The 54,175-nt window shown below is 71.1% G+C and carries 54 protein-coding genes and 1 pseudogene (1 of these 55 cut by a window edge); 33 read left to right on the top strand and 22 right to left on the bottom strand.

Annotation, left to right across the window (positions count from 1 at the left end; genetic code table 11):
• Positions 1-561: the beginning of a glycosyltransferase family 2 protein gene (locus tag ASF53_RS14305; protein WP_056199436.1), read on the bottom strand. The gene continues 1,665 nt to the left of window position 1, outside the view; only the first 561 of its 2,226 coding nucleotides appear in the window; the start codon lies at positions 559-561; its stop codon lies beyond the left edge, outside the window.
• Between the two features lie 111 nt (positions 562-672).
• Positions 673-999 carry a cupin domain-containing protein gene (locus tag ASF53_RS14300; RefSeq protein WP_056199433.1) on the bottom strand — a complete coding sequence of 109 codons (327 nt, stop codon included), beginning with the start codon at positions 997-999 and terminating at the stop codon, positions 673-675.
• On the opposite strand from ASF53_RS14300, the gene ASF53_RS14295 reads away from it, so the two are divergent.
• The 4 genes from ASF53_RS14295 (at position 998) to ASF53_RS14280 (ending at position 3,228) form a co-directional block, all read left to right on the top strand.
• On the top strand, positions 998-1,276 hold the full coding sequence (locus ASF53_RS14295) for a hypothetical protein (RefSeq protein WP_056199429.1): 279 nt from the start codon (positions 998-1,000) through the stop codon (positions 1,274-1,276). The genes ASF53_RS14300 and ASF53_RS14295 overlap by 2 nt on opposite strands.
• Positions 1,245-1,925, top strand: coding sequence for a protein-L-isoaspartate(D-aspartate) O-methyltransferase (locus ASF53_RS14290; RefSeq protein ID WP_286134448.1), 681 nt, complete (start codon positions 1,245-1,247; stop codon positions 1,923-1,925). Before ASF53_RS14295 ends, ASF53_RS14290 begins: the two co-directional genes overlap by 32 nt.
• A gap of 211 nt (positions 1,926-2,136) precedes the next feature.
• Positions 2,137-2,625 carry an Hsp20 family protein gene (locus ASF53_RS14285; protein ID WP_056199426.1) on the top strand — a complete coding sequence of 163 codons (489 nt, stop codon included), beginning with the start codon at positions 2,137-2,139 and terminating at the stop codon, positions 2,623-2,625.
• Between the two features lie 105 nt (positions 2,626-2,730).
• Positions 2,731-3,228 (top strand): hypothetical protein, encoded by a 498-nt coding sequence (locus ASF53_RS14280; protein WP_056199423.1) that lies wholly within the window; start codon positions 2,731-2,733, stop codon positions 3,226-3,228.
• Between the two features lie 32 nt (positions 3,229-3,260).
• Here ASF53_RS14280 and mutL read toward each other — a convergent pair whose 3' ends face one another.
• Together mutL and ASF53_RS14270 are read right to left on the bottom strand one after the other, a co-directional pair.
• Positions 3,261-5,249, bottom strand: coding sequence for a DNA mismatch repair endonuclease MutL (gene mutL, locus ASF53_RS14275; RefSeq protein WP_056199420.1), 1,989 nt, complete (start codon positions 5,247-5,249; stop codon positions 3,261-3,263).
• Positions 5,250-5,469: 220 nt separating this feature from the next.
• Positions 5,470-6,696 (bottom strand): acyl-CoA dehydrogenase family protein, encoded by a 1,227-nt coding sequence (locus tag ASF53_RS14270; RefSeq protein WP_056199417.1) that lies wholly within the window; start codon positions 6,694-6,696, stop codon positions 5,470-5,472.
• Positions 6,697-6,852: 156 nt separating this feature from the next.
• On the opposite strand from ASF53_RS14270, the gene ASF53_RS14265 reads away from it, so the two are divergent.
• A complete protein-coding gene (locus ASF53_RS14265; protein WP_056199414.1) occupies positions 6,853-8,718 on the top strand; it encodes an ABC-F family ATP-binding cassette domain-containing protein in 1,866 nt (621 codons plus the stop codon).
• Between the two features lie 27 nt (positions 8,719-8,745).
• Here the strand turns inward: ASF53_RS14265 and ASF53_RS14260 are convergent, their stop codons facing one another.
• Positions 8,746-10,113 carry an MFS transporter gene (locus ASF53_RS14260; protein ID WP_056199411.1) on the bottom strand — a complete coding sequence of 456 codons (1,368 nt, stop codon included), beginning with the start codon at positions 10,111-10,113 and terminating at the stop codon, positions 8,746-8,748.
• Positions 10,114-10,246: 133 nt separating this feature from the next.
• On the opposite strand from ASF53_RS14260, the gene ASF53_RS14255 reads away from it, so the two are divergent.
• Positions 10,247-11,278: an alpha/beta fold hydrolase gene (locus ASF53_RS14255; protein WP_056199407.1), complete on the top strand. Its 1,032-nt coding sequence runs from the start codon at positions 10,247-10,249 to the stop codon at positions 11,276-11,278.
• Between the two features lie 87 nt (positions 11,279-11,365).
• On the opposite strand, the gene ASF53_RS14250 is transcribed toward ASF53_RS14255, so the two are convergent.
• Positions 11,366-12,082, bottom strand: a complete 717-nt coding sequence (locus ASF53_RS14250) for a dihydrofolate reductase family protein (RefSeq protein ID WP_056199404.1) — start codon at positions 12,080-12,082, stop codon at positions 11,366-11,368.
• 149 nt (positions 12,083-12,231) lie between these two features.
• Here ASF53_RS14250 and ASF53_RS14245 point away from each other — a divergent pair, with 149 nt between their 5' ends.
• The 5 genes from ASF53_RS14245 to ASF53_RS14225 all read left to right on the top strand — a co-directional run bounded on the left by ASF53_RS14245 (position 12,232) and on the right by ASF53_RS14225 (position 17,117).
• Positions 12,232-12,684 (top strand): OsmC family protein, encoded by a 453-nt coding sequence (locus ASF53_RS14245; protein WP_056199401.1) that lies wholly within the window; start codon positions 12,232-12,234, stop codon positions 12,682-12,684.
• A 71-nt stretch (positions 12,685-12,755) separates the two neighbouring features.
• Positions 12,756-13,193: a GlcG/HbpS family heme-binding protein gene (locus ASF53_RS14240; RefSeq protein ID WP_056200160.1), complete on the top strand. Its 438-nt coding sequence runs from the start codon at positions 12,756-12,758 to the stop codon at positions 13,191-13,193.
• A 303-nt stretch (positions 13,194-13,496) separates the two neighbouring features.
• Entirely contained in the window at positions 13,497-15,095 is a 1,599-nt protein-coding gene (locus ASF53_RS14235; RefSeq protein ID WP_056199398.1) for a peptide ABC transporter substrate-binding protein, read from the top strand.
• Positions 15,096-15,105: 10 nt separating this feature from the next.
• On the top strand, positions 15,106-16,029 hold the full coding sequence (locus tag ASF53_RS14230; RefSeq protein WP_056199394.1) for an ABC transporter permease: 924 nt from the start codon (positions 15,106-15,108) through the stop codon (positions 16,027-16,029).
• Entirely contained in the window at positions 16,026-17,117 is a 1,092-nt protein-coding gene (locus ASF53_RS14225) for an ABC transporter permease (protein WP_056199390.1), read from the top strand. Before ASF53_RS14230 ends, ASF53_RS14225 begins: the two co-directional genes overlap by 4 nt.
• A gap of 7 nt (positions 17,118-17,124) precedes the next feature.
• Here ASF53_RS14225 and ASF53_RS14220 read toward each other — a convergent pair whose 3' ends face one another.
• Positions 17,125-17,433 (bottom strand): hypothetical protein, encoded by a 309-nt coding sequence (locus tag ASF53_RS14220; RefSeq protein ID WP_286134445.1) that lies wholly within the window; start codon positions 17,431-17,433, stop codon positions 17,125-17,127.
• 131 nt (positions 17,434-17,564) lie between these two features.
• Between ASF53_RS14220 and ASF53_RS14215 the strand changes: the two genes are divergently transcribed.
• On the top strand, positions 17,565-19,043 hold the full coding sequence (locus ASF53_RS14215; RefSeq protein WP_056199383.1) for an MFS transporter: 1,479 nt from the start codon (positions 17,565-17,567) through the stop codon (positions 19,041-19,043).
• Positions 19,044-19,316: 273 nt separating this feature from the next.
• Here the strand turns inward: ASF53_RS14215 and ASF53_RS14210 are convergent, their stop codons facing one another.
• The 3 genes from ASF53_RS14210 to ASF53_RS14200 form a co-directional block, all read right to left on the bottom strand.
• Positions 19,317-19,889, bottom strand: coding sequence for a hypothetical protein (locus tag ASF53_RS14210; RefSeq protein WP_056199380.1), 573 nt, complete (start codon positions 19,887-19,889; stop codon positions 19,317-19,319).
• Between the two features lie 240 nt (positions 19,890-20,129).
• Positions 20,130-20,828, bottom strand: a complete 699-nt coding sequence (locus ASF53_RS14205) for a DUF1013 domain-containing protein (protein ID WP_012255389.1) — start codon at positions 20,826-20,828, stop codon at positions 20,130-20,132.
• Between the two features lie 231 nt (positions 20,829-21,059).
• Positions 21,060-22,004, bottom strand: coding sequence for a LysR family transcriptional regulator (locus ASF53_RS14200; RefSeq protein WP_200943241.1), 945 nt, complete (start codon positions 22,002-22,004; stop codon positions 21,060-21,062).
• 196 nt (positions 22,005-22,200) lie between these two features.
• On the opposite strand from ASF53_RS14200, the gene wrbA reads away from it, so the two are divergent.
• Complete coding sequence (wrbA, locus tag ASF53_RS14195) at positions 22,201-22,800, top strand: NAD(P)H:quinone oxidoreductase (protein WP_056199377.1); 600 nt, start codon at positions 22,201-22,203, stop codon at positions 22,798-22,800.
• Between the two features lie 229 nt (positions 22,801-23,029).
• Here the strand turns inward: wrbA and ASF53_RS14190 are convergent, their stop codons facing one another.
• From ASF53_RS14190 to ASF53_RS14180, 3 genes are all read right to left on the bottom strand, one after another.
• Entirely contained in the window at positions 23,030-25,150 is a 2,121-nt protein-coding gene (locus tag ASF53_RS14190; protein WP_056199373.1) for a protein-disulfide reductase DsbD family protein, read from the bottom strand.
• A gap of 161 nt (positions 25,151-25,311) precedes the next feature.
• Positions 25,312-28,062, bottom strand: a complete 2,751-nt coding sequence (mutS, locus tag ASF53_RS14185; protein ID WP_056199370.1) for a DNA mismatch repair protein MutS — start codon at positions 28,060-28,062, stop codon at positions 25,312-25,314.
• A gap of 325 nt (positions 28,063-28,387) precedes the next feature.
• Positions 28,388-28,711: a hypothetical protein gene (locus ASF53_RS14180; protein WP_056199367.1), complete on the bottom strand. Its 324-nt coding sequence runs from the start codon at positions 28,709-28,711 to the stop codon at positions 28,388-28,390.
• Between the two features lie 172 nt (positions 28,712-28,883).
• Here ASF53_RS14180 and hrpB point away from each other — a divergent pair, with 172 nt between their 5' ends.
• Positions 28,884-31,382, top strand: a complete 2,499-nt coding sequence (hrpB, locus tag ASF53_RS14175) for an ATP-dependent helicase HrpB (protein WP_056199364.1) — start codon at positions 28,884-28,886, stop codon at positions 31,380-31,382.
• On the opposite strand, the gene ASF53_RS14170 is transcribed toward hrpB, so the two are convergent.
• A complete protein-coding gene (locus ASF53_RS14170; RefSeq protein WP_056200151.1) occupies positions 31,339-32,052 on the bottom strand; it encodes a hypothetical protein in 714 nt (237 codons plus the stop codon). The two genes, hrpB and ASF53_RS14170, sit on opposite strands and share 44 nt — an antisense overlap.
• A 181-nt stretch (positions 32,053-32,233) precedes the next feature.
• On the opposite strand from ASF53_RS14170, the gene ASF53_RS14165 reads away from it, so the two are divergent.
• Positions 32,234-32,605, top strand: a complete 372-nt coding sequence (locus ASF53_RS14165; RefSeq protein WP_056200147.1) for a hypothetical protein — start codon at positions 32,234-32,236, stop codon at positions 32,603-32,605.
• Positions 32,606-32,617: 12 nt separating this feature from the next.
• Here the strand turns inward: ASF53_RS14165 and ASF53_RS14160 are convergent, their stop codons facing one another.
• Positions 32,618-33,013 carry a VOC family protein gene (locus ASF53_RS14160; RefSeq protein ID WP_056199360.1) on the bottom strand — a complete coding sequence of 132 codons (396 nt, stop codon included), beginning with the start codon at positions 33,011-33,013 and terminating at the stop codon, positions 32,618-32,620.
• A 122-nt stretch (positions 33,014-33,135) separates the two neighbouring features.
• Here ASF53_RS14160 and ASF53_RS14155 point away from each other — a divergent pair, with 122 nt between their 5' ends.
• Both ASF53_RS14155 and ASF53_RS26755 read left to right on the top strand, forming a co-directional pair.
• Positions 33,136-34,233 (top strand): tyrosine recombinase XerC, encoded by a 1,098-nt coding sequence (locus ASF53_RS14155; protein WP_056199356.1) that lies wholly within the window; start codon positions 33,136-33,138, stop codon positions 34,231-34,233.
• 99 nt (positions 34,234-34,332) lie between these two features.
• Positions 34,333-34,467 carry a hypothetical protein gene (locus ASF53_RS26755; RefSeq protein ID WP_003606816.1) on the top strand — a complete coding sequence of 45 codons (135 nt, stop codon included), beginning with the start codon at positions 34,333-34,335 and terminating at the stop codon, positions 34,465-34,467.
• An 87-nt stretch (positions 34,468-34,554) separates the two neighbouring features.
• On the opposite strand, the gene ASF53_RS14150 is transcribed toward ASF53_RS26755, so the two are convergent.
• The gene (locus ASF53_RS14150) at positions 34,555-35,151 is read right to left on the bottom strand and encodes a histidine phosphatase family protein (RefSeq protein WP_056199353.1); all 597 of its coding nucleotides are present in this window, start codon (positions 35,149-35,151) and stop codon (positions 34,555-34,557) included.
• A gap of 160 nt (positions 35,152-35,311) precedes the next feature.
• Here ASF53_RS14150 and ASF53_RS14145 point away from each other — a divergent pair, with 160 nt between their 5' ends.
• The 3 genes from ASF53_RS14145 to ASF53_RS14135 all read left to right on the top strand — a co-directional run bounded on the left by ASF53_RS14145 (position 35,312) and on the right by ASF53_RS14135 (position 38,261).
• Positions 35,312-36,337: a polyphosphate kinase 2 family protein gene (locus ASF53_RS14145; protein WP_056199351.1), complete on the top strand. Its 1,026-nt coding sequence runs from the start codon at positions 35,312-35,314 to the stop codon at positions 36,335-36,337.
• A gap of 87 nt (positions 36,338-36,424) precedes the next feature.
• Positions 36,425-37,570, top strand: coding sequence for an AAA family ATPase (locus tag ASF53_RS14140; RefSeq protein WP_056199348.1), 1,146 nt, complete (start codon positions 36,425-36,427; stop codon positions 37,568-37,570).
• Position 37,571: 1 nt separating this feature from the next.
• Positions 37,572-38,261: an MOSC domain-containing protein gene (locus ASF53_RS14135; protein ID WP_056199345.1), complete on the top strand. Its 690-nt coding sequence runs from the start codon at positions 37,572-37,574 to the stop codon at positions 38,259-38,261.
• Between the two features lie 3 nt (positions 38,262-38,264).
• On the opposite strand, the gene fabI is transcribed toward ASF53_RS14135, so the two are convergent.
• The 3 genes from fabI to ASF53_RS14120 all read right to left on the bottom strand — a co-directional run bounded on the left by fabI (position 38,265) and on the right by ASF53_RS14120 (position 40,957).
• Positions 38,265-39,092 (bottom strand): enoyl-ACP reductase FabI, encoded by an 828-nt coding sequence (gene fabI, locus ASF53_RS14130; RefSeq protein ID WP_056199342.1) that lies wholly within the window; start codon positions 39,090-39,092, stop codon positions 38,265-38,267.
• A gap of 226 nt (positions 39,093-39,318) precedes the next feature.
• Positions 39,319-40,263: a DnaJ C-terminal domain-containing protein gene (locus ASF53_RS14125; protein ID WP_056199339.1), complete on the bottom strand. Its 945-nt coding sequence runs from the start codon at positions 40,261-40,263 to the stop codon at positions 39,319-39,321.
• 151 nt (positions 40,264-40,414) lie between these two features.
• Positions 40,415-40,957, bottom strand: coding sequence for an RT0821/Lpp0805 family surface protein (locus tag ASF53_RS14120; protein ID WP_056199335.1), 543 nt, complete (start codon positions 40,955-40,957; stop codon positions 40,415-40,417).
• 89 nt (positions 40,958-41,046) lie between these two features.
• Between ASF53_RS14120 and pdxH the strand changes: the two genes are divergently transcribed.
• Positions 41,047-41,691: a pyridoxamine 5'-phosphate oxidase gene (gene pdxH / locus ASF53_RS14115; protein WP_056199332.1), complete on the top strand. Its 645-nt coding sequence runs from the start codon at positions 41,047-41,049 to the stop codon at positions 41,689-41,691.
• 33 nt (positions 41,692-41,724) lie between these two features.
• Here the strand turns inward: pdxH and ASF53_RS14110 are convergent, their stop codons facing one another.
• Entirely contained in the window at positions 41,725-42,108 is a 384-nt protein-coding gene (locus ASF53_RS14110; protein WP_056199329.1) for a response regulator, read from the bottom strand.
• Positions 42,109-42,430: 322 nt separating this feature from the next.
• Between ASF53_RS14110 and ASF53_RS14105 the strand changes: the two genes are divergently transcribed.
• From ASF53_RS14105 to ASF53_RS14085, 5 genes are all read left to right on the top strand, one after another.
• Entirely contained in the window at positions 42,431-43,183 is a 753-nt protein-coding gene (locus ASF53_RS14105; protein WP_200943247.1) for an SDR family oxidoreductase, read from the top strand.
• Positions 43,176-44,321 carry a hypothetical protein gene (locus tag ASF53_RS14100; protein WP_056199326.1) on the top strand — a complete coding sequence of 382 codons (1,146 nt, stop codon included), beginning with the start codon at positions 43,176-43,178 and terminating at the stop codon, positions 44,319-44,321. The genes ASF53_RS14105 and ASF53_RS14100 overlap by 8 nt, the downstream gene beginning before the upstream one ends.
• Positions 44,318-44,815: an NUDIX hydrolase gene (locus tag ASF53_RS14095; protein WP_056199322.1), complete on the top strand. Its 498-nt coding sequence runs from the start codon at positions 44,318-44,320 to the stop codon at positions 44,813-44,815. Before ASF53_RS14100 ends, ASF53_RS14095 begins: the two co-directional genes overlap by 4 nt.
• The gene (locus ASF53_RS14090; protein WP_056199319.1) at positions 44,812-45,267 is read left to right on the top strand and encodes a TIGR02301 family protein; all 456 of its coding nucleotides are present in this window, start codon (positions 44,812-44,814) and stop codon (positions 45,265-45,267) included. The genes ASF53_RS14095 and ASF53_RS14090 overlap by 4 nt, the downstream gene beginning before the upstream one ends.
• A gap of 333 nt (positions 45,268-45,600) precedes the next feature.
• Positions 45,601-45,855 carry a hypothetical protein gene (locus ASF53_RS14085; RefSeq protein WP_003604705.1) on the top strand — a complete coding sequence of 85 codons (255 nt, stop codon included), beginning with the start codon at positions 45,601-45,603 and terminating at the stop codon, positions 45,853-45,855.
• A gap of 193 nt (positions 45,856-46,048) precedes the next feature.
• On the opposite strand, the gene ASF53_RS14080 is transcribed toward ASF53_RS14085, so the two are convergent.
• Complete coding sequence (locus ASF53_RS14080) at positions 46,049-47,611, bottom strand: hypothetical protein (RefSeq protein WP_286134440.1); 1,563 nt, start codon at positions 47,609-47,611, stop codon at positions 46,049-46,051.
• 260 nt (positions 47,612-47,871) lie between these two features.
• On the bottom strand, positions 47,872-49,209 hold the full coding sequence (locus tag ASF53_RS14075) for a dihydroorotase (RefSeq protein ID WP_056200138.1): 1,338 nt from the start codon (positions 49,207-49,209) through the stop codon (positions 47,872-47,874).
• Between the two features lie 124 nt (positions 49,210-49,333).
• Between ASF53_RS14075 and ygfZ the strand changes: the two genes are divergently transcribed.
• The 7 genes and pseudogenes from ygfZ to ASF53_RS25040 all read left to right on the top strand — a co-directional run.
• Positions 49,334-50,188, top strand: coding sequence for a CAF17-like 4Fe-4S cluster assembly/insertion protein YgfZ (gene ygfZ / locus ASF53_RS14070; protein ID WP_056199316.1), 855 nt, complete (start codon positions 49,334-49,336; stop codon positions 50,186-50,188).
• Positions 50,185-50,814 (top strand): DNA-3-methyladenine glycosylase I, encoded by a 630-nt coding sequence (locus tag ASF53_RS14065; protein ID WP_056199314.1) that lies wholly within the window; start codon positions 50,185-50,187, stop codon positions 50,812-50,814. The genes ygfZ and ASF53_RS14065 overlap by 4 nt, the downstream gene beginning before the upstream one ends.
• A complete protein-coding gene (locus ASF53_RS14060; protein WP_056199311.1) occupies positions 50,811-51,437 on the top strand; it encodes an HD domain-containing protein in 627 nt (208 codons plus the stop codon). The genes ASF53_RS14065 and ASF53_RS14060 overlap by 4 nt, the downstream gene beginning before the upstream one ends.
• 12 nt (positions 51,438-51,449) lie before the next feature.
• Positions 51,450-51,962 (top strand): tyrosine phosphatase family protein, encoded by a 513-nt coding sequence (locus ASF53_RS14055; protein ID WP_056199308.1) that lies wholly within the window; start codon positions 51,450-51,452, stop codon positions 51,960-51,962.
• Positions 51,963-52,061: 99 nt separating this feature from the next.
• On the top strand, positions 52,062-52,328 hold the full coding sequence (locus ASF53_RS14050) for an exodeoxyribonuclease VII small subunit (RefSeq protein WP_003604717.1): 267 nt from the start codon (positions 52,062-52,064) through the stop codon (positions 52,326-52,328).
• Positions 52,329-52,417: 89 nt separating this feature from the next.
• Positions 52,418-53,869: pseudogene (locus ASF53_RS14045) on the top strand (1-deoxy-D-xylulose-5-phosphate synthase N-terminal domain-containing protein); the annotation flags it as partial.
• A 34-nt stretch (positions 53,870-53,903) separates the two neighbouring features.
• A partial coding sequence (locus ASF53_RS25040) for a 1-deoxy-D-xylulose-5-phosphate synthase N-terminal domain-containing protein (protein WP_353652180.1) occupies positions 53,904-54,175 on the top strand: 272 nt, incomplete at its 3' end.

The raw sequence follows: 54,175 nt of genomic DNA, 5'->3' as shown, positions 1-54,175 counted from the left end.
CCAGGCGGCGTAGGAAGCCGCCGCCGGGCGCGGCCGGGCGCTGTCCCAGAACGCCCGCCACAGGGCGGCGGGCGGGCGGCTCAGGGCGAGACGCGCGAGGCGCCCGAGCAGGGCCCCGCCCCGCTCTTCCTCCGGCAGCTGCGCCACCAGTCGGCGGGCGACGGCGAGTGCGGCGGCGGGGCCGCGCAGGGGTTCGAGGGTCGCCCGCGAGAGGCGGAACCGCCCGCTCGCGGCGAGCGGATCGAGCCGCAGGCCCCGCACCCGGCGCGGCAGGCGCACGAGGTCGTCGATGCCCCCGTCCTCCCGCACTTCGAGCCGGACCGCCTCGTCCTCGCGAAAGCCCGAACCGTCATCGACGTAAAGGAGCGGCACTGGCTTCGTGTGGCCCAGCCCTTCGAGGTCGGCACGGATGCGCACCCAGCCCCCCGCCAGCCGGAACGGAAACAGCCGTCCGCCGCGGGGATGGGTGAGGCGGAACTGCGGATCGGAGCCGGTGGAGCGCCAGACGCCCTCCCCCTCCGGCTCGATCTGTCCCTTCGGTTCGATGCGGCACGCGATCATGGTGCAACGCGTTAGAGCGCATTCCGATGAAGTGGCAACCGGTTCGCCGCAAGAATGCGCGTCGAAACAAAGATCTAGAGCCACCGGCCTGATGCGATCAGGTTGGCGGCTCTAGCGCGGCGCGCAGTGAATCGCGAGCCAGATCGTCGGATTCTGCGTGCGCTCGACGCGATGCCGGCGATGCGCCGGGATCAGCAGGTGATCGCCCGCCGAGAGCAGACGCGGTTCGGGCTCGTCGGCGAAGCGGAGTTCGGCGCTGCCCTGAAGCAAAGCGACCCACTCGTCCTCGTCCTGATCGTACCAGAAGCCCGGCGGGCTCGCTTGGCCCGTCGAGACGATGCGCTCGACCCGCAGGCCAGGGCGCGTGAGCAGGGTCTCGAAGAATTCTTCATCCGTGTGCGCCGTCAGGCCGGCGAACAGGTTGGGATAAGCGGTCATGTCTACGTCTCTCCCGGCCAAGGAGGGGCCGCCGGAGCCGGTCGGACACCGCGCGGCGCTCTGGCGCGTTGAGGCCAAGGAAGGCAGCGCGCCCCGCGCCGCCGCAGCTTGCGACGGATCGATGCCCGAGACCAAACCCGCCCCGCTCCCCCCGGCCACCGAGGATGCCGGCCTGCCGACGCCGCCGAGCCCCGGCCGCCTGCCGCCGCCGCACCTGCCGCCCTCCCCGGAGGACGGCGCGTCCGATGCCGAGACGGACGGCGCCGACACGGCGTGAGGCGATGCCGGCCTCCGCCCGCGCCCGGATGGTCGAGACGCAACTGGTCGCCCGCGGCATCCGGGACGCGGCCGTCCTCGATGCGATGCGGGCCGTGCCGCGGGAGGCCTTCGTGCCGGGCGCACTCGCGGTGGAGGCCTATTGTGACGGGCCGCTGCCGATCGGCGCGGGGCAGACGATCTCCCAGCCCACTATCGTCGCCCTGATGATCGAGGCGCTAGCCCTGCGGCCCGGCGACCGGGTGCTGGAGGTCGGCGCCGGCTGCGGCTACGCGGCGGCCGTGCTGGCGCGGATGGGGGCGCAGATCTTCGCCATCGAGCGCCACGCCGCTCTGAGCGAGGCCGCCGGCGCGCGTCTGGCCGCGCTCGGGCTCACGGTGCCTCTGCGCATCGGCGACGGCCATGCGGGCTGGCCGGAGGCCGCGCCCTTCGACGCGATCCTCGTCTCCGCAGCGGGCCCCACGATCCCGGAGGCGCTGAAGGCCCAGCTCAAGCCGGGCGGCCGCCTCGTCATTCCCGTCGGCCCACCCGGCGGGCAGAGGCTGCTGCGGCTGACCCGGCGCGGGCCGGACCGGTTCGAGAGCCGCGATTTCGGCCCGGTCTCCTTCGTGCCGCTGCTGCGGGGCGTGGAAACGGCGGACAACACGTGAAGCACAGCTCCTCCGCACCGCGCCGGGGCGAACGAGCTTGCTTTCGAGCCCAAGCCTCGCGGGCCGATCGAAAAATTTTAGAAAATACGGAACCCAGTTCCGCTCCCCGCGTTACGCGCGTGCGAGGCCCACATTCGGGCTCGCATTGGGGGCGCCGGATCCAGGTGTCCGGCGGCCCTCGTCATCACGTTGCTCCAAGGAGGATGTGGTCATGAGAACCTTCGACTTCGCTCCGCTCTACCGGTCCACCGTCGGCTTCGACCGGTTGTTCTCCCTACTCGACCAGGCTGAGACCTCGGCCGCGTGGCCGCCCTACGACATCGAGAAGGTGTCCGAGGATGCCTACCGCATCACCATGGCGGTCGCGGGCTTCGCGCAGGACGAGATCGAACTCACCCAGCAGGACACCACGCTCCTCGTCGCGGGCCAGAAGAAGGCCCAGGAGGGCGAGCGGCAATACCTGCACCGGGGCATTGCCGGCCGCACCTTCCGTCAGACCTTCAATCTGGCCCAGCATGTGAAGGTCACGGGCGCAAGCCTGGAGAACGGCCTGCTCACGGTGGAGCTGAAGCGTGAGGTGCCCGAGGCATTCAAGCCGCGCCGGATCGCCATCGGCGGCACACAGGCCGCCATCGGGCAGGACAACGCGTCGGACCAAAAGGCGCCGGCTCAGGTCGAGGACCTGTCCAAGGCCGCCTGACCCGAGGCGCATACCCAACACGAGCCGGCATCCCCGGAGGGCTGCGCGCCCTCCGGGGATCGCTTCCTTTTCGCACGAAACCCCGTGCTTTCAGGGAGATGACCCGTGACGACGATCGAAACGCATTCCGCCCATTCCGGCCCGATGAACCCGGCGGGCATGCCGGCCGCCTCGTTCGAGACATGGCAGGCGCTCGTCGCCCCCGGCGACGTGTTCCGCCATCCGCGCGAGGTGCTGGCCCACCCGCTTCTGTCGCGGGCGGACAAGCGCGCGATCCTGGCCTCCTGGCCGTCCGATGCCTGCGCCCTCGAGAACGCGCCTGCCCTGCGCTGCCTTCCCGGCTGCAAGGCCGAGCCGGTGCCGGTCGATATCGTCCTGGCCGCGCTCGGCACGCTCGACCGGGGGCCGCCCCCGGCGGGCACGCCAGCGTCCGGTTGTCCGGCCTTGCCCCGGCGCCCGCGGCGCCTGTTGAACCGGCACCGGTTCCCTCGCTTTGGCCGCCGGAACGATGACGACGATCCGCCGCCCTGCCCGGCGGCGGTGATGCCGCGCCCGCGGACACCCCCGAGCGCCGCAGCCCTGGCGGTCGCCATCCCGGCCTGATCGGGGGCGGCGTCGGCCTCAGGAGGGCGCCGTCACCGCCGCCCGAACAGCCGCTCGATATCGGCGAGGCCCAGGCTCACGAAGGTCGGGCGGCCGTGGTTGCACGAGCCGGACAGCGGGGTCGCCTCCATCTCGCGCAGCAGGGCGTTCATCTCCTCAGGCTTGAGGCGGCGGCCGGCGCGGATCGAGCCGTGGCAGCTCATCCGCGAGAGGATCGCGTCGAGGCGCTGGCTCACCGGGTCGGGGTCACCCGCGCCCGCCGGGCCGCCCTCCTCGACGCCGCTGGCTTCGAGCGCGTCGAGCACATCGAGCACGAGGCCCTTCACCGAGCCGCCCGCCAGCGCCGACGGCACGGAGCGCACCAGCACGGCGCCGGGGCCGAACGCCTCCAGGGTGAGGCCGAGCCGCTCCAGTTCGGGCGCGGCCTCGACGAGGCGGTCGGCCTCCTCGGGCGCCATCTCGACCACGTCGGGGATCAGGAGCCCCTGGGCGAGCACGCCGCCGCCGGCCCGCTCGCGCTTCAGCCGCTCGTAGACGAGGCGCTCATGGGCGGCGTGCTGATCGACCAGCACGATGCCGTCGCGGGTCTGGGCGACGATGTAGGTCTCGTGGATCTGGGCGCGGGCGGCGCCCAGCGGATGGGTCTCGGGATGGGCCTCGGCCTCCAAGAAACTCTCCGGTTCGGGCCGCAGGTCGGCGCCCGGCGGGGCGAGGTCGGCGGAGAACAAAGCCTGCGGCGTCTCGGCAAAGCCCGGATGGTCTTCGGTGTAGGCCGGGCGCGGCGCCGGGCGGTAGCCCGCGGGCGCGGCCACCGAGGGGCCGAAGAACAGGCGGCTCGCCGGCCGGGGGCTCAGGGCGCTGGCAGTGGAGACGCCCGAATGCACGGCGAACCGGCCCGCACCCGCCGCCATCGGCGGAGCCTCGCCTAAACTGCCGCCGGCCCGCAGCGCGTCGAGGGCGGCCTGAGTGCCCGTGCTGGACGACCGCGCCCCGGCCCGGCGCAACGCCTCGTGGATCGCGCTGACGATCAGCGCCCGCACAAGCCCCGGCTCGCGGAAGCGCAGCTCGGTCTTGGCCGGATGCACGTTCACATCGACGAGGGCGGGATCGCAGGTGAGATGGAGCGCGAGCACCGGGTGGCGGTCGGAACTCATGGTGTCGGCATAGGCCCCGCGCACGGCCCCGAGCAGGAGCCGGTCGCGCACCGGGCGCCCGTTGACGACGAAATGGATGTGGCTCGCCGCCCCGCGGTGGAAGGTCGGCAGGCCGACATGGCCGGCGAGCGCGAAGCCCTCGCGGGCCATGTCGACAGGCACGGCATTGCCGGGAAAGTCGGGGCCGAGCACGGCCCCGAGCCGGCGCAGCAGGGCCGCCGGGCCCGGCTCGCTCTCGGCGGGAAACACCGTCGGGCTGCCGCTCTCGGTGCGCAGGGTGAAGCGGATCTGCGGCTGCGCCACCGCGAGCCGGCGCAGGATCTCGGAGACGGCGGCCGTCTCGGCCCGGTCGGTCTTCAGGAATTTCAGCCGGGCCGGGGTCGCGGCGAAAAGCTCGGACACCTCGATGCGGGTGCCGCGCGAAGCAGGCGCCGGGCGCACCGGGCCCTTGGCGCCGGAATCGAGGGTGAGGCTCACCCCCTCGCCGTCGGCGGTGCGCGAGGTGATCGTCAGCCGCGAGACCGCGCCGATCGAGGGCAGCGCCTCGCCGCGAAAGCCGAGCGAGCCGATCCGGGTGAGGTCGCCGTCGGGCAGCTTCGAGGTGGCATGGCGCTCGACCGCGAGCGCGAGGTCGTCGGCCCCCATGCCGATGCCGTCATCGATGACGCGGATCAGGCGGCGCCCGCCGCCCTCGATCGCCACCTCGATGCTGCGCGCGCCGGCATCGATCGCGTTCTCGACCAGTTCCTTGACCGCCGAGGCCGGCCGCTCGACCACCTCGCCCGCGGCGATGCGATCGACCAGGATCGGGTCGAGACGGCGCACATGCGCGGGCGGCGGATCGCGGGGGTCGGGGGCGGCGGACATGACTTACGAAATATAGGAGGGTTCGAGGGGCCTCGATAGGCGACGGGTTGCGCTTGCGAACAGCCTTACCCGTCCGATCCCGGCCCTTCCCTCACCCTGAGGCGCCCGCGTCAGCGGGCCTCGAAGGGGGCTCCAGGGATCGCGGCGACCACGGGAGGACCCTTCGAGGCTTCGCTGCGCTCCGCACCTCAGGGTGAGGCGGTGGATGGGAAGTGGGAGTTTACCCCCGCGGCAGCATCCGGTCGCTGATGATGCGGCGCTGGATCTCGCTGGTGCCCTCAAAAATCGTGGTGAGGCGGGCATCGCGCCAGTAGCGCTCGATCCGTCGTTCGGTGGTGTAGCCGTTGCCGCCGTGGAGCTGCATCGCTTGGTTCGTCACCCGCACCGCCATCTCGGTGGCCAGCAGCTTCACCTGGGCCGATTCGCTCTCGGCGGGCAGGCCCTCGTCGAGGAGGTGGGCGACCTGTTGCCAGTAGGCGCGGGCTTGCGCCACTTCCGCCGCCATGTCGGCCAGCGCGAAGCGCAGGGCCTGGAACTGTCCGATCGGCTGGCCGAACTGCTCGCGCTCCTGAAGGTAGGCGGTGCAATCCTCCACCGCGGCACGGGCCACGCCGACCGCGCGGGCGGCGGTGTGGACGCGGGCGATGTTGAGGCCGCGCTGCACCGAGGCGAAGCCGCCGGAATCCGCATCCGCCCCCTCGTCGCCGTAGAGGCCGGTGAGCCGGTCGCGCTCGGGCACCCGCACCCCGTCGAGGGTGAGCTCGAAGGTGAGGAAGCCGTGATAGCCGATCTTGTCGATCACGGTGCCGGTCATGCCGTCGGGGAAGGTGCCGGGCTCCTTGACGACGAGGAAGGGCTCCAAGCCGGCCGAGCGCGGTTCACCGGGCTCGGGGTCGCGCACGCGGGCCAGAACCTCGATGAAGTCGGCGCCTTGCGCGAAGCCGGCCCAGCGCTTGGTGCCGGTGAGCACCCATTCGTCGCCCTCGCGCACGGCGCGGGTCTGCACCCCGGCGAGATCCGAACCGGCGGTGGGCTCGGAGAGCGCGATCGAGCCGATCCATTGCCCCTTGGCGGATTTGGCGAGCAGCGCCCGGCGGCTTTCGTCGTCGAGCGTCTGGGTGCCGAGACCCTGGCCGCGGGCCAGGATCGAGCCGGTGGAGAGCCACGCGCGGGCGAGTTCTTCCGAGATCAGGCAGTACTCGAACACGCCCAGCCCCATCCCGCCATACTCGGCGGGGATGGTGATGCCGAACCAGCCCTTCTGCGCCATCGCGTCGATGAGCGAGCGGGGCATCTCGCCCTTCTGCGGGTCGAGCTCGTCGGCCAGCGGCAGGATGACGTCGTGGGCGAAGGCGCGAGCCTCTTGTTGGAGCGCGGCGCGCCTGTCCGTGCGCCAGGGCGAGAGCAGCTCCGGCGGGCGCGGCGCCTTGAACTCTGGTTTGGCCATGGTTCCTCCGCGTCATTTTTTGCTGTTGTTCGTCCGAGCCGAACGCTCAAGCTGGCAAAACGTTCGCGCTGGCTCCGCTGACGGCGTGGGCGGGACCGCGGCTCTTGTGCCTCCCAACTCTTGCGCTTCCCGGCGCCCGCCCCCAGAACGCCGCTCATGCTGCGCGTCAACGATCTCACCTACCGCATCGGCGAGCGGGTCATCCTCGATTCGGCGACCTTCGCGATTCCCGACCGGGCGCGGGTCGGCCTCGTCGGCCGCAACGGGGCGGGCAAGACCACGCTGTTCCGGGCGATCCTCGGCGAATTGCCGACCGATGCCGGCGCGGTCTCGCTGCCCAAGGGCATGCGCATCGGCGCGGTGGCGCAGGAAGCGCCCGCCGGTCCCGAGACCCTGCATGAGGTCGTCCTCGCCGCCGACACCGAGCGCGCCCGGCTGATGCAGGAGGCGGAAGACGCCGACGGGTTGCGCCGGGCCGAGATCGAGACGCGGCTCGTCGATATCGGCGCGCACTCCGCCCCGGCCCGCGCCGCGGCGATCCTGCATGGTCTGGGCTTCGACGCGGCGGCGCAGGGCCGCCCCTGCGCGGACTTCTCCGGCGGCTGGCGGATGCGGGTGGCGCTCGCCGCCGTGCTGTTCTCCGAGCCCGACCTGCTGTTGCTCGACGAGCCGACCAACTACCTCGATATCGAGGGCACGCTCTGGCTCTACGATTACCTCGAAAAGTATCCGCGCACGGCCATCATCATCAGCCACGACCGGGAATTGCTCGACACGAGCGTCGATCACATCCTGCATCTCGATCGCGGCAAGCTCACGATCTACCGCGGCGGCTATACCAGCTTTGCCCGCCAGCTCTCCGAGAAGCGCGTTCTCCAAGCGAAGGCGAAGGCCAAGCAGGAGGTCGAGCGGGCGCATCTGCAAAGCTTCATCGACCGGTTCAAGGCCAAGGCGACCAAGGCGCGCCAAGCCCAGTCGCGGATGAAGCGGCTCGCCAAGATGGAGCCGATCGCCGCGCTCTTGGAAGACGAGGTGCCGGTGATCCACCTGCCGAGCCCGGAAAAGCCGCTCTCGCCGCCGATCGTGGCGATGGAGCGGGTGAATGCCGGTTACGGCGAGCGCGTCGTGCTCTCGGGCCTCAACCTCTCGCTCGCCCCTGACGACCGGGTGGCGCTGCTCGGCGCCAACGGCAACGGCAAATCGACCTTCTGCAAGCTGATCGGCGGGCGCCTGCCCCCGCTCGCGGGCGAGATGCGGCGCTCCTCGAAGATGGAGGTCGCCTATTTCGCCCAGCACCAGCTCGACGAGCTGCGCCCGGCCGAGAGCGCGGTGGCGCATGTGCGCGACCGGATGCCCGACGCGCCGGAGGCCAAGGTGCGCTCGGCCGCCGCTCGCCTCGGCTTCCCCGCCTCGAAGGCCGACACGCCGGTGGAGAAGCTCTCCGGCGGCGAGAAAGCGCGGCTGCTGATGGGGCTGGCCGCCTTCGACGGGCCGCACCTGCTGATCCTCGACGAGCCGACCAACCACCTCGACATCGAGAGCCGGCAGGCCCTGGTCGAGGCGATCAACGATTACGAGGGGGCGGTGATCCTCGTCAGCCACGACCGCTTCCTGATCGAGGCCTGCGCCGACCGGCTCTGGATCGTCGGCGACGGCTCGGTGAAGTCCTTCGACGGCGACATGGACGATTACCGCCGCCTCGTTCTCGCCGGCCCGGAGCGGGTCGACACGTCCAGCGAGGGCACCGGCGGGCAGAAGGCCGAGGCGCGCCGCTCGGCGGTGGAGCGCCGCGCGGCTCTGGCGCCCCTGCGCAAGCGCCTCGACGGCATCGAGGCGCGCATGGCCAAGCTCTCGGGCGCGATCGAGAAGATCGATGCGGCGCTCGCCGACGGCACCGCCTTCCTCAAAGACGCGGCCAAGGCCGGCGATATCGCCCGTATGCGCGCCGAGGCGGCCGAGGCCCTGGCCAAGGCCGAGGAGGAATGGCTGGAGGTCAGCGGCGAGATCGAGGCGGCGGCCTGAGGCCAAGGCGCGCCGGTCGCCGAAGGGTTAGGCCGGTTCCTGCGACAGGCGCGCGCCGGTCTCCGCCCCCGACCGGCTGAGGCAAGCCGCGACCAGCGCGGCCCCCGCCGCGAGCCCCAGCCAGAGCCCGGACGAGAGCGCGCTGCCCGGAAGGACCAGCGCCGGGAGCTGCATGAGAAAGAGCGGGCCGAGCAGCGTCCCGAGCCCGCCCGCTAGGACGAACAGCCCGGTCGCCGCGGCATTGCGCTCGGGCGGCGCAGCCCGCAGCAGCGCCAGGACATTGGCGACGGTGAACAGGCCGCGGCCGAGACCGAAGGCGAGAAGGCCGGCAGTCAGGAGCGGCCATGCATGCGCCGTCCCACCGTCCGACGCCGACACGGCGAGGGCGGCAAGGCCAGAAGCCGCGAGCCCCATCCCGATCCGGGCAAGACGCGGCGCGCCGGACCGGCCGGCGTAGAAGCCCGCCCCGGCGGTGAGGACGGCGAGCCCCAGGAACGCGGCGCCCATCCCGGACGGCGATAAGCCGTCGCGCGCGGTGAGATGGGAGAGCAGGGCCGTGTTCGCGGCGGTGAGGGCGATGGTGCCCGCAAACGCCGCCGCGAGCGGCCACGCGAGGGCCGGCCGCGCGAGAAGGTCGAGCGGCAGCAGCGGCGCCGGCCGCCGCCATTGCTGCCAGATCCAGAGCGCCGACAGAATCAGGCCGAGATTGAGCACGAGCAAGGCTGCCACCGGTCGGATCACCGCCAGCGGCACGGCGGTGAGGAGCAGCCCGAGGCAGAGCACCGAGAGGAGCGCGCCGAGCCCATCGAAGCGCAGCCCCGGCGCATCTTCCTTCGGCAGGGCGAGGAGCCCGAGGATCAGGCTCGGCCCCGCCAGGAGAAGGGTGGGGACGAGGATGCCGAGGCTTCCCAGGAGAGACAGCGCGAACCCGGCCGACATCTGAACCAGCAGCAGGGCCGGCAGGGCGGCGAGTTCCGCCACGCCGAGGCCGAGCCCGAGGCGCGCCTCGCCGAAGAGGCGGCGCAGCAGGCTCCAGCCTGCGCAGAGAAGCAGCGCGGAGGCGAACCCTTGCGCCAGACGTAGGCCGAGCAGCGGCACGAGATCGAGCGGCAGGGCGGCGGCGGGGACGAGCCCGGTAAGGGCGAGAACGGCGGCGAGGAAGCCGCGGCGCGGCCCGAGACGCGCGGCGAGCGCCGCCATCGGCAGCGCGCCCAGGATCAGGCCGTAGGTATGGGCCGCCTGAATCAGCGCGGCCGTGGTGACCGGGAACGCCCCCTGCTGCATCACCCACGGCATCAGGATCGACATCCCCGTGGTCGGCAGCGCCGACATCCCGAGACCCGTCAGCAGTGCGGCGACCGCGTGGACGCGGCTCTCGGGCTTGCGATCCGGCATCCGGTCCTTTTCCCCCTTCGCTCCCCGGCAGGCTTAACGGGAAGTCGGCAGGGCGTGAACCGTGGGTGGCAGGCGCTCGGCAACGCCGGCCCCCGCCCCGCGTTGTCTGGCGCGAGGCGGAAGCGGAGGAACCATGCGCGGCACGAGCCATCCCGGAACACGCAAGAGCGGCAAGGCCGGCGCCCTCGCGCTGCTGCCGCTCGCGGCGGCCGGCGCGTGGATCGCCTGGAGCCATCTCGGGCTGAACCGGGCCGGCCCCCTGCCCCCGGCCCTGCCGGGGCGGCGGGGCACCCTGCGCACGCGGGCCGGCCGGGTGAACCTCTACGTCTCGGATGCCCAGGGCGGGCGGCCGCTGCTCTTGATCCACTCGGTCAACGCGGCCGCCAACGCCTATGAGGTCAAGCCGCTCTACGAGCATTACCGGGGTCACCGCCCGGTCTACGCCCTGGAACTGCCGGGCTTCGGCCATTCCGAGCGGGCGGACCGGATCTACACGCCCCGGCTGATGACCGACGCGATCCTCGACGCCGCGTCCGAGATCGCCGGCCGCCACGGCGGTGGGGCGCTCGACGCGATGGCGCTCTCATTGCCTTGCGCCTATCTCGCCCGCGCCGCCTTGGAGCGGCCGGAGCTGTTTTCGACGCTCGGCCTCATCAGCCCGACCGGCTTCGACACCCGCCTCTCCGGGCGCGGGCCGGCGGACACCAACCGCGGCAAGCCGCTGGCGCGCGGGCTCGCCGCCTTCCCGCTCTGGGGCCGCCCGCTCTTCGACGCGCTGGTGAGCCGGCCGAGCATGCGCTTCTTCCTCGAAAAGACCTGGGGCAGCCGCGACATCGACGAGGGACTGCTCGCCTATGACCAGCTCTCGGCCCACCAGAAGGGGGCCGAGCACGCGCCGTTCTCGTTCCTTTCGGGCTACCTGTTCCCCGACGACACGACGCGGGTCTACGAGACGCTGACGCTCCCGATTTTCATGGTGCACGGGGCACGGGGCGACTTCGTCGATTACCGCTATGTCGGCGAGGTGGCGGGCCGCCCGAACTGGACGATCCTGCGGCTGCCGACCGGCGCCTTCCCGCATTTCGAGAACCGGCCGGCGGTGACGAACGCCTACGACGCCTTCCTCGCCGCCCACCCGCCGCGGGATCATACCAAATCCGGTTGATCCCTTCGGGATGGCGGATTCGGTCTCCGCTCAAGCGCCGCGCGGGCTGAGCGATACGGTCTCCGCTTTGACCAAACGGAAACCGTATCAGCCGGCCGCTTCGATTCGGTAGCGCAGCCAGACGGTGCCGTCGTCGAACGGCTCGCAGGCGGTGCGGGTGAGGCGGCGGCGCGAGCCCATGGAATCACCCTCCCCGCCCTCGAAATCGAACAGGGCCGGCGTGCCGAGCACGCCATCGACGGTGGGCGCGAGCAGCAGGCTGAGTTCGTCCACGAGCCCGGCCTTCAGCATCGAGCCGTTGATGCGCCCGCCGCCCTCGACCAGCAGCCGCTCGATGCCGAACAGGCGCTTGAGCTTGGCCAGCGCCAGGGCGAAATCGACCTCGCGTTCACCGGCCAGGATGTAGGACTGGCCGCCGGCCTTCAGGCGGCGCAGGCGGTCGTCCGAGGCTTGCCCCGTCGTCAGCACGATGACGTGATCGCCCTCGATGTCGTTGCGCGCCCCCCAATCCATCGCGCCGCGGGCATCGAGCGCTACCGCGTAGCCGGACGCATCGGTGCGAGCGACGTGATCCTCGCGGGAGACGGGCTCCTCGGGCGGAACGGAGGCGAGCGGCTTGGCGCTGTCGGCATAGCCCTGCATGGTGATGCGCCCGCACATCCAGGCGTCGCCCTGCAGCTGCTTGTGGACCTCCTCGTAGTGCGAATCCGCGTCGATCGTGGTCCAGCGCCGGACCTTGATGCGCCCATCGACCGAGGTGGTCATGTGGCACAGGACGTAGGGGCGCTCCGATGTGTCGGCCATGGCGTCAGGGTTCCTGCTCTCGATTGTGGAAGCGGATACTAGACCGGACGCCCAACCGGGCCAGGGTGCACAGCCGCGGCGACGCGCCGCCGGCTTGGCCGCGGGCGCCCGCGCCGGATAGGCTGGTGCCGACGGATCGGGAGGCGAGGATGGCGACCTACACCGCGGATGTCCGCTGGGCGCTGGCCGCGGGCGAGGACTTTTCCGCCGGGCGCTACAGCCGCGGCCACACCGTGCGCTTCGATGGCGGGGTGGAACTGGCGGGCTCGGCCTCGCCGCACATCGTCGGCAAATGGGCGGTGGAGGCGGCGGTCGATCCCGAGGAGATGCTGGTGGCGGCGCTCTCGACCTGCCACATGCTGAGCTTCCTCCACGTCGCCCGGCTCGCCGGCTTCGTCGCGCAGGCCTACCGCGACCAGGCAGAAGGCACGATGGCGGAGATCGCCCCCGGCCGGCAGGCGGTGACACGGGTGGTGCTGCACCCGCGGATCGAGTGGGCCGGTGCGGCGCCCGATGCGGAGCGGCTCGCCGCGCTCCACCATGAGGCACACGAGACCTGCTTCATCGCCAACTCCGTGCGGACCGAGGTGACGGTCGCCTGAAAGCGCGTGCTTGGCGAAACCGGCCCCGCCGGTGCATGTCCTTGGGGACGCGATCCTTCGAGGACAACCGGATGACCGACCTGACGCTCGCCGCCGCCCAGACCCTCGTGGCCACCGCCCTGAAGACCGCCCGCGAGCGGGGGCTGAAGCCGCTCGCGGTGGTGGTCTACGACGCCCGCGGCGCCCTCAAATGCCTGGCCGCCGAGGACGGCACCTCGCTGCGCCGGGCGGAAGTGGCCCGCGGCAAGGCCAACGGCGCGCTGGCGCTCGGCCTCGGCTCACGAGCCATCGCCAAGCGGGCCGAGGAGCAGCCGCATTTCGTGGCCGCGGTGAGCCACCTCGTCGGCCCCGACGCCCTGGTGCCGGTGCCCGGCGGCTTGCTGATCCGCGATGCCGACGGCCGCCTGCTCGGCGCGGTCGGCGTTTCGGGCGACACCTCCGACAATGACGAGATCTGCGCGCTCGCCGGCATCGAGGCGGCGGGGCTGAAGGGCGAGACGGGGGCCTGACGGCCTGACCACCGTGTTCGGAGGTACGCGCCGCGTGTCCCCTCTCCCCGCTGGGCGGGGAGAGGCCTGCGGGCACCTTGTCGTGCCTGCGGGAAGCGGAGGCGCAGCCGGAGCGAGGGTGAGGGGGTATCTCCGGATGAGAATCTTCCGGCACCGCCCCCTCACCTTCGGCTGCCGCCTCGCTTCGGCGACGACGGGGTCGCCGAAGCCCTCTCCCCGCGTGCGGGGCGAGGGGATGCGTCGGGCGCCGCCTGTCCATCAGCCGCTCGGCGCCGTGCCATTGCTGGAGGGTCAGGTGAGCCCATGAGCCTCCCCCGGCGCACTCTCCTTCGAAGCGGCGCGGCGCTTGCTGCCGGGCTCGCCCTCCCCGCTCCCGCGCGGGCGGCCTCCCCCGTCTATCGCCGCGGCAACGACGCCGACCCGGAAACACTCGACCCGCACAAGACTTCGACGGTGGCCGAAGCGCATATCCTGCGCGACTTGTTCGAGGGGCTGCTGACCTACGACAACCGCGGCACCATCATCCCCGGCATGGCCGAGCGTTGGACCGTCTCCGACGACCGCCTCACCTACCGCTTCACCCTGCGGCCCGACGGTCGCTGGTCGAACGGCGATGCGGTGACGGCGGAGGATTTCCTGTTCTCGCTGCGCCGTATCCTCGATCCGAAGACGGCGGCGAAATATGCCGAGGTGCTGTTCCCGATCCGGGGGGCGGCCGCCGTCAATGCGGGCGAGCAGCCGCCGGAGACGCTGGGGGTGACGGCCCCCGATCCCCGCACGCTGGAGATCGCGCTCGCCGAGCCGGTGCCCTACCTCCTCGAACTCCTGACGCACCAGACCTCGCTGCCGGTCCACCGCCCGTCGCTGGAGCGCTGGGGCGACGCCTTCGCGCGGCCCGGCAACCTCGTCTCGAACGGCCCCTATGCCCTGGTCGATTGGGTGCCGAACGACCGCATCACCCTGACCAAGAACCCGCACTACCCCGACGCCGCCGTGATCCCGATCGAGCGGGTGGACGTCATCCCAACTCCCGACCTCGCCGCGGCAGTGCGGCGCTATGCGGCCGGCGAGATCGATTCCCTCTCCGACCTGCCCGCCGACCAGATCGCCTCGCTCAAAAGCCGCTTCGGCGCGCAGGTGCAGCTCGGGCCGGGGCTCGGGCTGCTCGCCATCGCCTTCAACCTGCGAAAGAAGCCCTTCGACGATGCGCGGGTGCGCCGCGCCCTCTCGATTGCCATCGACCGGGAGTTTCTGGCCGAGATCGTGTGGGGGCAGACCATGGCCCCGGCCTATTCCTTCTGCCCGCCAGGCCTCGACCACGCCCTGCCGCCCCCGCTCCTGCCGGGGCGCGAGGACGGGCCGATCGACCGCGAGGAGGAGGCGTTGCGGCTGCTGGCGCAGGCCGGCTACGGGCCGGGCAACCCGCTGACGGTCGAGTACCGCTTCAACGTCACCGACAACAACCGCAACACGGCGATCGCGCTCGCCGATGCGTGGCGCGGCATCGGCGTCGTGACCCGCTTCGTCTCCACCGACGCCAAGACCCACTTCGCCTATCTGCGCGACGGCGGCCCCTTCGACCTCGCCCGGATGTCCTGGGTCGCCGACTATTCCGACCCGCAGAACTTCTTGTTTTTGCTCCGCACCGGCAATGACGGGTTCAATCCCGGGCGCTGGTCGAATGCAGCGTTCGACGATCTCCTGACGCGGGCGGCGCAGGAGCGCGACGTGCAGGCCCGCGCGCGGATGCTGTTCGACGCCGAAACCATCGTGCTCGACGAACTGCCCTGGGTGCCGCTGCTGCATTACCGCTCGAAGGCGCTCGTCTCGCCGCGGCTGCACGGGATGCACCCGAACATCCGCAACGTCGCCCCCACCCGCTATCTCCGGCTCGATCCATGATCTCGCTGATATGATCCCGCTGATCCTGCGCCGGATCGCCCAGAGTCTGCCGACCCTGTTCCTCGTGGTGGCGGGCAGCTTCTTCCTGATCCGGCTGGCGCCCGGCGGGCCGTTCGATCTGGAGCGGCCGCTGCCGCCGGCGGCGATGGAGAATCTGCGCCGGGTCTACGGCCTCGACCAGCCGCTGATCGTGCAGTTCGGGCGCTATCTCTTGAGCCTCCTGCGGGGCGATCTCGGCCCCTCCTTCACCTTCCGCGATCTCACCGTCACCGACCTGTTCGCGCGGGGGCTTCCGGTCTCGGTGACGCTCGGTGGCCTCGCCCTCGTCCTCGCGCTGGGCCTCGGCTTGGGGCTGGGCAGTGTCGCCGCGTTCGATCGCGGTGGGGCCGCGGATCGGCTGGTGGGGCTCGCCGCCTCGCTCGGGCTCGCGGTGCCGAACTTCGTCACCGCCCCCCTGCTCCAGATCGTGTTCGGCCTTGGGCTGGCTTGGCTCCCGGTCGGCGGCTGGGCGGACGGCGCGCCGCAAAACCTCGTCCTGCCGGTGCTCACCCTCGCTTTGCCCCACGCGGCCGGCATCGCCCGGCTCACCCGCGCTTCGCTCGGCGAGGTGCTGATCCAGCCGCATATCCGCACGCAGCGCGCCATGGGGTTGTCGCGCGCCCGCATCGCCCGGCACGCGTTGCGCGGGGCGCTGCTCCCCGTGGTCGCGACCCTCGGGCCGCTGGCGGCGGGGCTGATGACCGGCTCGGTGGTGGTCGAGACCATCTTCGGCCTGCCCGGCATCGGCCGCTACTTCGTCGAAGGGGCGCTCAACCGCGATTACACCCTGGTGATGGGCACGGTGATCCTGGTCGCGGTGATGGTGATCGTCTTCAACCTGATCGCCGACCTCATCGCCGCCACCCTCGACCCGCGCGTGAGGCTGTCGGCATGAGCCCGGCGCTCGTTCGCCGCCTCGTCCGCGACCGCCCCGCGCTTGCCGCCCTGGCGAGCCTCGTGCTGATCGCGCTGGCCTGCCTCGTCGGCCCCCAACTCACCGGGCACCCGCCCGAGCGGATCTATCCGGATTTCGTCCGGGTCGCCCCGAGCCTCGCCGCCCATCCGCGGCCCGACGCGGTGCGCCCCGCCCTCACGCGCCTCGCCTTCCGCATGCGGCTGACGCTGGAAGACGTGACGCAGGACGGCGACCGGGTGCGGATGACGCTGACGGCGCCCAAACCCATCGACGCGCGCTCCTTGCGCCTGCTGCCCCGCTCCGGCCTGTTCGGCGAGGCTCAGGTGCGGGAGCGGTCCGCGGATGGGCGCCGGCTCGTGGTCGAGGCGCCGATCCGAACGCTGCATTTCCTCCTCGGCACCGATGCGCTGGGGCGCGACCTCCTCACCCGCTGCCTCGCGGCGGGGCAGGTCTCCCTGCTGATCGGGCTCACCGCGGCGCTCGCCGCCCTGCTGATCGGCGTCGCCTACGGCGCGGTCTCCGGCATGGCCGGGGGCACGGTCGATGCGCTGATGATGCGCCTGCTCGACATCCTCTACGCCCTGCCCTTCGTGTTCTTCGTCATCATGCTGCTGGTGTTCTTCCGCGCCGGCCTGTGGCTGGTGCTGGTGGCGGTGGCCGCGGTCGAGTGGCTCGACATGGCCCGCATCGTCCGCACGCAGACGCTGAGCCTGAAGGACCGCGACTTCATCCGCGCGGCCTCGGCGCTCGGGGCGGGTACGGGTAGGATTCTCGTCCGCCACATCGTGCCGAATACGCTCGGATCGATCATCGCAGCGGCGACCCTGCTGGTGCCGCGGGTGATCCTACTGGAGAGCTTCCTGTCGTTCCTCGGCCTCGGCGTGCAGGAGCCCGACACCTCCTGGGGCGTGCTGATCGCGGAAGGCGCCCGCGCGCTGGAATCCGCGCCGTGGATGCTCGCGGCGCCGGCTTGCTTCCTCGTCGTCACCCTGGTCGCCCTGAACCGGCTCGGCGACGGCCTCGGCGAGGCGCTCGACCCGCGGCTGTCCGCCGCCGAGGCTCGCTGAACCCGCCTCAGCGAGCCTCGGCCGGCAGATAGCCCTGGTAGACGATGCGCACCGTGCGCCGCTCGCCGGGCATCTCCGAGACGGGAATGGCCTTGGAGCCGCGCAAGACGTTGGATCCGCGCAAGACGGGGGCGGGCTCGATCGGGCCGGGCTCCGACGCGACGGGAGCGGGCGGCACCTTGGGGCGCAGCGCCCAGCGCTCGGCCCCGCCGGCGCTCGCCAGCGTGGAGACCGCGAGCACGGCCCCCATGGAGGCCAGCCCGGCGGCGAGCGGCGGAAGCAGGGATCTGACGGAACGGTGCGAGAAAAAAGTCATGGCGGGTGGCCCGGCGAATGGGGACATTCCGCAACCTGAGGCGTTTCCGAACGCCAATATGCCCTGCCCTCGGTCCGCCGCCGGGTGGGACTTGCGAACAGATTTGCCGAGTCAGGGTAAACGGAGGGTCCATGACGAGCCGTGCGGAAGGTCAGGCCGGGGCCGCAGCCCCCGAGCGCGTCGCCACCGGCACTGTCGTCGACACCGACATCGCCGCCCGGCTCGACCGCCTGCCCTTCGGCCGCTTCCACACCCTCGTCATCGTCGCGCTCGGCATCACCTGGGTGCTCGACGGGCTCGAAGTGACCTTGGCCGGCGCCCTCGTCGGGGCCCTGCGCAAGGCGCCGATGTCCTTCACCGAGTTCGATGTCGGCTTGGCGGCGAGTTCCTACCTCGTCGGCGCGGTCGTCGGCGCCGTCGGCTTCGGCTGGCTCACCGACCGGATCGGGCGCAAGAAGCTGTTCTTCATCACCCTGGCCCTCTACCTCATGGCGACGGCGGCCACGGGCCTGTCGTGGAATATCTGGAGCTTCTGCCTGTTCCGCTTCCTCACGGGAGCCGGCATCGGCGGCGAGTACACCGCGATCAACTCGACCATCCAGGAGCTGATCCCGGCCCGCGTGCGCGGCTGGACCGACCTCGTCATCAACGGCTCGTTCTGGATCGGCGCCGCGCTCGGCTCGTTCCTGTCGATCGCGCTCCTGCGCCCCGAATGGATCGACCCGTCCTATGGCTGGCGCATCGCCTTCTTCGTCGGTGGTGGCATCGGCCTCGTCATCCTGCTCCTGCGCACCTGGATCCCCGAGAGCCCGCGCTGGCTCGTCACCCATGGCTATGCGGCGGAAGCCGACCGGGTGGTGACGGGGATCGAGAAGCGCTTCACCGATGACGGCATCACCCTGCCCCCGCCCGACCCGTCGCGCCGCCTCAAGCTCAAGGTCCGCAGCCACACCCCGCTCGCGGAGGTCGCCAACGCCCTGTTCGTCACGAACCGGCGCCAGACCATGGTCGGCCTCGCGCTGATGATCGCCCAGGCCTTCTTCTACAACGCGCTGTTCTTCACCTACGCGCTGGTGCTCGAGCGCTTCTACAACGTGCCCGGCGGCGATGTCGGCTGGTATCTCCTGCCCTTCGCGCTCGGCTCCTTCCTCGGTCCGCTGCTGCTCGGCCGGCTGTTCGACACGGTGGGCCGGCGCCCGATGATCGCGTTCACCTACGGCATCTCGGCGGTGCTGCTCGTCGTGGTCGGCCTTGTCTTCCGCGCCGACATGCTCGGCCCCTGGGGTCAGACGGCGGCCTGGATGGGCGTGTTCTTCTTCGCCTCCGCCGCGGCGAGCTCCGCCTACCTCACGGTGGCCGAGACCTTCCCGCTGGAGATCCGGGCACTGGCGATCGCCGCCTTCTACGCCATCGGCACCGGCATCGGCGGCGTCTCGGGGCCGCTCCTGTTCGGCGCCCTTGTGGAGACGGGTTCGCGCGACCTCGTGCTGGTCGGCTACTTCATCGGTGCGTTCCTGATGGCGGTGGCCGCCATCGTCGGCTGGATCTGGGGCACGGCGGCCGAGGGCAAGTCCCTAGAGGACGTGTCGAAGCCGCTGGCTTCGGCCTGAGGGGATAAAGGCGGTCGATCCCGCTTGCTGCGCATCCCCTCTCCCCGCACGCGGGGAGAGGGCTTCATGCCCCCTCGTTGGGGCATGAAGCGAGGCGGCAGCCGAAGGTGAGGGGGCTTGGCCGGAGAAGCCTCATCCTGAGCCGCCCCCCCGCTCCGGCTGCGCCTCCGCTTCCTGTCCGCACGACAAGGTGCCGACAGGCCTCTCCCCGCCTGTGGGGAGAGGGGGAGCGCGGCGGTTTATGAGCCGATCGACGTCAATCGCAAAAGAATCTCACGTCGGCCCGGAGCGCGACGTCGAACCTTTTGGCCGCAGCCAGATCGCCGAGGCCACCGCCAGCGCATCGAGCGGGAGGGTCACGGCGCCCTGGCGCTTGCCCCACAATTCCAGCCCGCCGAAGCCGACGCGGCGGATCTCCAGCCAGGCCCCGAACGGGAACACCGTCTGATTGCCCTCGCCGGGGCCGAAGCACTCCTCGAAGGCCAACGGATCGACCATGATCGCGTCGTACTTGGCGAGGTGGCTGGCGATCGCGACCTTCGAGCGGAACGGACCGCGGTCGCGGCGAAACGAGGCGAAGCAGGGTTCGAACTCGGTGAGCGTCACCCACAGCTTGCCGCCGATGCGCAGGTAGGGCGGGTTCGCCCCCTCGGCGCCGAAATTCTCCGGCCCCCAGCCCGCTTCGCTCATCAGGGATTCGGCGAGCGTCACCGGCTCGGCCGTTGGAGCCGCGGGCGGCCGCTCCTCCATGACCGAAGGGTCGGCGGTCACGCCGGCCTCGATCAAGCCGCCAGGGTTCGAGCCACTCGGGTGAGAGCCGCTCTCGGTCACGCCACCGTGGATCATGCCACGTCCTCGCGCCTGCCGCCGCTCCGTGGGAGCGACCGGCTGGCATTATTCCGCATCTGGCGCGAGCGGGCGAGAAGTTTCTTTCACGGATGGCCCTGCGCGCGTGACGCAGGCGCCTAGAGCAACGCCCTGGATACCTGATCCAGGACGGTGCTCTAGATTCTTGCTTTTGCATCGACTTTTCCGAAAGCCGGCAACCACCTTTCGGGACGATGCTCTAACCGTCGAGCGAAACGATTACGCCTCGTCGTCGTCCTCGTCGATGCGGCTCATGCCCTTGAGCTTGGCGAAGACCGCATCGGCGTTGAGATCCTCTTCCTCTTCCTCCCGCTCGGCGGCGGCCGGGGCGGTCGAAACCTCGGTCGGCAGCAGCTTAGCGCCGCCATCGGTCGGCAGCACGGCGGGGCGGTCCTTGGCGGCGCGCTGCACCTCGAAGTCGAGGTCGATCTGCGAGCACAGGCCGAGCGTCACCGGGTCCATCGGCTGGAGCGAGGCCGAGTTCCAGTGGGTCCGCTCGCGGATCTGCTGGATCGTCGCCTTGGTGGTGCCCACCAGCCGGATGACCTGCGCGTCCTTCAGCTCCGGGTGGTTACGGATCAGCCAGAGAATCGCGTTCGGCCGATCCTGGCGGCGCGACAGGGGCGTGTAGCGCGGGCCCTTGGTGGTGCGCTTGACCTCGGGCAGCTTCACCTTCGAGACCGCGACCTTGAGCCGGTAATGGGGCGCCTTCTGTGCCTTCTCGATCTCGTCGCGGGTGAGCTGGCCGGTGGTGATCGGGTCGAGGCCCTTGATGCCGGCGGCGACTTCACCGTCGGCGATGCCCTTCACCTCGAGCGGGTGCAGCTTGCAGAAATCGGCGATCTGCTCGAAGGCGAGCGAGGTGTTCTCGACGAGCCACACGGCGGTCGCCTTGGGCATCAGCGGACCTTGGGACATCGGACAAAGCTCCAGACGGTCAGAGTGCGCGGCAGGGAAACGGGCGGGATGCCGGAATGGCTTCCCCGCGGCCTCCGGCCTGGTCAGGCTCGAAGGATCCCATGTCGCGATGAATGAGGGGATCGCCTCTTATACAGGCGGGACCGGCCGTTGCGCAATTGCGTTGAGCGCCCTCGCGCGACACCGCGTCGGGGCTCCGCGACGCGACGGGCGCCGCGCGGAGCGGGCTTTTCAGGACTGCGTTCCTGGCACAGCTTCGCGCCGAGCGGACGCCCGGCTGCTTGGATCCTCCCCCTGGCGCCCTTCCAGGGCCGGGCGCAGCGGCCCGACCTCGCCGGCGACATGGTCCATGAAGGCCCGCACCCGCGCCGCGTGGCGCAGGTCCGGATGGGTCAGGAGCCAGAGCGAACCGGCCAGCTCCGGCTCCGGTCCGGAGAGACGGCGCAGGGCGGCGAGCCGGTCGCCTCGGTAGCAGGGCAGCGGCCCGATGCCGACGCCCTCGACGATCGCCTCGCACAGACCCTGTACCGTGTTGAGGCGTAGCGCGATCCGCTCCGGCCCGGCGCGGGCGGCGACGAAGCGCGCGAAGAGCCCGCCGGCCACTGCCTCGCTCGGGCTGACCCAATCGGCCTCGCCGCTATCCACGCCGCCGTCTCCCTCTTGGCGCGCCAGCCCGTAGATCGCCCAGGCAATGGTGGTGAGCCGGCGCCCGACGAGATTCGGCGGCGGGTCGTGGGTGGCGCGCAACGCCACGTCCGCATCGCGGCGGGACAAATTCAGCGCCTCCTCGGAGGTCACGAGTTCGATCTGGACCTTGGGATAGCGCGCCCGGAACCGGCCGAGCATCGGCATCAGGAGATCGGTGACCAGGGTCGCGGCGGCGGTGACGCGCAGGAGCCCCGAGGGCGTATGCGCCCGGTCGGCCACCTCCCGGTCGAAGCGGGCGACCTCCTCCTCCATCCGCGCGGCGGCGGCGGCCATCGCCTCGCCCGCCGGCGTCGCCACGTAGCCGGAGCGGTGGCGCTCGAACAGGCGCGCGCCGAGTTCCGCCTCGACCGCCGCGAGCCGGCGGAAGGCGGTGGAGGGGTTGATGCCGAGATGCGACGCGGCCGGGGCCAGCGCGCCGCGTTCGGCGATGGCCTGCACGAGGCGGAATTCGTCCCAGGCCACCGGCACCGCGCCCTCCCCTCATCCGTTGCTTGCAGTTCTGCAAGGATGGTCTTGCATATCAGGGCATTTCTGCAAACGGCGCGAACCTTCATAGGAGTGGCGCATTCGACGCTCGGGCCGATTCGAGCGCATCGCCTCCGCCCCAGGGCGGACGCCCCTTCCGGGGCGAGGCGCCGGGCCCGCGAACAGGAGATGGACGACGATGGCAAAGGTTCTGGTGCTCTACTACTCGTCGTGGGGCCATGTGGAGAAGATGGCCAAGGCGGTGGCCGAGGGCGCCCGCGAGGCCGGGGCCGAGGTCGCGCTCAAGCGCGTGCCGGAACTGGTGCCGGAAGAGGTGGCCAAGCAGTTCCACTACAAGCTCGATCAAGATGCGCCGATCGCCACCGTCGAGGAACTGGCCGATTACGACGCGATCATCTTCGGCACGCCGACCCGCTACGGCAACATGGCCTCGCAGATGAAGCAGTTCATCGACCAGACCGGCGGCCTGTGGGCCAAGGGCGCGCTGGTCGGCAAGGTCGGCTCGGCCTTCACCTCGACCGCCTCGCAGCACGGTGGCCAGGAGACCACGCTGACGAGCTTCCACACGGTGCTGTTCCACCACGGCATGGTGGTGGTGGGCCTGCCCTACAGCTTTCCCGGCCAGAACGGCGTCGAGCAGGTGAAGGGCAATTCCCCCTACGGCGCCACCACGATCGCCGACGGCGATGGCTCGCGCCAGCCCTCCGAGGTCGAACTCGACGGCGCCCGCTTCCAGGGCCGCCACGTGGCCGGCATTGCGGCCAAGCTCGCGGGCTGACGTGGGTTTTCTCCTCTCCCCGCGTGCGGGGAGAGGCTCGCAGGCACCCCGTCGTGCCTGCGGGAAGCGGAGGCGAAGCCGCAGCGAGGGTGAGGGGGTGGCACAGGATGAGGCTTCTCCGGCCAAGCCCCCTCACCCCCGGCTGCCGCCTTGTCGCGCCGACGGCAAGGTCGTCGCGACCCTCTCCCCGCGTGCAGGGAGAGGGAATGAACGGGACCGGTCGGGAGCCCTACTGAGCCGCCGCGACGTCCTTCTGCCCGATGGCCGCCAGCACGATCCCCTCGGTGAGGATCTGCGGCAGCACCTGCGCGGCGCCCTGGCCGTGATAGACGAGGTAGAGCGGCACGCCGCTGCGGCCGTGGCGCTCAAGCAGGCGGGTGATCTCCGGGTTCTGGTTGGTCCAATCGCCCTTCAGGTACACGACTTGGCCCGCCCGGAACGCCGCCTGCACGCCCTCGCGGGCCAGCACCGTGCGCTCGTTCACTTGGCAGGTGATGCACCACGCCGCCGTCATATCCACGAACACCGTGCGGCCCTCGCTCCTCAGCGCGTCGAGGCGGGCCTGCGTGAACGCCTCCTCGCCCTGCGCCAGGGCGGTGCGCGCCGTGGCGCGGTCGCCGTCGAGGATGGCGACGAGGCCGAAAGCCGCCGCGAGCGCCGCGAGCGCCGCCACCCGGCCGAAGCCGGTGCCGAGCCGGCCCGCCCCGCGCGCCCGCTCCCAGGCCCAGGCCGCGAGCGCCACGAGCACGAGACCGGTCAGCCCCGCGAGCAGCCCGTTGGGCCCGACCTGCTGCGCCAGCACCCAGACCAGCCACGCCACCGTGGCGTAGACGGGAAAGGCGAGCGCGCCCTTCAGCACGTCCATCCAGGCGCCCGGCCGCGGCAGCAGGCGCAGCGCCTGCGGAACCAGCGTCAGCCCGAGGAACGGCAGGGCGAGCCCGAGGCCGAGGCTCGCGAACACGGTGAGCGCGGCGAGCGGCGACTGCGTCAGCGCAAAGCCCACCGCCGCACCCATGAACGGCGCGGTGCAGGGTGTCGCGACGAGCGTCGCCAGCACGCCGGTGAAGAACGAGCCCTGGTAGCCCGCCCGCCGGGTCAGGCCGTCGCCGAGCCCGACGATGCCGCCGCCGAGATGCACCGCGCCCGACAGGCTCAGGCCCATGGCGAACAAGCCGTAGGCGAGAAGCGCCACCACCACCGGCGATTGGAGCTGGAAGCCCCAGCCGATCCCGGCGCCGCCGGCCTTCAGCGCGATCAGGAGCCCGGCGAGGCCGAGGAAGCTCGCGAGTACGCCCGCCGTGTAGGCGAGCCCGTGCAGCCGCACGCGGGTGGCGGATTCGCCCGCCTGCCGCACGAGGCTCAAGACCTTGATCGAGAGGACGGGGAAGACGCAGGGCATCAGGTTGAGCAGGAGCCCGCCGATGAGCGCCAGTCCGGCGGCGCTCCACAGCGTCAGGCTCTCCTCCTCCGGTGCGGGCGGCGCCTCGGGCGCGGCCGGAACGGCGGCCGCGGTCGTCGGTGCGGGGGTGGGTTCGGGCCCGAGCGCGTAGGCTCGGCGCGCGCCGTCCTCGGTGAGGGCGAGCACGCCGGCGAGTGCTTCGGGTGCCGCCTTCGCATCGCCCGGCGTCAGGGTGAGGCGCAGGCCGGTGGCATCGACGGCGAGATCCTGCGGCGCGGCGTTGTCGAGGGCGCCCTCGGCATAGGGGAAGAAGGCGGCACCGGTCACGCCCGCGAGGTCCGTTCGGTCGAGATGCAGCACCAGCCGATCCCCCTCGCGGCTGGTGCGGACGGGGCCGGGCGCGGCCTCGGGCAGGGCGGCGCGGGCACGGGCGAACAGAGCGGCCTGCCCCGAGGCCGGCTCCGCGGCGGCCGCCACCGGCAGGTCGAGGCTCAGCTCCGTCGAGCCCGGAATGCAGATTTCCTCGCAGACGAGGTAGGAGAGCGTGCCGGCGAGCGGCACCGTCTCGCCGGGTTTGGCGCTCTCGGGCACGGCGAGCGGCACCAGCAGAGTGACGGTGCCCTCGTAGCCGAAATTCATCAGGGTCTGGACCGGGATGCGCTCCGGCACCGGCCATTGCACCGGGCCGACCGTGAAGCCCTCGGGCAGGCGCCACGCTATCTCCGGCGGCAGGCCGGAATCGCCGGGATTGCGCCAGTAGACGTGCCAGCCCGGCTTCATCGCCATGTGCAGGCCGAGCGTCACCGTGCGGCCGGGCACCAGCGCCTCGCTCTCGGCGACGAGGCGCGCGCGCACGAGATCCTTGGCCTTCACCGCCGTCATCGCCCCCTGCGCGCCGGCAAGGCCGGGGGCGGCAAGCGTCAGGAGGAGGGCGAGGACAAGACGAAGCATCGATCTGTTTCCGAGCGGCCCGGTGCCCTCCGCAAGCTCGCGACTGCGAAGGGGAGATACCGGTTGAGCCGGAGCGGGCCGGCTGGCATCAGCGCGGCTTTATAGCAGATCGTCTCCGCCCCGTGAGCCGCACGGCTCCGCGGCCTCGGATCGCGGCACTTTTACCCGACCGCCCGCTCCTTCTTCAGCCGGTAGAGCGCGTCGAGGGCCTCGCGCGGGGTCAGCGCATCGGGGTCGAGGCTGTCGATCAATCGGCCGAGCCGGTCGTCCGGCTCAGATTTCACCGGTTCCGGCGGCGGAGGCGGCGCGGCAGCGAGGCTGGCAAAGAGCGGCAGGTCGTCGATCCGGCGGCGGGCGGGGCGCTCGCGCTCGGAAGTTTCGAGCCCTTTCAAGATCGCGCCGGCCCGCGCCACCACGCTCGGCGGCAGGCCGGCGAGGCGGGCGACCTGCAAGCCGTAGGAGCGCTCGGCCACCCCCGGCACCACCTCGTGCAGGAACACCACGTCGCCGCGATCCTCGGCCACCTTCAGGGTCGCGTTGTCGAGGCGCGGCAGGCGCTGGCTCAGCGCCGTCAGCTCGTGGAAGTGGGTCGCGAACAGCGCCCGGCAGCCGTTCTTCTCGTGCAGATGCTCCAGGCAGGCCCAGGCGATGGAGAGGCCGTCGAAGGTCGCGGTGCCCCGCCCGATCTCGTCGAGCACCACCAGGGAGCGGCGGGTCGCCTGATTCAGGATCGCGGCGGTCTCGACCATCTCGACCATGAAGGTCGAATGGCCGCGGGCGAGGTCGTCGGCCGCGCCGACGCGGGAGAACAGCCGGTCCACCACGCCGAGCCGGGCGGAGGCCGCCGGCACGAAGGCGCCCATCTGCGCCAGCACGGCGATCAGCGCGTTCTGGCGCAGGAAGGTCGATTTACCGCCCATATTCGGGCCGGTGACGAGGCGGATGCGCCCGGCCTCGTCGCCCGAGAGGTCGCATTGGTTGGCGATGAAGGCCTCGCCCGCCTTGGTCAGCGCCGCCTCCACGACGGGATGGCGCCCGCCCTCGATCGCGAAGGCGAGGCTGTCGTCGATGACCGGCCGGGTCCAGGCGAGTTCGACCGCGAGTTCGGCGTGGCTCGCCGCCACGTCGAGGCCGGAGAGCGCTTCGGCGATATCGGCGATCGCCTCCGCCCCTTCGCTCACCCGCGCGCTCAGGGCGTCGAACACCGCAGATTCGAGCGCCAGCACCCGGTCGGAGGCGCCTGCGATCTTCGATTCCAGCTCGCCGAGTTCGACGCTGGTGAAGCGCATCGCATCGACCATGGTCTGGCGATGCACGAAGTCCTGCATCAGGCCCTTGAGGCAGGCTTCGCCCACCGCCTGCGGCACCTCGATGTAATAGCCGAGCACGTTGTTGTGCTTGATCCGCAGCGTCCGGCAGCCGCTCGCCTCGGCGTAGCGCGCCTGGAGCGCGGCGATGACTTTTCGCGAATCCTGGCCGAGCAGCCGGGCCTCGTCGATCTCGGCGTGGTAGCCCGCGCGCACGAAATTGCCGTCGCGGCGGTTGAGCGGCAGGTCGTCGGCGAGCGCCTGGGCCAATTCCTCGGCCAGCGCCCGGTCGGCCTTGTCGAGGCGCCGGGCGAGGCGGACGAGCCCGTCCGGCAGATTTTCTTGCCCGCGCAGCTGCTCAGCGATCGTCGCGGCGGCGTTGAGCCCGTCGCGCAGGGCGGCGAGATCGCGCGGACCGGCTCGGTTCAGGCCGATGCGCGACAGCGCGCGGGCGATGTCGGGGGCGGCGTGCAGCGCGTCGCGCAGATGCGCCCGCAGCGCTCCGTCATCGGCCAGGAACGCGACGGCATCGTGCCGCCGGGCGATCTTGGTCAGGTCGGTGAGCGGGCCGGCGAGATGCTCGGCGAGCAGCCGGGCGCCGCCGGCCGAGACCGTGCGGTCGATGGCGTCGAGCAGGCTGCCCTTGCGCTCGCCCGAGAGGGTGCGGGTCAGTTCGAGGTTGGCGCGGGTGGCCGCGTCGATGGCGAGGGTCGCACCCGTCGCCTCGCGGCTCGGCGCGGAGAGCGGCACGCGGGTGCCGAGTTGGGTGCGCTCGAGATAGAGCAGAGCCGCCCCGGCCGCGGCGATCTCTGCCCGGCTGAAAGTCCCGAACCCGTCGAGGGTTTTGACGCCGAACTGCTCGCGGATGCGCCGCTCGGCCGAGGCCGGTTCCAGTTCGCCCTGGGCCAGCGGCACCACCGCCGCCTTGGCCTCGCGCCACAGCTTGGCGAGCGCCGGATCGGCGTGGATCACCTCCGAGAGCACGATTTCCCGCGGCTCGTGCCGGGCGATGGCGGCGGCGAGTTCCGAGCCCTCCACCTCGCTCAAGGCGAAGCGGCCGGTGGAGATGTCCAGCGCGGCGAGGCCGTAGGCCTCGCTCGTCTCGGAGACCTTGCGCCGGCCGATGGCGAGCAGCAGGTTGGCCCGTGTCGGATCGAGCAGGCGGTCCTCGGTCAGCGTGCCCGGCGTGACGAGGCGGATCACCTCGCGCCGCACCACCGATTTCGGACCCCGCTTCTTGGCTTCCGCCGCGTCCTCGGTCTGCTGGCAGACGGCGACGCGGTGGCCCAGCGCGATCAGCCGATGCAGGTAGTCATCGGCCCGTTCCAGGGGCACGCCGCACATCGGGATGTCGGCGCCGCCATGCTTGCCGCGCTTGGTCAGGACGATGCCGAGGGCGCGCGAGGCGATCTCCGCATCCTCGAAGAACAGCTCGTAGAAGTCGCCCATCCGGTAGAACAGCAGGCAGTCCGGATTGGCCGCCTTGATCTCGATGTACTGCGCCATCATCGGCGTGGCGCCGGGGATGTCGAGGGGCGAGGAAGTCACCGTATCCGCCGCCTGGGCACGCCGTTCGAGGGGTTGGGAACGCTGGGGTCTGGACATGGAGTGGAGGCTAGCAGCCCCGCTCCGGCCCGGCACCGCCGGGCAACCGTGAAGACCGTGGACAAGTGGGCGCTCTCCCCAGCCGTCGCAAGCGACGGTGGTGCCAAGTCCATCGCTTGAAGGCGATGACCCTGGTTTCTTGCTGGCCTCAATCGCCGGCGCCCGCCTCCGCGGGCTTATGCTTCCGCTTCGCTCGATGCGTTCCGGGGCTCACGCCCCCGAACGCCCGCTCCGCGCGGCGCTCTTCGCGCCGCGAAAACGGAAAAGGCCCGCCCGGCGTCATGCCGGACGGGCCCCATTCCATTCCGCGGTGAGGCCGAAGCGCTCAGTAGCGCGGGCCGCCGGTCGTGTTGCCGAGCTGCTGCTGGTAGCCGGGCCGCGACGGGTTGTGGGCGTTCGGGTTGCCGTGGTTGTGGGTGTTGATCCGGCGGTGATGGCGCTGGGCCTTGGTCGAGTGGTGATGGCCGAGGACGCTCCGGTGGGAGCGGTGCCAGTGGCGGTGGTGCCGGGAATGGTCGCGAACGGCCTCGACCGTCTGGCCGGCGATCAGGCCGGGGGGCGGCATGGCGGGCGCGGCGGAGGCCGACACCACTCCCAGACCGAGGCTGCCGAGCAGCGCGCCGGCTGCGAGTGTCAGGGCTATGCGCATCGTCGTCTCTCCGTCGCGTGCATGGACCGCACGCTGAGCGCACAAGTCGTAGTTCACGGGTCCGTTCCGGAAAAATCCCAGGATATGTTAACAAATTTTCGTGGGCGTCCCGGAAGGCACTGAGCGGCGCCGATGGTTGCGCCCCGGCCCGAACCGCGGCACCTCGCGGACCATGTCGTCCCCCGCGTCATCCGCTGCTCCCCCGCTCCCGATCGAGGCCGCCCTTCCCGGCCTGCGCGCGGCCCTGTCCGGGCGCGCATCCGCCGTGCTCGTGGCCCCGCCCGGCGCCGGCAAGACCACGCGGGTGCCGCTGGCGCTCCTCGACGAGCCCTGGCTCGGCACAAAGAAAATCATCCTGCTGGAGCCCCGGCGGCTCGCCGCGCGCGGCGCGGCCGAGCGCATGGCCGCCACCCTCGGCGAGCGGGTCGGCGACACGGTCGGCCTGCGGGTGCGGCTCGGCTCCAAGATCTCGGCCCGTACCCGGATCGAGGTCGTCACCGAGGGCGTGTTCACCCGGATGGTCCTCGACGATCCGGAACTGACCGGCATCGGCGCGGTGCTGTTCGACGAGTTCCACGAACGCTCCCTCGACGCCGATCTTGGGCTGGCCTTCGCCCTCGACGCGCAGGGGGCGCTGCGGGAGGATCTGCGCATCCTCGTGATGTCGGCCACTCTCGACGGCGCCCGCGTGGCGGGGCTTCTCGGCGAAGCGCCCGTGGTGGAATCGGAGGGCCGCGCCTACCCGGTCGAGACCCGCCATCTCGACCGCGACGCGAACCAGCGCATCGAGGACGCCATGGCCGCCGCGATCCTGCGGGCGCTGCGGGCCGATCCCGGCTCGGTGCTCGCCTTCCTGCCGGGGCAGGCGGAGATCCGCCGCACCGCCGAGCGGCTGGAGGGCCGCCTGCCCGACGACACCGATCTCGCGCCCCTCTACGGCGCCCTCACGCAGGGTGAGCAGGATCGGGCGGTGGCGCCCGCACCCTTAGGGCGGCGCAAGGTGGTGCTGGCGACCTCCATCGCCGAGACCTCGCTGACGATCCAGGGCGTGCGCATCGTCGTCGATTCGGGGCTGGCCCGCGTGCCGCTCTACGAGCCCGGCAACGGCATGACCCGGCTCGTCACCGCGCGGGCCTCGCGCGCTTCGGTCGATCAGCGCCGGGGCCGCGCCGGCCGAGCGGAGCCGGGTGTCTGCTGGCGGCTCTGGCCCGAGGCGGCGACCGCGGCGCTCGAACCCTTCGCCCGGCCCGAAATTCTTTCCGCCGACCTTGCTGGCCTCACCCTCGACTGCGCCGCCTGGGGCGTCACCGACCCCACCGCCCTGTCCTTCCTCGATCCGCCGCCGGCGCCGGCTTTGGCCGAGGCGCGGGCGATGCTGGCCGATCTCGGCGCGCTGGATCCCGATGGGCGGCTCACGCCCACCGGCCACACCCTGCGCAGCCTGCCGCTGCCGCCCCGGCTCGCCCGGATGGTCGCCCGCGCCGCCGAATCCGGTCAGGCCCGCATGGCGGCCGATCTCGCCGCCGTGCTGGTCGAACGCGGCCTCGGCGGCGACGCGGTGGATCTCGCCGAGCGCCTCGACCGCTTCCGCCGCGACCGCGGGGGCCGGGCCGCCGACATGCGCCGCCTCGCGGAAGGCTGGGCGCGGCAGGCGGCCAAGGCAGCCGATGCCGTCGAGCCCGATTCCCTGATGGCCGAGCCCGGCGCCCTGCTGGCGCTGGCCTATCCCGACCGGGTGGCGCGGGCGCGGGGCCGGGAGGGCGCGTTCCTGATGGCGAATGGCCGCGCCGGCCTCGTCGATCCGGTGAGCCCGCTCGCCCGCGAGACCTTCATCGTCGTCGCCGACCTCACGGGGGCGGCGGCCTCCGCGCGGATCCTGTCCGCCGTGGCCATCACGTCCGAAGCCATCGACGCCTTGTTCGCCGACCGCATCGGCAAGGTGCGCAGCGTCAGCTTCGATAAGGAGGCGCGGGCCCTGCGCGCCCGCGAGGGCCGCCGGCTCGGTGCCGTGACGCTCGACGAGCGCACTCTCCCCGTCCGCGCCGATGGGGAGGCGGCGCGGGTGCTGGCCCGCGGCATCGCCGGGCTCGGCCTCGACCGCCTGCCCTGGACGCCTGCCCTGGCGCAGTGGCGCACTCGTGTCCGTTTCCTCCACGGAGCCCAGGGAGGAGAGGGCGGAGAATGGCCCGACCTCTCCGACGAGGCCCTGGCGGCCAGCGTCGAGGAATGGCTCGCGCCGGCCGTCGTCGGGCGGACCTCGCTCGCCGCGATCACCGCCGACGACCTCGGTCAGGCCTTGCAGGGCCTGCTGCCCTGGACGTTGCGCGCCCGCCTGGAGACGGAGGCGCCGAGCCATGTCGAGGTGCCGACGGGCTCGCGCATTCCCGTCGATTACGAATCGGGGCCCGAACCGGTGCTGGCGGTGCGGGTGCAGGAGCTGTTCGGCCTCGACCGGCATCCCACCCTCGGCGGGGGGCGGGTGCCGCTGGTGCTCCACCTGCTCTCGCCGGCCCACCGCCCGATCCAGATCACCCGCGACCTGCCGGGTTTCTGGCGCGGCTCTTGGGGCGCGGTGCGCTCCGAGATGCGGGGCCGCTATCCCCGCCACCCCTGGCCGGAAGACCCGCTCAGCGAGGCCCCGACCCGGCGGGTGAAGCCAAGGGGGACATAACAGCGGACGTGACGGCGGACGTAGATGGCGCTCGGGGCATCAGCCAGATCAGGAGCCGGTGGGTCGGCCAAGCGATCGCGAACGGGATGGCGACGACGAGGCCCGCGAACCACGCCCAGGCCGGCAGGAAGGTCTGCGCGGCGGTGTCGCTCATGCCCCGGACATAGTTGATGTTGACCGGCGTCAGCCCCGGATCGGGCCGCGGCGGCGGCATCAGGAAGAAGCAGACGAACAGGAGGATGACGGCCAGCGCCGACCACGCGGCCCAGGCGCGCCGGTCGTAGCCGAGCCGCCAGACGAGGAACACGAGCAGGAACGGCAGCCAGCCGTGGAACAGCGACAGGCCCCGCAGGAAGAGCGAGGTGTCCGGGTTGAACATGTAGGCGGTCATGCCGGTGAGCGGCGTGCCCGCGGCCTGGGCCAGGAAATCGACGGCCCAGAGGAGTTGCGGCGCGAGGATGCCGACCGCGCAGATCGAGACGAGGAGCGCGCTCTCCGCCCAGATGCCGACGAGGGTCAGGATCAGGGCGATGTCGCAGAAGTACAGGAAGTTGGTCGGCCCGTAATTGGCGAGATAGACCGGGAGCAGCACCGCCATGAAGGCCGAATAGGCGAGCTTGAGGCTCAAGGGGATGCGCGCCGGGATCGGGCCGCGGCCTTGCCCGATCATGTTGGTGTCCGCCGCCGCTGCGCTGCCGGCCGGCCCTCCGGAAAGACCCATTGTCGCCCCCTGTCGTTTCAGGCTTGACCGTGGAGGAGATTCGCTCCCGAGAGCGTGAGGGAACGCACGCGATCGGTCGCTCGGCCGGGATGCAGTGCTGTTCCAAAGAGCCGTGGGGGAGAACGATTCGATGCGCTCAGTGGCCGGCTGCGTCCTCTTCCCCCTGTTCGGGCTCGTGCTCATGGCCGGCGCGGCTGGCGCGCAAACGCCGCCGGACCCAGGCGCTGACCGGCCGCTGGTGATCCCGCAGGTCGAGGGCGAGCGCCAGGGCAAGGTTCTGGGCCGGGCGCTCGCCTGCGGCGCGGAGCGTGAGCGGGTCGAACGGGTGCTGAGAACCGGCCGCGCGCGCATGATGGCGGCAGTCGGCCGGGCGCTCACGGAGGAGCGCTACGCCCTGGCGCTCGACGACGCGATGCGCCTGGAGACGAGCCTGCCGGCACCCTCCGCCAATGCGTGCGAGAAGGCGATGGCCGGGCTCGAACGCTTGGAGAAGGCGCCGTAGAGGCCCAAACGATCAGGCGAAGCGGCCGCCCTTCTGGATCACCTCGATCTTGTAGCCGTCCGGGTCGGTGGCGAAGAAGAAGGTCGCGAGCGCGGTCTCGCCGTGCTTGAGGGTTTTGACGGGGGTGGCCGGGAGCCCCTCGCGCTCGAAGCGGGCATGCTCGGCCTCGGCATCCTCCACCACGAAGGCGAGATGGCCGTAGCCGTCGCCGAGATTGTAGGGCTCGGCGCGGTCCTTGTTGATCGTCAGTTCGAGTTCGAACGGCGAGGACGGGTCGCGCAGGTAGAGCAGCGTGAAATCCGGAAAGTCGAACCGGTCGGCCGGCTCCAGGCCGAAGGCGCGCGCATAATAGTCGCGCGAGCGCGCCTCGTCGCGGACGCGGATCATGGTGTGGACGGGCTTGGCCATCGGCCCTCTCTCCCTGGTGCGGATGACGTGTGGATGAGCGCCCATCTGGCGCAGTCCGATCGGGCGGAAAGGGTTTTTGCCGTTTACCCTTCGTCAACCTTACCGGGTGCTTGCTGCCGGCAATGATGCGCACCGCGTCCCTCCCCGCCGTCGATCCCGAAGCCCTGCTGCCGCCGGGCGACGCCGCCCTGCGCGCGGCGATGCTGGGCTGGCGCGAGGCGCTGGCGCGGGAGCGGCGTATGGCCGCCAACACGGTCGAGGCCTATGAGCGCGACCTGCGCCAGTTCCTGATCCATCGGGCCGCCCGCTCCGGCACGCCCACCATTGCCGGGCTGATCGCCCTGAAACCCCGCGACCTGCGCGCCTTCATGGCGGCGCGCCGGGCCGAGGGGATCGGCGGGCGCTCCCTGATGCGGATGCTGGCCGGGCTGCGCTCCTTCGCCCGCTTCCTCGAACGGGAGGGGCACGGCAGCGTCGCGGCCCTCGGCGCCGTGCGCTCGCCCAAGGTCGAGCGGCGCCTGCCGCGCCCGCTTCCCATCTCCGCCGCCCTGGCGATGACCGCACCCGAGACCCGCCCCGACGACGATCGCGCCCCGTGGGTGCTCGCCCGCGACGCGGCGGTGATCGCCCTCCTCTATGGCTCGGGCCTGCGCATCTCGGAGGCGCTGGGGCTTGCCGCCCGCGACGCGCCGCTGCCGGGCACCGACGAGGTGCGGGTGACGGGCAAGGGCGGCAAGGTCCGCGCCGTGCCGGTTTTGCCGGCGGTGGCCGAGGCCGTGGCCGCCTACCTGTCTTCGTGCCCGCACGCCCTCGACCCGGAGGGACCGCTCTTCGTCGGCGTGAGGGGCGGGCCGCTCTCGCCGCGGGTGGTCCAATACGCGGTCTGCGCGCTGCGCGGGGCGCTCGGCCTGCCCGAGAGCGCGACCCCGCACGCCCTGCGACACTCCTTCGCAACGCATCTGCTCGCCCGCCGGGGCGAGTTGCGGGCGATCCAGGAATTGCTCGGCCACGCCTCGCTCTCGACCACGCAGATCTACACCAAGGTCGATGCCGCCCGCCTGATGAGCGCCTTCGAGGACGCCCATCCCCGCGCCCGGCGGCTGCCGCCCTCGGAACCGGCATCCGCGCGGTCCGAAACCGTTGATGCAGAGCAAAGCTCGAGCGTCCGATCGGGCTATGCTGTCCGGCAGGACAGGCCGGTGGAGCGCAGAAATGCGTGAGTTTGCTCCGTTCACCTTGGTCTTGCCGCGATTGAGTGGCGGATTGTCATCAACGAGGCGGTCGCAAGCCGCCCCATCAACAGCCCCAAGGAGTGTCCGATGCGCGTGAGCGGAATTTGTCTCGCGATCCTGCCGGTCCTCGCCGTCCTGGCCGTCACGGCCACGGTGAAGACGCTCCTCCTCCCCGTCACCGCCGTGCGCCTGCTCGCCCGCGGCCGTGCCGCGCGGGCCTGACCGGGCTCGGACGACCGCTTCAGGAGAAGCGCTCGACGAGCCCGCACGGCCGCTCGAGCGCTGTTTACAACCTCAAAGAGAATCCCGTCACGCCCAGCGCCAGCCGCCGGGTTCGATGACGAGGATGCTGCCCTGGCGGATGCCGAGCCGCGGGGCGGCGTAGATATCGAGATGCCCGGCGATGACCAGCAGCGCCCGGGCGACGCCGCCATGGGCGACCATCACGGTCGGGCGGCGTAGCTCCGCCACCACCTCCTCCACCCGCGCCTCGACCATGGCGTAGCTCTCCGCCCCCTCCCCGCGCGGCTGGTAGCCCCAGCGGTCGCGATCGCGCGCGGCGGCGCCTGCGGGATCGCGCCGCCGGATCTCGGCCCAGGTCCGGCCCTCCCAGGCGCCAAAGCCGATCTCCCGCAGCCGCAGATCGGCCCGGTAGCCGCCCGCGGGCAGGCCGATGCCGGCGCGCAGGATCTCCATCGTCCGGCGGGTGCGGGTGAGCGGGCTCGCGACATAATCGGCGGTGGGCAGCTCCGCTCCGGCGACCCGGCGCAGGCGCTTGGCCGCCTCCGCCGCGTGGGCGAGCCCGTTGGCGTTGAGATCGGTGTCGCGGTGGCCCTGCAGGCGCCCCTCCGCGTTCCAATCGGTCTGGCCGTGGCGCACGAACCAGATCGTCGGCAGCCCGCTCATGCGACGGCTCCGACGCGACCGGCGCATCCCCTGGAAGACCCCGACGCGCCGGATCGGGAACGGCGAAGGCGGCGCATCTGTTGGGGCTCCAAGCTTATCCCTTCCTTGCGGGTCCGCGACGGCGGCCTCGCAATCGGCTCGTGAGCAGGTAATCTTCGGCATGGCGCGCAAGAACGGCAAGGACGGCAAGAGCGCCGGGCGTGAAAAAAGCGTCGAGAGCGACCAAAACGCCGGGCTTGACAAGGCGGCGGAAACATCATCGCAGGCGGCATCATGGCCCGACCATCCGCCCTCCTTCGCCGGCTGGGCCCGTGCGGCGATCGCGGGCTCCGGCACCGCGCCGAGCCTGTCCCCCCATCTCCACCCGGTCCTGCCGCCGGCCGCGCCCGGCATCGTCACGGTCGAGCCCGGCCAGAGCGTCAACCTCGCCGCGATCGATCCCGACGCCACCGGCGGCCTCGACAAGGCGGAGGCCAAGGCCGAACTCGACGCGCAGCGCGTGCGCATCCGGACGCTGCAGGAGAAGCTCTACGCCGAGCACCGCCGCTCCCTGCTCGTGGTGTTCCAGGCGATCGACACCGGCGGCAAGGACGGCACCATCCGCAACGTGCTGGAGGGGGTGAACCCGCAGGGCTGCCGGGTCTGGTCGTTCAAGGTGCCGAGCGCGGAGGAACTCGATCAGGACTTTCTCTGGCGCTACCACCAGCGCACGCCCGGCCGCGGCCTGATCGGCGTGTTCAACCGCAGCCATTACGAGGACGTGCTCGTGGTGCGGGTGAAGGGCCTCGTGCCGGAGGAGACGTGGCGCGAGCGCTACGGGATCATCAACGATTTCGAGCGGCTGCTGACGCTCTCGGGCACGGTGATCCTCAAATTCTTCCTGCACATCTCCAAGGACGAGCAGAAGGAACGCCTGGAGGCCCGCCTCGCCGATCCGGAGAAGCACTGGAAGTTCGACCCGGCCGACCTCGTGGAGCGCAAGAGCTGGGACGCCTACCAGACCGCCTTCAACGACGCGCTCGCCCGCTGCTCGACGCCCTACGCCCCCTGGCACGTGGTGCCGGCCAACCGCAAATGGGCCCGCAACGTCATGGTCGCCCGCACCATCGCCGACACGCTGGAAGCGATGGACCCGCGCTTTCCCGAGCCGCGCAAGGGGTTGGAGGGCATCAAGGTGCCGGATTGAGCTTGTACAACCTCGGGAGGTAGGCTTCCCGAATCACTCTCGGAACGGTCTAGATCGGCGCCCTTCCAGACTCGCGGGAGGGCACCGATGCCGACGGTTCGCGAGATCGAGGCGGCCGGGTACCGGTCGCTGAAGAGCATCCGCTTCCCGGTCGGGCCGCTCTCGGTCTTCGTCGGCGGCAACGGCACCGGCAAGACCAATCTCTACCGCGCCCTCGGCCTGCTTCAGACCGCCGCTTCCGGCCGGCTGACGCGGGCGCTCGCCGCCGAGGGCGGGATGGAATCCGTGCTCTGGGCCGGCGTCCGCCGCAAGGGCGAGCCGGCGCGGGTGCGATTGGCGGCCGAACTGGCGGACGAGACCACCGGCCACGCCTACACCTATGCGGTCGAGGTCGGCCTCGTGCCGCAGGTGGGCGGCGCGGCCTTCGCCCTGGAGCCGCAGGTGAAGAGCGAGCGGCTCACCGTCCAGGCCGGCGCGCGGCCGGTCACGGTGCTCGACCGCGACGGGCGGGCGGGCTTCGTGCGCGACGAGGAGGGCCGCAAGCGCTCCTTCGGCACCGACCTGCTGCCGACCGAGACGGCGCTCGCCGCACTTCAGGATGCGGTGCGCTTTCCCGAATTGCAGATCGTCCGGCAGGCCATGGAAGCCTGGCGCTTCTACCACGACGTGCGCACCGATGCGGGCTCGCCCCTGCGCCGCCCCTGCCTCGCGGTCACGACGCCGACCTTGGCCTCCGACGGCGCCGACCTCGCCGCCGTCTTCGCGACGTTGGCCCATATCCGCGACGACACCGCCGACCTCGACGCAGCCTTCGCCGACGCCTTTCCCGGTGCCCGGCTCGTGGTGCCCCGACCGGATCGCGAGGCGCGATTCGGCGTGATCTTCGCCGATTACCCCAAACGGATCTTCGAACCGTCCGAACTCTCCGACGGGACGGTGCGCTACCTCGCGCTGGCGGGGGCGCTGCTCGCCTACCGGCTGCCGCCCTTCCTCGCCCTCAACGAGCCCGAGACCAGCCTGCATCCGGACCTGATGGAGCCGCTGGCGCGGATGATCGTGCAAGCCTCGAAGCGCACGCAGGTCTGGCTGGTGATGCATTCCGAGCGCCTCGCGGCGGCGGTCGCCGAGGCTGGCGGCGTGCGTCCGCGCCTCGTGCTCAAGCGTGAGGGAGCGACCTGGATCGACGGCTTGCGCTTGGCCGGCGACTTTTCACAGGACGACGAGGTGGATTGAGATGCGGGTCGCGCTTCAGGCCGTGCTGACCGGGCGCGTCGCGCCGCTGGGGGAGAAGGGCGCCGCGAGCGCCATCGCCAAGAGGCCCGTGGAGGGGCCGGTCGCCGTGGGGCCGCTCGGTCTTGCGGGTGACGAGCAGGCCGACCGGCGCGTCCATGGCGGCCCGGAAAAGGCCGTGCACCACTACGCCCTCGACCATGCCGCCGCATGGCGCAGCGAACTGCCCGGCCTGCCCGATCTGCTGGAGCGGCCCGGTGCCTTCGGCGAGAATGTCTCGACCCACGGCCTGACCGAGGCCGAGATCTGCGTCGGCGATCTGTGGCGGGTGGGGAGCGCCCTGCTTCAGGTCTCGCAGGCGCGCCAACCCTGCTTCAAGCTGAACCTGCGCTTTGGCGTCCCGGACATGGCCCGGCGGGTGCAGACGAGCGGGCGCACCGGCTGGTACTATCGGGTGATCGAGACCGGTGTCGTCGCGGCCGGCGATACGCTCGAACTCGTCGAGCGCCCGCATCCGGATTGGCCGCTGTCGCGGCTCTTGCACCACTTCTACGTGGACCGCCTCGACGCGGCGGCTTTGCAGGCGATCGCCGATCTCGCGCCCCTCACCGAATCCTGGCGGGCGCTCGCTGCCCGCCGACTCGCGAGCGGCGCCGTGGAGGATTGGCGCCGTCGGCTCGGGGAAGAGGGGTGACCCCTATTCCCGCTCGCGGGTGATGTCCGGTGCGTCCGGGTTCTTCATGCCGACGACGTGGTAGCCGGCATCGACGTGGAGGATCTCGCCGGTCATGCCGCGGGACATGTCGGAGAACAGGTAGGCCGCCGTCTCGCCGACCTCCTCGATGGTTACGGTCCGGCGCATCGGCGCGTTGTACTCGTTCCACTTGAGGATGTAGCGGAAGTCGCCGATGCCCGAGGCCGCCAGCGTCTTGATCGGCCCGGCGGAGATCGCGTTGACGCGGATCTGCTTCGGCCCGAGATCGGCGGCGAGGTAGCGCACGGAGGCTTCCAGCGCGGCCTTGGCGACGCCCATCACGTTGTAGTGGGGCATCCACTTTTCGGCGCCGTAATAGGTCAGGGTCAGCATCGACCCGCCGTTGCGCATGATCTTTTCCGCGCGCTGCGCCACCGCCGTGAACGAGTAGCACGAGATCAGCAGCGACTTGGTGAAGTTCGCCTCCGAGGTCTCGAGATAGCGCCCCGTCAGCTCGTCCTTGTCGGAGAAGGCGATGCAGTGGACGACGAAATCGATGCCCTCCGGGAACACCTCGGCGGTCGCCGCGAAGGCGGAATCGATCGAGGCCGGATCGGTGACGTCGCAATGGCCCACCACATGCGCGTTCAGCTCGCGCGCCAGCGGCTCGACGCGCTTCTTCAGCGCCTCGCCCTGGTAAGTGAAGGCCAATTCCGCCCCATGCGCGGCGGCGCTGCGGGCGATACCCCAGGCGATCGAGCGGTTGTTGGCTACGCCCAATACCAGCCCGCGCTTGCCCGCGAGCAGCCCGCCCGGCTTCTGTTCCGACATGCGTCACCTTCGCTTCGGCCGCGCGGGCGCCTCTTGAGGGGCGGCCCTGCGCCGGGGGCTTCCTTAGCCGAGGGTGGCCGGAGGGGGAAGCCTCAAGGAGACCGGGATTGCCTCAGGGCGATCCCGGTGACTTGGTTTGAGCCTCAAGCGCCGACAGCCGCCGCCGCGGATTGCGCGAATCCGCGGGCTTTCGCTGCGCTCGACGCCTCGTACGGCACGCCGTCCCTTACGCCGTCCCGGCCTTCGCCTCGCGGCGGCGGCGGGCATATTCGGTCAGGGCCGCGTCGTCGCTGGCCGGCAGGACGATGGCGGTGGTGGCGAACAGGTCGCCACGGGTGCCGTCCTTCTTCGGCAGGCCCTTTCCGCGCAGGCGGAAGGTGCGGCCGGAACTCGTCATCGCCGGCACCTTCATCTCCACCGCGCCGGTCAGGGTCGGCACGCGCAGGGCGCCGCCGAGCACCGCATCCTCCAGCGGTAGATCGACGGAGGCCCGCAGATCGGCGCCGTCCACCTTGAACACCGGATGGGGCTGGATGCGGATGGTCAGCAGCGCGTCGCCCGGCTCGCCGCGGGGGCCGCCCGCGCCGCCGAGGCCGCGCAGGCGGATGGTCTGGCCATCGATGACGCCCTTGGGGATCATCACGTCGACATCGCGCCCGCCGGGCAGGCCGATGCGCATTTTGTCCTCGCCGGCGACCTGTTCGAGCGTGACGCTGAGTTCGGCCGCGACATCTTCGCCGCGGATCGGGCCGCCACGCCCGCCCGGCCCGGCGCCGCCCGCGCGGAACGCCTCGCCGAAGATGTGGCTGATGAAATCTTCCCCGACGCCGCCCGGCCCGGCCGCGCCGGCCCCGCCGCGTCGCTGCGTGAAGCCTTCGAAGTCGAAGCCGCCTCCGCCGCCGCCCCGTCCGCCGCCGAACCCGGAGAAGCCCTCGAAGCCGGTCGCGCGCGGCTTGCCCTCGGCGTCGATCTCGCCGCGGTCGAACTGCGCGCGCTTCTCCTTGTCGCCGAGGATCTCGTAGGCGGTGTTCGCCTCCGAGAAGCGCTCCTTGGCCTTCGGATCCTTGTTGCTATCGGGGTGGTACGCCTTGGCGAGCTTGCGGAAGGCCTTCTTGATTTCGGCCTCGCTCGCGCCCTTGGGGACACCCAGAACGTCGTAGGGGTTTCGCATCGGCATTCTTTTGAGGGGGTCGCAACCGGATAGGGATACGGCCTCTGCCGCACGGCTTCAACGTGGGAAGGGCGTTGCCGCTCTGCAACAGCCTCCGAGGCCCCGTTCACCGATCCGCGATCACTTTATCGTCCGCCCACCCGCGAAAACCTCAGGAACGGGCCTGGGGGTTGGAGGCGCGCAGCCGTTTCAGCTCCCACTCGCCGCCGGACGGCTTGCAGCCGGTGCCGCGCACGAAGCGGTTGTTGGCGCCGCCCACCACGGTGGCGAGGAAGTCGCGGCAGATCTCGTCGCCGGCGACATAGGGCAGGCCGGTCGGGTTGATGGTGCCGCGCATGGCGGTCTCGGGGTTGTCCCACTTCACCGGGCGCCCGTTGCCCTGCGGATCGAGGGCGACGGAGAGCGCGGCGTGAGCGCGGCGCCAATCCTCGCCGTCGAGGTCGCGCCCGAAGCTCGCGGGCCGCTTCGGAATGCTGCCGGTGACGAGGGGCTCGGGCGCGGCCGGCGCCTCCTCCGCCTTGAAGGAGAGGATCGGCCCGCTGCACGCGCCGCAGGAAAGGGCGGTAAGGCCGAGGGTCAGCAGACCCGCGATCCGGGCTCTGCGGCCGCGTCGTGTCGCGTGCTCACGCGTCGAACCGGCCCTCCCTTTCGGGGAGAGCGCTCTGGCGAGGCCTTTACACGGACGCAGACGCATTACACCTGAACTCGAGACAGACGAGAGGTCCGACGGGGTGTGCTGCCCGACGTCGGTGCCCCCCCGACCCGGCTGCCACAGGGAAGAAAATGGCCATCGATCGGTTAAGAGAGGGTGATGCGAACGCACCTTCGGTCCATCCGGAGGACTTCACCTTGTCGTGCGACCCCTGGGCGCTGTTCGCCGCATGGATGGCCGAGGCGGAAGCCTCCGAGCCCGTCGATGCCAACGCGATGGCGCTCGCCACCGCCGACGCGGATGGCCTGCCCGACGTGCGGGTGGTGCTGCTGAAGGGCTTCGATCCGCGCGGGCTCGTCTTCTACACCAACGCCGAGTCGGCCAAGGGCGGGCAGCTTCACGCCAACCCGCAGGCGGCGACGGTGCTGTACTGGAAGTCCCTGGGCCGGCAGATCCGCAGCCGCGGCCCCGTCTCCCCCGTGACGCGCGAGGAGGCCGACGCCTATTTCGCGAGCCGCCACCGCGACAGCCGCATCGGCGCCATCGCCAGTCAGCAATCGCGCCCGCTCACCGACCGCCCGACCCTGATGGCCGAGGTCGCCGCCCTGTCGGAGAAATACGAGAACGTCCCGGTGCCGCGCCCCGAGCACTGGCTTGGCTTCCGCATCGCCCCGGTGCAGTTGGAGTTCTGGCAGAACGGCGCCTACCGCCTGCACGACCGGGTGCGTTTCACCCGCGACGGCGACGGCTGGGCCCGCGCACGGCTCTATCCCTGATGTTGATGTCCAGATCGCGGATGATCGGGGCGCTCAGGACATCACCGAGCGGATCGCCGCGACCAAGCTCTCTTCGGTGTAGGGCTTGCGGATGAACAGGCCGTCGCTCGGCACGTCGCCGGGCGAGGGCCGCACCTTGCCCGAGGTGATGACGATGCCGATGCGCGGCCAGCGCTGGTCGATGCAGGCGGCGAGCTTGATGCCGTCGATGCCGAACGGCATGTCGATATCGGTCACGACGACGCACACCGCCCCGCCCGCGTCCTGCTCTTCGTCGAGCATGCGGATCGCCTCGTTGCCGTTGGTGGCCTCGCGCACGGTGAAACCGGCTTCCCCGATCAGCTCGACCGCGGCGTGCCGGATCACGGCATCGTCCTCCACGACAAGAACGGTCGGCCTCGCGTCCGTCTCGCTCACGCCCGCTGCATCCCTCGTCCGATCCCGCGTCCGATCCTCCGGCACGATGCCTTGAATCCGCGACCCCTCCCCGGGGTTGCATGAAGGCCGGTGCAGAACAAGCGCGGAAGACGCGCGGGGCCGTATGGCGCCGCCCGTCCGGCGGCGCGGCTCGCCTTCCGCTTCGTGAAGCACCCCGCCGGGCCCCGAGGGGCTGCGTCTCCGGTGCCTTTCGCAATGCAGCGCGGCCCTGGATTTCCGGCGGAGCGCGGCTTATCCCTTGGCGAAGACCCAGCTCGGCCCGCTCACCGCGGTGCGCGGGGCGGGCAGCAAGGAACCGGCTTTGGCCTCATCCAACGATCGTCGACGGGTGCTGCTGCTCACCGGCGCCAGCCGGGGCATCGGGCACGCCACCGTCAAACGCTTCTCCGCCGCGGGCTGGCGGGTCATCACCTGTTCGCGCCACCCCTTCCCCGAGAACTGCCCCTGGGAGATGGGCCCGGAGGATCACCTTCAGGTCGATCTCGCCAACGCGGCGGATACGGTGCGCGGGGTGCGCGAGGTCGCCGAGCGGCTCGCCGCCGAGGGCGGCCTGCTGCACGCGCTCGTCAACAATGCCGGCATCTCGCCGAAGGGCCCGAAGGGCGAGCGGCTCGGCGCGCTCACCACGGAATACGAGGACTGGGCCCGCGTTTTCCAAGTGAACTTCTTCGCGCCGATCCTGCTGGCGCGCGGCCTGCGCGACGAGCTGACCCGTGCGCGCGGCTCGATCGTCAACGTCACCTCGATCGCCGGCTCGCGGGTCCACCCCTTCGCGGGCGCCGCCTACGGCACCTCGAAGGCGGCGCTCGCCGGCCTCACCCGCGAGATGGCCGCGGATTTCGGGCCGCTCGGGGTGCGCGTCAACGCGATCTCGCCGGGTGAGATCGACACCTCGATCCTCTCGCCCGGCACCGACAAGCTCGTCGAGCAGATCCCGCAGCGCCGGCTCGGCACTCCGGACGAGGTCGCCAAGGCGATCTACTTCCTCTGCATCGAGGCCTCCTCCTACGTGAACGGCGCCGAACTCCACATCAACGGCGGACAGCATGTCTGACCGCCGGGCGGTTCTCGCCGCCCTGCTGTCGCTGGCCGCCCTCCCCGCCCTCGCGGCGGAGGATGCGGGGTCGGTCGAGCCGGTCGCGCTGCCGTTTCCCATCAAGGCGATGCGCGGTCCCGGCAGCGATGTGGCTCTCTCGGTGGCGACCTCCGGATTGCTGCCGGTCGCCCGCGCGCCTGCGGGCGCCAGCGCCGATCCGAAAGCCACGGGCAACACCGCCCCGCCCTCCGTCGTGGTGGTCTGGGGCGAGGGCGGCGGTGCCGTTCTCAGCCTCGAAGGCGATCGCCTGCGCACCACGCTGATCGGCGCCGAGGCGATCGAAGGATTTGCCGCCGCCGAGACGCCGCGCGGGGCCGTGCCGGGTTCGCGCCGCGCCCTCGACGGGCCGCTCAGTGCCTATCTCACCGGCCCGACCCGCGCGCATGGCGGCGCGCGGGGCCAGGGGACCGTGCTGACCTTGCGCGAGCGCCAGCCGCTCGGCGTCACCGCCGAGCCGAAGGCCGTGCCGGTGACGACCCAGACCCTCGCACCGGGGGACGGCCGGGTCTTTGCCGGCCGCACGCCCCGGATCACCCGTCTCGACGGCCGCCCGGCGGTGGCCGCCGTGACCACGCATGGGCCGGCCGTCTCCGGTCTTGCCGTCGCGGCGAAGGGCACGGACGGCGTCTGGACGCTCCGGGCGCAGACACCGCCGCAGGCCGGCAAGGGGCCGGAGGGCGCGCCGCTGGCGCTCGCCGCCGTCAGTGACTTCTCCGGCACCGGCCAGCCGCAGATCGCGGCGATCCGCGCGCCCGACGGCGAGGGCGTACTCCAGCTCTGGCGCATCGCCGACGGGACCCTGAGCCTCACGGGCGAGGCGCCGGGTTATGCCGGCCCGGCGGCGGGCGAGGTGGCGGATCTCGCCGCCCCCGTTCCCCGCGGCGGTGGCGCTCCGCCCGACCTCGCCTTGCCGGTGGCGGGCCGCGGGGCCCTGGCGGTGGTGTCGTGGAAGGGCGGGGCTCCCGTCGAGCGGGTGCGCCTGCCCCTGCCCGCCCCGGCCGCCCACGGCGTCGCCGTGCTCGATGCGGGCGGAACCGCGAAAAAGATACTCGTCGGCCTCGCCGACGGGCGCCTCGTCGCGGTCGCCGCGCCGTGAGCGATCCGGGACAGGAAGACGGGCGGTTGTTTCCGGCCCGCCCGCTGATCGGCGTTTCGGTCGCGGTGATCCGGGACGGTCTCGTGCTGCTCGCCGCCCGCGCCAACGAGCCGATGCGCGGCGTCTGGACCCTGCCCGGCGGCCTCGTGGAGGCGGGCGAATCCCTCGCGGCGGGGGCTTTGCGCGAATTGCAGGAGGAGGTCGGGTCGCTCGCCGAGGTGGTCGGCCCGAGCCTCACGCCGACCGAGATCATCCTGCGGGACGAGACCGACCGTATCCGTCACCATTACGTGATCCATCCCCATGCCGCCCTCTGGCGCGGCGTCGAGCCGGCACCCGGACCGGAAGCGCTCGCCGTGCGCTGGGCCAGCCTCGACGAGGTCGCGGGTCTGGCCACCACGCCGGGGCTGATCGATACCCTGCGCGAGGCGTTCTCCCGTATCCGGGCGGCGACGGAAGGTTCGGCAGAAGGCTTGGCTGAAGGCTCAGTATGAGAACGGGACTGGCCCGCCTGATCCTCGCCGCCCTGCTCGCCGTGATTCCGGCGGCGGAGGCTTTCGCGCAGCAACGCTCCGGCACGGCCCGATCCGCGCCGAAGCCGCCGGAGAAGGAGAAGGAGCCGCCGCCCCCGGCCGAGCCGCCGCCCGCCCCTTATGACCGCGATCTGATGCGGCTTTCCGAGATCGTCGGGGCGCTCGCCTTCCTGCGCACTCTGTGCGCCGCGCCGGATGCCGCCGAATGGCCCGCCCGGATGAAGGCGATCCTCGACAGCGAGGGGATCACGCAGAGCCGCCGCGACCGCCTCGCCGGCGCCTACAATCGCGGTTTCCGCGGCTACAGTCTGACCTACCGGGTCTGCACCCCCGCCGCGAACGAGGCCGCTCGTCGCTACGTCGCCGAGGGCGAGCGGCTTTCGCATGCCATCGCCGGACGGTTCGGCGGCTAAAATTCATATCCGGTCCGATCGCATCGGGTCGGCGTCGCCAGAGCATCGCTGCGAAAGCCATCGGCCACCTTTCGCGACCAAGCTCTAGCCTTCTGTTCTGCAACGTATTTTTCTGACGGGCCGGTTTCCCCTCGTCGGAATCCGTTCCGGATTTGGCCGTTCGATCGGGCTTGTTGCGAGTGCGCCACACTCCGGAGACGTTGCGAAATTCCTTCGCAATTGCGCCTCCGCGTTAACCTCTTCGCAATTCCCTGCTTCCCGGCCCGTAAAGGCTGCCGTATCGTGACGATGTCTTGCCGGCACTGTTCCGGCCGAGAAGCGAAGCCGCCCGCCATGATCCACGATGCCGACACCGCAACCTTCGATGCCGACGCGGAGAGCAAGCGCCTCGCGCTCGGCCTCGTGACGGAAGCCTTCGCGGAGGGCTGTCTCGACGGGATCGACGGCGACTGCATGGCCCAGGCGGCCCTGTTCGCGGCGTTCCAGGAACTGGTCGCCACCTATGGCGAGGACGCGACCGCGCGTTACGCCGAGACCCTGCCCGAGCGCATCCGCGGCGGCGGGTTCACCACGACGCTGCAACACTGATCGCTAGCCTGAAGCGGAGGTGTGAGCCGGATCCTGTGAACCGCAACGGGCGCGGTGCCGCCTGAAGGCGCGATCTCTCAGGATCGTACGGGCGCTCCGGATCGCTTCGGCCCCGTCTCGTACCAGCGAAGTCCGTTATCCGTTCAAGCGTCCCGAAGGCCTGAAACCGGCCTCCGGGACGCTTTTTTATCGGCTACTTCAATTGATCCCGGCAGGGCTTGAGAGCCTCCAAGGCTTTGCCCGGAGCGGCGATGTCGAAATAGACGCTCTTTTCGCCTTCTCTCTCGAAGCCGAGCTTATCCCCTGACTTGACGATCTTCAAAATCTCCTCCGAATTTTTGGTTCTAATCATGGCGGAGGTGGGATCGACGGCGATCCAGTTCAGGTCGGAGTATTTATAGAACTCTCCTGTCCAGATATGGGCCTTGAACTCTTGGTTTCTGGTCCATTTCCAGTCGGAAGCGCTGAGTTCCAGGGCCGTGAATTTGATGTCGGTGTCGGGTGACGACACGAAGGCGATGGTCGTGGCAAGCGTCTTGCCGTCGGTCCGCGGCGCCTTGCTCACGTAGCGGATGGTGCAGTCCGAGCCGTTCTGCGGAGCGAGGGCGACCTCCCATCCATCGACGAGCTTGGTTTGTGCGGGAGCCGGGCTCGCGGCGGCCGGGCCTGCGCCCGCGGCCTTGTCGGTGGCGGCCGGGGCGATCGTGAATGGCTGCGGCACGTCGAGCGTCCGCCCGCTCAGCTTGTCGTGCAGGGTATAGACCAGCACGTAGTGGCCCGACGGAAAGCCGTTCAGATCGAGGCTGAGGTTGAGGAAGAAGTTCGGCTCGCCCTCCGTGCGTTTCACGGTCACGTCGCGATCGATCATGGTCTTCTGGGTCGCGAGGGCCTTGCCCTCCGGCGTGCGGACCTCGAAATCGACGATCACGCCGAAGCCGATCTGATCGCTTCCGATCGCCTGCGTGACCTCGCCCACCGGCTCGATATAGGTCAGGAGCGGCTCGCCGGGCTTGAAGACGTTCGAGGGCCGGGCCTCGACATCGCCGAAATCAGCCGCCTTGCGGGCGACGTACAGCGCCCGCCGGGTGGCGTAGGGCTTCGACGGCGCGGGCTGGACCGCCACCGCCGCGGGCGCCGGGGTGGGCTCGGCCTTCGTCTCGACTTTCGCTTCCGGCTTCGTCTCGGGTTTGGCGGCGATCTTGCCGCCCGACCAGAAGTTGCCGCTCCCGCCGGTCTCGGCCGGAACCCGGACGCTTTTCATGATAGCGTCCAGCGCCTCTTCGTTGGCCTGGCGCTGATCCTCGGAGCCCCAGATCGTCATGAGGAGCGCGCGGTCCCGGCTCGCGTCGAGGGTCACGAGATCGACGATCGTCTTTCCGTACTTGTCGGTGGTGCGGTAGCGCTGAACCCGGGCCGGCGTGCCGCCGAAATCCATCGCCTGCTCGACCGGCTTGATCGAGAGATTGACCTTCTGCTTGCGCAGGAAGCTCGTCTTGTCCTTGACGAGGCTTTCACGGTCCGCTCGCGTTTCGAAGCTCACCTCGAAGGAGACGTCGCCGTCGGGCGAGGTCGAGACGACGTCGGTGTCGCGCACCTCCGTCTTCCAGTCGTCCGGGATCGTCAGGGTCACGGCCGGATTCTTCTCCGGCAGGACGATCTCCTTGGCCCAGGCCGTCCCCGCGCCCGTCACGGCGAGCAGGCTCCCCAGCGCGACGCCCGGCATCGCCCAGGCCGCACGGCTGCGCCGTGACCGCATGGCAACGGCCGACACTTCACCTATTTCGGACATCCGTCCCCGCAACGCTTGAAAGAAATGCAAGGCATCTTCGCGGCAGCAAGTCACGGATGACTGAGAGGTGATCTTTGTCTGCTCTGCGCGCCTCTTTCACCTATGGCGCGGGCTCGCTCTCCGGCACAATGACTGAGCGTCCCAAACGCTGCCGGGCAACCCTCCGTAGTGAAGGGGTGCGGGCGGATGCTCGCGAAAAGCCTGCCGCCGGATGAGAGATGTCGGCACTACTCCGTGGGCAGCGCTTCCTCGAACACCACCGCCTCGCCCCGCGCGGGGTTGGCCAGTTCGCCCTGCCACATCACCGGCGTGCCCCGCACCACCGTGCCCACCGGCCAGCCGGTGACGGTCACGCCGTCGTAGGGCGTCCAGCCGCATTTCGAGGCGATCCACTCGTTGCGGATCGTCTCGCGGCGCTTGAGGTCCACCACGGTCACGTCGGCATCGTAGCCCACGGCGAGCCGCCCCTTGCGGGCGATGCCGAACAGGCGCTTCGGGCCGGCGCTGGTCAGATCGACGAAGCGGGCCAGCGAGAGCCGGCCGGCATTCACATGGTCGAGCATGATCGGCACCAGCGTTTGCACGCCGGTCATGCCGGAGGGCGAGTCCGGATAGGGCTTGGCCTTCTCCTCCAGGGTGTGCGGCGCGTGGTCGGAGCCGAGCACATCGACCACGCCCTGGCTCAAACCGCCCCAGATCCCGTCGCGGTGCCCGGCATCGCGCACGGGCGGGTTCATCTGCACCAGCGTCCCGAGCCGGGCGTAAGCTTCCGTCCCGTCGAGCGTGAGGTGATGCGGCGTCACCTCGACGCTGGCGACATCCTTGGCGGCGGCCAGAATCGGCATCTCGTCCGCGGTCGAGATGTGCAGGATGTGGATGCGGGCCCCCGTCTCCCGCGCGAGCGCGATCAGCCGCTGCGTGGCCTTCACCGCCACCTCCGGCGAGCGCCAGACCGGGTGCGAGGCGGGATCCCCCGGCACGCGGAGATCCTTGCGCGCGCGCAGCATCGGCTCGTCTTCCGAGTGGAAGGCGGCGCGGCGGCGGATGCGCTTCAGGATTTCGCGCACGCCGGCATCGTCCTCGACCAGCAGCGAGCCGGTGGAGGAGCCGATGAACACCTTGATCCCGGCCGCACCCGGCAGCCGCTCCAACGCGGCGACCTCGCCGGCATTCTCGTGGGTGCCGCCGACCCAGAAGGCGAAGTCGCAATGCATCCGGTGGTGGGCGCGGGCCACCTTGTCGGCGAGGGCGGCGGCGCTCGTGGTCTGCGGGTTGGTGTTGGGCATCTCGAACACAGCCGTGACGCCGCCCATCACCGCCGCGCGCGAGCCCGTTTCCAGGTCTTCCTTGTGGTCGAGGCCGGGCTCGCGGAAATGCACCTGGCTGTCGATCACGCCGGGCAGGAGGTGCAGGCCGCGGCAATCGCGCCGCTCGACCGCCGATGCGCCCGAAAGGTCGCCGATGGCCGCCACCCGTCCGCCGCGGATGCCGAGATCGGCACGATGCTCGCCATCCTGGTTCACCAGCGTGCCGCCGGACAGGATGAGGTCCAAGGAGGCTTCCATCGGCGCGTCCATCGGTGCTTCCATCGGGCTCTTCCGGTTCGTTCGTCGCGATTGAGACGCGGATAGCGGCGGCTTATGTCAGGCGTCCTACACGTGCAACGCCGCCGTCTTTCTAGGAGATGCCATGCCGATCGCCCTGCTGCCGGACCGTGCCGTCGTTGCCGTGTCCGGCCCGGACGCGCTCCCCTTCCTGCAAGGCATTCTCACCTGCAATGTCGAGACGCTGCCCGAGGGCGAGGCGCGGCTCGGCGCGCTGCTGACGCCCCAGGGCAAGATCCAGTTCGATTTTTTGGTGTCCCGCACCGGCGATGGCTTCCGTCTCGATGTTGCGGCCGAGCGCGTGGCCGACCTCGTCAAGCGGCTCGGGCTCTACCGCCTGCGCGCCAAGGTGACGGTTGCCGCCGACCCGACCCTCGGCGTGGCCGCGGCTTGGGACGGGGCGGAGACCGCGGCCGAGACGGTGCGGGTGCGTGACGGGCGCCTGCCCGCGCTGGGCGAGCGGCTGTATTTTTCGCAAGGCGCCTTCTCGGCGGATGCGACGGAAGACGCGTATCACGCCCACCGCATCGGCATCGGCGTGCCCGAGGGCGGGCGCGACTTCGCCTTCAGCGACGCCTTCCCGCACGAGGCGCTGATGGACCAGCTCGGCGGCGTGGACTTCAAGAAGGGCTGCTATGTCGGGCAGGAGGTGGTCTCGCGGATGCAGCACCGCGGCACCGCCCGCACCCGCATCCTGCCCATCGTCTACCGCGACGGCCCGGCGCCGGCGCCCGGCACGGAGGTCACGGCGGGCGCGCGCAGCCTCGGCGTCACCGGCAGTGCGGCCGGGGACCGGGGGCTCGCCACGATCCGCCTCGACCGCCTCGGCGACGCGCTCGCCATCGGTGAGCCGGTGCGGGTGGGCGGCACGATCGCGGCTCTGGCCAAGCCCGATTTCGCCCGCTTCGCCTTCCCCACCGACACGGCCGTGGCCGGATGAGCGCGGATTCCAGCGGGCTGATCACCACCCATCCCGACGGCTGTCCGCGCTGCTGGTGGCCGGGGACCGATCCGCTTTACGTCGCCTATCACGACACCGAGTGGGGCGTGCCGGAATACCAGTCCCGCGCGCTCTACGAAAAGCTGATCCTTGACGGGTTCCAGGCGGGCCTGTCGTGGATCACCATCCTGCGCCGCCGCGACGGCTTCCGCCGGGCTTTCGAGGGGTTCGAGCCAGAGCGGGTCGCCCGCTTCACGGAGGACGATGTCGAGCGGCTGATGGGCGACACCGGCATCATTCGCAACCGCGCCAAGATCCGCGGCGCGATCAGCGGCGCGCGGGCGTGGCTCGCCATCGAGGAGGCCGGGCCGGGCTTCTCACCCTTCCTCTGGGACTTTTGCGACGGCCGGCCGATCCAGACCAACGCGGCCAACCGCGCCGCGATCGCCACCGAAACCGAGGTGTCACGAAAGATGGGCAAGGCCCTGAAAGCAAAGGGCTTCACCTTCTGCGGCCCCACCATCGTCCACGCCTTCATGCAGGCGGTCGGCATGGTCAACGACCATCTCACCGGCTGCCATCGTCACGCGCCCTGCGCCGCCCTCGGCGAGGAACGCCGCCCGTGAGCGTGGCCGTGAGCAATCCCAAGAAACCGGTGCGGGCGTGGCAGCGGATGCTGTCGGGACGGCGGCTCGACCTGCTCGACCCCTCGCCGCTCGATGTCGAGATCACCGACATCGCCCACGGGCTCGCCCGCGTCGCCCGCTGGAACGGGCAAACGGCGGGGCCACATGTCTTCTCCGTGGCGCAGCACTCGCTGCTGGTGGAGGCGATCGGCGCCGCCCTCGATCCGCGGATCGGCGCACCGGAGCGGCTCGAATTGCTGCTCCATGATGCGCCGGAATACGTCATCGGCGACATCATCTCGCCGCTCAAGAACGCCATCGGCGACGCCTATCGCAGCGTCGAGCGGCGCCTGCTCGCGGCGATCCGCCAGCGCTTCGGGCTCACCGCGCCCTCCCCGGCGCTCTCGCGCTTGGTCAAGCGCGCCGACCGCATCGCCGCGGCGATCGAGGCGACGCGGCTCGCCGGTTTCTCCAACGCGGAGGCCGACGGGATCTTCGGGCGCCCCCCGGTTCTGCCCGAGCCCATCGACGCCGAAATCGAGCGGCTGGTCGCCGGATGGCCGACCGCAGAGGCGGAGGCGTGCTATCTCGCCCGCTTCGCGGCACTTCAGCGCGGGACGTGAGACCAAAAGAGAATGCCCGTCATCCACGTCTGCCCCCTCTCGCGCCTGCCGGAGATCGTCACGGCCAGCGGCGCGAGCCATCTCGTGACGCTGGCCACGCTCGGCAGCGCGGTGGAACGGCCCGCCGCGATCCGCCCGGAGCACCATCTGCGTGTGGGCTTCAGCGATATCGTGGCGCCGATGGAGGGGCACCTGCCGCCGGGTGAGGCGCATGTGCGTAGCGTCCTCGACTTCGTGGCCGCCTGGCCCCGCGAACAGCCGATGGTGATCCATTGCTATGCCGGGATCAGCCGCTCCACCGCGGCGGCCTACGCCGCGATCTGCGCCCTGCTTCCGGATCGGGACGAGGCCGCGCTTGCGCGAGAGTTGCGGCGGCTCGCGCCGAGCGCCACGCCGAACCGTCTGTTCGTCGAGATCGCCGACCGCCTGCTCGGACGCGAGGGGCGGATGAGCGCTGCCATCAGCGAAATCGGGCGCGGCGCTGAGGCGTTCGAGGGCACGCCGTTCCTCCTCACCGTGGCGTGACGGGTCCGCCGCGCGGGGCGGAGATCGGTCGCACGCAATCGACCTGGGCTTGTGCGACCGCACGTCGCCCGTCATAACCCGCCCCAAAGGGAATCCGGGATGAACGATCTTACACCCGACGCATCGGCCGCGGCGGCGCCGGACGATCTGCCGTTCGAGCGGGCGCTGGAGCAGCTCGAGGAGATCGTGCGCCGGCTGGAGCGCGGCGACGTGCCCCTCGACGAGTCGGTGGCCATCTACGAGCGCGGCGAGGCGCTCAAGCGTCACTGCGAGACCCTGCTGAAGCGGGCCGAGGCCCGCATCCAGAAGATCGCCATCGGACCGGACGGCCGGGCCGCCGGCACCGCGCCGCTCGACGTCGAGTAGGTGGCGCGGGTGCGGTTTCGATCACGACAAAACTCATCGCGCGCAACGGTTTGCGCGCCGTTTCTTACTTCGGGCATGAGGCTGGTCCGGTGGCACTAGCGGACACGACGATCCTTGAGGGTCTTGAGACGCCGGATCGTCTCCGGCTTCTGCCGGAGAGCGAGCTGCGGCGGGTCGCCGACGCCGTGCGCGCCGAGATGATCGACGCCGTGTCGATCACCGGTGGCCATCTCGGCTCCGGGCTGGGCGTGGTCGAGCTGACGGTGGCCCTCCACCACGTCTTCGACACCCCCGACGACCGCATCGTCTGGGACGTCGGACACCAGTGCTACCCGCACAAGATCCTCACCGGGCGCCGCGACCGCATCCGCACCCTGCGCCAGGGCGGGGGCCTCTCCGGCTTCACCAAGCGCAGCGAGAGCGAGTACGACCCCTTCGGCGCGGCCCACTCCTCCACCTCGATCTCCGCCGCGCTCGGCATGGCCGTGGCGCGCGACCTCGAAGAGGCGGAGGTGGCACTAGCGGACACGACGATCCTTGAGGGTCTTGAGACGCCGGATCGTCTCCGGCTTCTGCCGGAGAGCGAGCTGCGGCGGGTCGCCGACGCCGTGCGCGCCGAGATGATCGACGCCGTATCGATCACCGGCGGCCATCTCGGCTCCGGGCTGGGCGTGGTCGAGCTGACGGTGGCGCTCCACCACGTCTTCGACACCCCCGACGACCGCATCGTCTGGGACGTCGGACATCAGTGCTACCCGCACAAGATCCTCACCGGGCGCCGCGACCGCATCCGCACGCTCCGCCAGGGCGGGGGCCTCTCCGGCTTCACCAAGCGGAGCGAGAGCGAGTACGACCCCTTCGGCGCGGCCCACTCCTCCACCTCGATCTCCGCCGCGCTCGGCATGGCCGTGGCGCGCGACCTCGAAGAGGCGGAGGCCAAGGCCAAGGGCGGTCCGGCGCCGAAACGCCGCAACATGATCGCGGTGATCGGCGACGGCTCGATGTCGGCGGGCATGGCCTACGAGGCCATGAACAATGCCGGCGCGCTGCACTCGCGCCTSATCGTCATCCTCAACGACAACGACATGTCGATCGCGCCCCCCGTCGGCGCGATGTCGGCCTACCTYGCSCGSCTCGCCTCCGGCGGCACCTACCGYTCCCTGCGCGAGACCGCCAAGCAGCTCGGCAAGCTCCTGCCGAAGGCGCTCTACCAGCGCGCGGCGGCGGCCGAGGAATATGCCCGCTCGCTGATCGTCGGCGGCGGCACGATGTTCGAGGAGATGGGCTTCCACTATGTCGGCCCGGTCGATGGGCACAATCTCGACCACCTGCTCCCCGTTCTGAAGAACGTGCGCGATTCGGATCAGGGCCCGATCCTGCTCCATGTCGTCACGCAGAAGGGCAAGGGCTACGGGCCGGCCGAGGCCTCCGCTGACCGCTACCACGGCGTGGTCAAGTTCGACGTGATCTCGGGCGTGCAGGCCAAGGCCAAGGCCAACGCCCCGGCCTATACCCGCGTGTTCGGCGAGAGCCTGATCAAAATATGCCCGCTCGCTGATCGTCGGCGGCGGCACGATGTTCGAGGAGATGGGCTTCCACTATGTCGGCCCGGTCGATGGGCACAATCTCGACCACCTGCTGCCCGTTCTGAAGAACGTGCGCGATTCGGATCAGGGCCCGATCCTGCTCCACGTCGTCACGCAGAAGGGCAAGGGCTACGGGCCCGCGGAAGCCTCCGCCGACCGCTATCACGGCGTGGTCAAGTTCGACGTGATCTCGGGCGTGCAGGCCAAGGCCAAGGCCAACGCCCCGGCCTATACCCGCGTGTTCGGCGAGAGCCTGATCAA

Source organism: Methylobacterium sp. Leaf123, assembly GCF_001423405.1.
Classification (GTDB): Bacteria; Pseudomonadota; Alphaproteobacteria; order Rhizobiales; family Beijerinckiaceae; genus Methylobacterium.
Note: the sequence above shows the minus strand (reverse complement) of the source record. Positions and strands in the feature narration are given on the sequence as shown.

Bases quoted from the DNA above. Each gene is read 5' to 3' on its own strand.
- ASF53_RS14120 (WP_056199335.1), bottom strand. From the start codon at position 40,957: ATGCGTCTGCGTCCGTGTAAAGGCCTCGCCAGAGCGCTCTCCCCGAAA.
- ASF53_RS14225 (WP_056199390.1), top strand. From the start codon at position 16,026: ATGAGCCCGGCGCTCGTTCGCCGCCTCGTCCGCGACCGCCCCGCGCTT.
- ygfZ (WP_056199316.1), top strand. From the start codon at position 49,334: ATGCCGATCGCCCTGCTGCCGGACCGTGCCGTCGTTGCCGTGTCCGGC.
- ASF53_RS14235 (WP_056199398.1), top strand. From the start codon at position 13,497: ATGAGCCTCCCCCGGCGCACTCTCCTTCGAAGCGGCGCGGCGCTTGCT.
- ASF53_RS14300 (WP_056199433.1), bottom strand. From the start codon at position 999: ATGACCGCTTATCCCAACCTGTTCGCCGGCCTGACGGCGCACACGGAT.
- fabI (WP_056199342.1), bottom strand. From the start codon at position 39,092: ATGTCGGAACAGAAGCCGGGCGGGCTGCTCGCGGGCAAGCGCGGGCTG.
- ASF53_RS14205 (WP_012255389.1), bottom strand. From the start codon at position 20,828: ATGTCCCAAGGTCCGCTGATGCCCAAGGCGACCGCCGTGTGGCTCGTC.
- ASF53_RS14125 (WP_056199339.1), bottom strand. From the start codon at position 40,263: ATGCGAAACCCCTACGACGTTCTGGGTGTCCCCAAGGGCGCGAGCGAG.
- ASF53_RS14055 (WP_056199308.1), top strand. From the start codon at position 51,450: ATGCCCGTCATCCACGTCTGCCCCCTCTCGCGCCTGCCGGAGATCGTC.
- wrbA (WP_056199377.1), top strand. From the start codon at position 22,201: ATGGCAAAGGTTCTGGTGCTCTACTACTCGTCGTGGGGCCATGTGGAG.
- ASF53_RS14260 (WP_056199411.1), bottom strand. From the start codon at position 10,113: ATGCCGGATCGCAAGCCCGAGAGCCGCGTCCACGCGGTCGCCGCACTG.
- mutL (WP_056199420.1), bottom strand. From the start codon at position 5,249: ATGTCCGCCGCCCCCGACCCCCGCGATCCGCCGCCCGCGCATGTGCGC.
- ASF53_RS14215 (WP_056199383.1), top strand. From the start codon at position 17,565: ATGACGAGCCGTGCGGAAGGTCAGGCCGGGGCCGCAGCCCCCGAGCGC.
- ASF53_RS14065 (WP_056199314.1), top strand. From the start codon at position 50,185: ATGAGCGCGGATTCCAGCGGGCTGATCACCACCCATCCCGACGGCTGT.
- ASF53_RS14230 (WP_056199394.1), top strand. From the start codon at position 15,106: ATGATCCCGCTGATCCTGCGCCGGATCGCCCAGAGTCTGCCGACCCTG.
- ASF53_RS14075 (WP_056200138.1), bottom strand. From the start codon at position 49,209: ATGGAAGCCTCCTTGGACCTCATCCTGTCCGGCGGCACGCTGGTGAAC.
- ASF53_RS14100 (WP_056199326.1), top strand. From the start codon at position 43,176: ATGTCTGACCGCCGGGCGGTTCTCGCCGCCCTGCTGTCGCTGGCCGCC.
- ASF53_RS14290 (WP_286134448.1), top strand. From the start codon at position 1,245: ATGCCGAGACGGACGGCGCCGACACGGCGTGAGGCGATGCCGGCCTCC.
- mutS (WP_056199370.1), bottom strand. From the start codon at position 28,062: ATGTCCAGACCCCAGCGTTCCCAACCCCTCGAACGGCGTGCCCAGGCG.
- ASF53_RS14220 (WP_286134445.1), bottom strand. From the start codon at position 17,433: ATGACTTTTTTCTCGCACCGTTCCGTCAGATCCCTGCTTCCGCCGCTC.
- ASF53_RS14285 (WP_056199426.1), top strand. From the start codon at position 2,137: ATGAGAACCTTCGACTTCGCTCCGCTCTACCGGTCCACCGTCGGCTTC.
- ASF53_RS14085 (WP_003604705.1), top strand. From the start codon at position 45,601: ATGATCCACGATGCCGACACCGCAACCTTCGATGCCGACGCGGAGAGC.
- ASF53_RS14140 (WP_056199348.1), top strand. From the start codon at position 36,425: ATGCCGACGGTTCGCGAGATCGAGGCGGCCGGGTACCGGTCGCTGAAG.
- ASF53_RS14050 (WP_003604717.1), top strand. From the start codon at position 52,062: ATGAACGATCTTACACCCGACGCATCGGCCGCGGCGGCGCCGGACGAT.
- ASF53_RS14150 (WP_056199353.1), bottom strand. From the start codon at position 35,151: ATGAGCGGGCTGCCGACGATCTGGTTCGTGCGCCACGGCCAGACCGAT.
- ASF53_RS14265 (WP_056199414.1), top strand. From the start codon at position 6,853: ATGCTGCGCGTCAACGATCTCACCTACCGCATCGGCGAGCGGGTCATC.
- ASF53_RS14190 (WP_056199373.1), bottom strand. From the start codon at position 25,150: ATGCTTCGTCTTGTCCTCGCCCTCCTCCTGACGCTTGCCGCCCCCGGC.
- ASF53_RS14165 (WP_056200147.1), top strand. From the start codon at position 32,234: ATGCGCTCAGTGGCCGGCTGCGTCCTCTTCCCCCTGTTCGGGCTCGTG.
- ASF53_RS14135 (WP_056199345.1), top strand. From the start codon at position 37,572: ATGCGGGTCGCGCTTCAGGCCGTGCTGACCGGGCGCGTCGCGCCGCTG.
- ASF53_RS14270 (WP_056199417.1), bottom strand. From the start codon at position 6,696: ATGGCCAAACCAGAGTTCAAGGCGCCGCGCCCGCCGGAGCTGCTCTCG.
- ASF53_RS14090 (WP_056199319.1), top strand. From the start codon at position 44,812: ATGAGAACGGGACTGGCCCGCCTGATCCTCGCCGCCCTGCTCGCCGTG.
- hrpB (WP_056199364.1), top strand. From the start codon at position 28,884: ATGTCGTCCCCCGCGTCATCCGCTGCTCCCCCGCTCCCGATCGAGGCC.
- ASF53_RS14180 (WP_056199367.1), bottom strand. From the start codon at position 28,711: ATGCGCATAGCCCTGACACTCGCAGCCGGCGCGCTGCTCGGCAGCCTC.
- pdxH (WP_056199332.1), top strand. From the start codon at position 41,047: ATGGCCATCGATCGGTTAAGAGAGGGTGATGCGAACGCACCTTCGGTC.
- ASF53_RS14080 (WP_286134440.1), bottom strand. From the start codon at position 47,611: ATGCGGTCACGGCGCAGCCGTGCGGCCTGGGCGATGCCGGGCGTCGCG.
- ASF53_RS14245 (WP_056199401.1), top strand. From the start codon at position 12,232: ATGGCGACCTACACCGCGGATGTCCGCTGGGCGCTGGCCGCGGGCGAG.
- ASF53_RS14250 (WP_056199404.1), bottom strand. From the start codon at position 12,082: ATGGCCGACACATCGGAGCGCCCCTACGTCCTGTGCCACATGACCACC.
- ASF53_RS14170 (WP_056200151.1), bottom strand. From the start codon at position 32,052: ATGATCGGGCAAGGCCGCGGCCCGATCCCGGCGCGCATCCCCTTGAGC.
- ASF53_RS14255 (WP_056199407.1), top strand. From the start codon at position 10,247: ATGCGCGGCACGAGCCATCCCGGAACACGCAAGAGCGGCAAGGCCGGC.
- ASF53_RS14295 (WP_056199429.1), top strand. From the start codon at position 998: ATGTCTACGTCTCTCCCGGCCAAGGAGGGGCCGCCGGAGCCGGTCGGA.
- ASF53_RS14160 (WP_056199360.1), bottom strand. From the start codon at position 33,013: ATGGCCAAGCCCGTCCACACCATGATCCGCGTCCGCGACGAGGCGCGC.
- ASF53_RS14155 (WP_056199356.1), top strand. From the start codon at position 33,136: ATGATGCGCACCGCGTCCCTCCCCGCCGTCGATCCCGAAGCCCTGCTG.
- ASF53_RS14210 (WP_056199380.1), bottom strand. From the start codon at position 19,889: ATGATCCACGGTGGCGTGACCGAGAGCGGCTCTCACCCGAGTGGCTCG.
- ASF53_RS14145 (WP_056199351.1), top strand. From the start codon at position 35,312: ATGGCGCGCAAGAACGGCAAGGACGGCAAGAGCGCCGGGCGTGAAAAA.
- ASF53_RS26755 (WP_003606816.1), top strand. From the start codon at position 34,333: ATGCGCGTGAGCGGAATTTGTCTCGCGATCCTGCCGGTCCTCGCCGTC.
- ASF53_RS14240 (WP_056200160.1), top strand. From the start codon at position 12,756: ATGACCGACCTGACGCTCGCCGCCGCCCAGACCCTCGTGGCCACCGCC.